The 56,503-nt window shown below is 63.4% G+C and carries 53 protein-coding genes (1 of these 53 cut by a window edge); 22 read left to right on the top strand and 31 right to left on the bottom strand.

All coding sequences use genetic code 11. The features are described from left to right. On the bottom strand, positions 1-518 hold the 5' portion of the coding sequence (locus tag PFLCHA0_RS05595) for a thioredoxin fold domain-containing protein (protein ID WP_011059450.1). Its footprint begins 214 nt before the window's first position; only the first 518 of its 732 coding nucleotides appear in the window; its start codon is at positions 516-518; its stop codon lies beyond the left edge, outside the window. Positions 519-667: 149 nt separating this feature from the next. Continuing rightward, positions 668-1,564, bottom strand: a complete 897-nt coding sequence (gene xerD, locus PFLCHA0_RS05590; protein ID WP_011059449.1) for a site-specific tyrosine recombinase XerD — start codon at positions 1,562-1,564, stop codon at positions 668-670. Between the two features lie 107 nt (positions 1,565-1,671). On the opposite strand from xerD, the gene PFLCHA0_RS05585 reads away from it, so the two are divergent. Beyond that, complete coding sequence (locus tag PFLCHA0_RS05585) at positions 1,672-3,474, top strand: cation:proton antiporter (protein WP_015634282.1); 1,803 nt, start codon at positions 1,672-1,674, stop codon at positions 3,472-3,474. A gap of 69 nt (positions 3,475-3,543) precedes the next feature. On the opposite strand, the gene PFLCHA0_RS05580 is transcribed toward PFLCHA0_RS05585, so the two are convergent. Next, on the bottom strand, positions 3,544-3,957 hold the full coding sequence (locus PFLCHA0_RS05580) for an acyl-CoA thioesterase (RefSeq protein WP_019094772.1): 414 nt from the start codon (positions 3,955-3,957) through the stop codon (positions 3,544-3,546). Positions 3,958-4,282: 325 nt separating this feature from the next. Here PFLCHA0_RS05580 and PFLCHA0_RS05575 point away from each other — a divergent pair, with 325 nt between their 5' ends. Further along, complete coding sequence (locus PFLCHA0_RS05575) at positions 4,283-6,409, top strand: DUF4132 domain-containing protein (RefSeq protein ID WP_015634280.1); 2,127 nt, start codon at positions 4,283-4,285, stop codon at positions 6,407-6,409. Between the two features lie 58 nt (positions 6,410-6,467). On the opposite strand, the gene rplS is transcribed toward PFLCHA0_RS05575, so the two are convergent. The 5 genes from rplS to ffh all read right to left on the bottom strand — a co-directional run bounded on the left by rplS (position 6,468) and on the right by ffh (position 10,040). Further along, positions 6,468-6,818, bottom strand: a complete 351-nt coding sequence (gene rplS, locus PFLCHA0_RS05570; protein ID WP_009047143.1) for a 50S ribosomal protein L19 — start codon at positions 6,816-6,818, stop codon at positions 6,468-6,470. A 45-nt stretch (positions 6,819-6,863) separates the two neighbouring features. Then, complete coding sequence (gene trmD, locus PFLCHA0_RS05565; RefSeq protein ID WP_019094770.1) at positions 6,864-7,637, bottom strand: tRNA (guanosine(37)-N1)-methyltransferase TrmD; 774 nt, start codon at positions 7,635-7,637, stop codon at positions 6,864-6,866. Then, entirely contained in the window at positions 7,619-8,155 is a 537-nt protein-coding gene (rimM, locus tag PFLCHA0_RS05560) for a ribosome maturation factor RimM (protein ID WP_011059444.1), read from the bottom strand. The genes trmD and rimM overlap by 19 nt, the downstream gene beginning before the upstream one ends. Before the next feature lie 5 nt (positions 8,156-8,160). After that, complete coding sequence (gene rpsP / locus PFLCHA0_RS05555; RefSeq protein WP_007927680.1) at positions 8,161-8,412, bottom strand: 30S ribosomal protein S16; 252 nt, start codon at positions 8,410-8,412, stop codon at positions 8,161-8,163. Positions 8,413-8,663: 251 nt separating this feature from the next. Then, positions 8,664-10,040 carry a signal recognition particle protein gene (gene ffh, locus PFLCHA0_RS05550; protein ID WP_011059443.1) on the bottom strand — a complete coding sequence of 459 codons (1,377 nt, stop codon included), beginning with the start codon at positions 10,038-10,040 and terminating at the stop codon, positions 8,664-8,666. 209 nt (positions 10,041-10,249) lie between these two features. Here ffh and PFLCHA0_RS05545 point away from each other — a divergent pair, with 209 nt between their 5' ends. The 3 genes from PFLCHA0_RS05545 (at position 10,250) to PFLCHA0_RS05535 (ending at position 13,908) form a co-directional block, all read left to right on the top strand. Further along, a complete protein-coding gene (locus PFLCHA0_RS05545) occupies positions 10,250-11,062 on the top strand; it encodes a cytochrome C assembly family protein (protein WP_011059442.1) in 813 nt (270 codons plus the stop codon). A 9-nt stretch (positions 11,063-11,071) separates the two neighbouring features. Continuing rightward, positions 11,072-12,301 carry a transporter associated domain-containing protein gene (locus tag PFLCHA0_RS05540; protein WP_015634278.1) on the top strand — a complete coding sequence of 410 codons (1,230 nt, stop codon included), beginning with the start codon at positions 11,072-11,074 and terminating at the stop codon, positions 12,299-12,301. Between the two features lie 290 nt (positions 12,302-12,591). Further along, a complete protein-coding gene (locus tag PFLCHA0_RS05535; protein WP_015634277.1) occupies positions 12,592-13,908 on the top strand; it encodes an MFS transporter in 1,317 nt (438 codons plus the stop codon). Between the two features lie 77 nt (positions 13,909-13,985). On the opposite strand, the gene purT is transcribed toward PFLCHA0_RS05535, so the two are convergent. From purT to PFLCHA0_RS05510, 5 genes are all read right to left on the bottom strand, one after another. Further along, positions 13,986-15,167 (bottom strand): formate-dependent phosphoribosylglycinamide formyltransferase, encoded by a 1,182-nt coding sequence (gene purT, locus PFLCHA0_RS05530; RefSeq protein WP_015634276.1) that lies wholly within the window; start codon positions 15,165-15,167, stop codon positions 13,986-13,988. A gap of 93 nt (positions 15,168-15,260) precedes the next feature. Beyond that, positions 15,261-15,728 carry a hypothetical protein gene (locus PFLCHA0_RS05525; protein WP_015634275.1) on the bottom strand — a complete coding sequence of 156 codons (468 nt, stop codon included), beginning with the start codon at positions 15,726-15,728 and terminating at the stop codon, positions 15,261-15,263. 132 nt (positions 15,729-15,860) lie between these two features. Further along, positions 15,861-16,076: a DUF1289 domain-containing protein gene (locus PFLCHA0_RS05520; protein ID WP_011059437.1), complete on the bottom strand. Its 216-nt coding sequence runs from the start codon at positions 16,074-16,076 to the stop codon at positions 15,861-15,863. Beyond that, positions 16,073-16,597: a gamma carbonic anhydrase family protein gene (locus PFLCHA0_RS05515; RefSeq protein ID WP_015634274.1), complete on the bottom strand. Its 525-nt coding sequence runs from the start codon at positions 16,595-16,597 to the stop codon at positions 16,073-16,075. The genes PFLCHA0_RS05520 and PFLCHA0_RS05515 overlap by 4 nt, the downstream gene beginning before the upstream one ends. A gap of 56 nt (positions 16,598-16,653) precedes the next feature. Then, positions 16,654-17,253: a CoA pyrophosphatase gene (locus tag PFLCHA0_RS05510; RefSeq protein ID WP_011059435.1), complete on the bottom strand. Its 600-nt coding sequence runs from the start codon at positions 17,251-17,253 to the stop codon at positions 16,654-16,656. Between the two features lie 147 nt (positions 17,254-17,400). Here PFLCHA0_RS05510 and PFLCHA0_RS05505 point away from each other — a divergent pair, with 147 nt between their 5' ends. The 7 genes from PFLCHA0_RS05505 (at position 17,401) to nagE (ending at position 25,926) form a co-directional block, all read left to right on the top strand. Next, positions 17,401-17,952: an NUDIX hydrolase gene (locus tag PFLCHA0_RS05505; protein ID WP_011059434.1), complete on the top strand. Its 552-nt coding sequence runs from the start codon at positions 17,401-17,403 to the stop codon at positions 17,950-17,952. A gap of 48 nt (positions 17,953-18,000) precedes the next feature. Beyond that, complete coding sequence (locus PFLCHA0_RS05500; protein ID WP_011059433.1) at positions 18,001-18,504, top strand: L,D-transpeptidase family protein; 504 nt, start codon at positions 18,001-18,003, stop codon at positions 18,502-18,504. 275 nt (positions 18,505-18,779) lie between these two features. Then, positions 18,780-19,511 (top strand): GntR family transcriptional regulator, encoded by a 732-nt coding sequence (locus tag PFLCHA0_RS05495; protein WP_011059432.1) that lies wholly within the window; start codon positions 18,780-18,782, stop codon positions 19,509-19,511. A gap of 27 nt (positions 19,512-19,538) precedes the next feature. Beyond that, on the top strand, positions 19,539-20,645 hold the full coding sequence (nagA, locus tag PFLCHA0_RS05490) for an N-acetylglucosamine-6-phosphate deacetylase (RefSeq protein WP_015634273.1): 1,107 nt from the start codon (positions 19,539-19,541) through the stop codon (positions 20,643-20,645). Then, positions 20,626-21,648 (top strand): SIS domain-containing protein, encoded by a 1,023-nt coding sequence (locus PFLCHA0_RS05485; RefSeq protein WP_121528480.1) that lies wholly within the window; start codon positions 20,626-20,628, stop codon positions 21,646-21,648. Before nagA ends, PFLCHA0_RS05485 begins: the two co-directional genes overlap by 20 nt. Before the next feature lie 26 nt (positions 21,649-21,674). Then, entirely contained in the window at positions 21,675-24,197 is a 2,523-nt protein-coding gene (gene ptsP, locus PFLCHA0_RS05480) for a phosphoenolpyruvate--protein phosphotransferase (RefSeq protein WP_015634271.1), read from the top strand. Between the two features lie 22 nt (positions 24,198-24,219). Continuing rightward, a complete protein-coding gene (gene nagE, locus PFLCHA0_RS05475) occupies positions 24,220-25,926 on the top strand; it encodes an N-acetylglucosamine-specific PTS transporter subunit IIBC (RefSeq protein ID WP_015634270.1) in 1,707 nt (568 codons plus the stop codon). Positions 25,927-26,049: 123 nt separating this feature from the next. Here nagE and PFLCHA0_RS05470 read toward each other — a convergent pair whose 3' ends face one another. Both PFLCHA0_RS05470 and purL read right to left on the bottom strand, forming a co-directional pair. Further along, positions 26,050-26,361 carry a YqfO family protein gene (locus tag PFLCHA0_RS05470; RefSeq protein WP_015634269.1) on the bottom strand — a complete coding sequence of 104 codons (312 nt, stop codon included), beginning with the start codon at positions 26,359-26,361 and terminating at the stop codon, positions 26,050-26,052. Between the two features lie 5 nt (positions 26,362-26,366). Continuing rightward, complete coding sequence (gene purL, locus PFLCHA0_RS05465; RefSeq protein ID WP_015634268.1) at positions 26,367-30,263, bottom strand: phosphoribosylformylglycinamidine synthase; 3,897 nt, start codon at positions 30,261-30,263, stop codon at positions 26,367-26,369. Between the two features lie 287 nt (positions 30,264-30,550). Between purL and mltF the strand changes: the two genes are divergently transcribed. After that, positions 30,551-32,011 (top strand): membrane-bound lytic murein transglycosylase MltF, encoded by a 1,461-nt coding sequence (gene mltF, locus PFLCHA0_RS05460; protein ID WP_011059425.1) that lies wholly within the window; start codon positions 30,551-30,553, stop codon positions 32,009-32,011. A gap of 66 nt (positions 32,012-32,077) precedes the next feature. Here the strand turns inward: mltF and pdxJ are convergent, their stop codons facing one another. From pdxJ to lptF, 8 genes are all read right to left on the bottom strand, one after another. After that, the gene (gene pdxJ, locus PFLCHA0_RS05455; protein ID WP_011059424.1) at positions 32,078-32,824 is read right to left on the bottom strand and encodes a pyridoxine 5'-phosphate synthase; all 747 of its coding nucleotides are present in this window, start codon (positions 32,822-32,824) and stop codon (positions 32,078-32,080) included. A 49-nt stretch (positions 32,825-32,873) separates the two neighbouring features. Beyond that, the gene (recO, locus tag PFLCHA0_RS05450; protein WP_015634266.1) at positions 32,874-33,563 is read right to left on the bottom strand and encodes a DNA repair protein RecO; all 690 of its coding nucleotides are present in this window, start codon (positions 33,561-33,563) and stop codon (positions 32,874-32,876) included. Positions 33,564-33,681: 118 nt separating this feature from the next. Then, positions 33,682-34,584, bottom strand: a complete 903-nt coding sequence (gene era / locus PFLCHA0_RS05445) for a GTPase Era (protein WP_019094760.1) — start codon at positions 34,582-34,584, stop codon at positions 33,682-33,684. Next, positions 34,577-35,266, bottom strand: coding sequence for a ribonuclease III (gene rnc / locus PFLCHA0_RS05440; protein WP_011059421.1), 690 nt, complete (start codon positions 35,264-35,266; stop codon positions 34,577-34,579). The genes era and rnc overlap by 8 nt, the downstream gene beginning before the upstream one ends. Positions 35,267-35,482: 216 nt before the next feature. Next, a complete protein-coding gene (lepB, locus tag PFLCHA0_RS05435) occupies positions 35,483-36,337 on the bottom strand; it encodes a signal peptidase I (RefSeq protein ID WP_011059420.1) in 855 nt (284 codons plus the stop codon). A gap of 5 nt (positions 36,338-36,342) precedes the next feature. Continuing rightward, positions 36,343-38,142: a translation elongation factor 4 gene (gene lepA / locus PFLCHA0_RS05430; protein ID WP_011059419.1), complete on the bottom strand. Its 1,800-nt coding sequence runs from the start codon at positions 38,140-38,142 to the stop codon at positions 36,343-36,345. Positions 38,143-38,310: 168 nt separating this feature from the next. Further along, positions 38,311-39,372, bottom strand: a complete 1,062-nt coding sequence (lptG, locus tag PFLCHA0_RS05425; RefSeq protein ID WP_011059418.1) for an LPS export ABC transporter permease LptG — start codon at positions 39,370-39,372, stop codon at positions 38,311-38,313. After that, positions 39,365-40,483 carry an LPS export ABC transporter permease LptF gene (lptF, locus tag PFLCHA0_RS05420; protein ID WP_015634263.1) on the bottom strand — a complete coding sequence of 373 codons (1,119 nt, stop codon included), beginning with the start codon at positions 40,481-40,483 and terminating at the stop codon, positions 39,365-39,367. Before lptF ends, lptG begins: the two co-directional genes overlap by 8 nt. Before the next feature lie 306 nt (positions 40,484-40,789). On the opposite strand from lptF, the gene PFLCHA0_RS05415 reads away from it, so the two are divergent. The 5 genes from PFLCHA0_RS05415 (at position 40,790) to rlmF (ending at position 47,462) form a co-directional block, all read left to right on the top strand. Then, positions 40,790-42,280 (top strand): leucyl aminopeptidase, encoded by a 1,491-nt coding sequence (locus PFLCHA0_RS05415; RefSeq protein WP_011059416.1) that lies wholly within the window; start codon positions 40,790-40,792, stop codon positions 42,278-42,280. A gap of 60 nt (positions 42,281-42,340) precedes the next feature. Beyond that, positions 42,341-42,769: a DNA polymerase III subunit chi gene (locus PFLCHA0_RS05410; RefSeq protein WP_015634262.1), complete on the top strand. Its 429-nt coding sequence runs from the start codon at positions 42,341-42,343 to the stop codon at positions 42,767-42,769. Positions 42,770-42,776: 7 nt separating this feature from the next. Beyond that, positions 42,777-43,265: a hypothetical protein gene (locus tag PFLCHA0_RS05405; protein WP_015634261.1), complete on the top strand. Its 489-nt coding sequence runs from the start codon at positions 42,777-42,779 to the stop codon at positions 43,263-43,265. Positions 43,266-43,384: 119 nt separating this feature from the next. Then, on the top strand, positions 43,385-46,231 hold the full coding sequence (locus PFLCHA0_RS05400; RefSeq protein WP_015634260.1) for a valine--tRNA ligase: 2,847 nt from the start codon (positions 43,385-43,387) through the stop codon (positions 46,229-46,231). A gap of 205 nt (positions 46,232-46,436) precedes the next feature. After that, positions 46,437-47,462: a 23S rRNA (adenine(1618)-N(6))-methyltransferase RlmF gene (rlmF, locus tag PFLCHA0_RS05395; protein ID WP_015634259.1), complete on the top strand. Its 1,026-nt coding sequence runs from the start codon at positions 46,437-46,439 to the stop codon at positions 47,460-47,462. 94 nt (positions 47,463-47,556) lie between these two features. On the opposite strand, the gene PFLCHA0_RS05390 is transcribed toward rlmF, so the two are convergent. Further along, positions 47,557-47,838 (bottom strand): HU family DNA-binding protein, encoded by a 282-nt coding sequence (locus PFLCHA0_RS05390; protein ID WP_003440137.1) that lies wholly within the window; start codon positions 47,836-47,838, stop codon positions 47,557-47,559. A gap of 394 nt (positions 47,839-48,232) precedes the next feature. On the opposite strand from PFLCHA0_RS05390, the gene yejK reads away from it, so the two are divergent. Both yejK and PFLCHA0_RS05380 read left to right on the top strand, forming a co-directional pair. Then, entirely contained in the window at positions 48,233-49,237 is a 1,005-nt protein-coding gene (yejK, locus tag PFLCHA0_RS05385; RefSeq protein ID WP_015634258.1) for a nucleoid-associated protein YejK, read from the top strand. Then, positions 49,237-49,590 (top strand): glutaredoxin family protein, encoded by a 354-nt coding sequence (locus PFLCHA0_RS05380; protein WP_011059410.1) that lies wholly within the window; start codon positions 49,237-49,239, stop codon positions 49,588-49,590. The genes yejK and PFLCHA0_RS05380 overlap by 1 nt, the downstream gene beginning before the upstream one ends. Positions 49,591-49,669: 79 nt before the next feature. Here the strand turns inward: PFLCHA0_RS05380 and PFLCHA0_RS05375 are convergent, their stop codons facing one another. The 5 genes from PFLCHA0_RS05375 to PFLCHA0_RS05355 form a co-directional block, all read right to left on the bottom strand. Next, positions 49,670-50,605, bottom strand: a complete 936-nt coding sequence (locus PFLCHA0_RS05375; RefSeq protein ID WP_015634257.1) for a glutathione S-transferase family protein — start codon at positions 50,603-50,605, stop codon at positions 49,670-49,672. Between the two features lie 87 nt (positions 50,606-50,692). Then, complete coding sequence (locus PFLCHA0_RS05370) at positions 50,693-51,013, bottom strand: GIY-YIG nuclease family protein (RefSeq protein ID WP_011059408.1); 321 nt, start codon at positions 51,011-51,013, stop codon at positions 50,693-50,695. Positions 51,014-51,067: 54 nt separating this feature from the next. Beyond that, positions 51,068-51,538, bottom strand: a complete 471-nt coding sequence (locus tag PFLCHA0_RS05365) for a nuclear transport factor 2 family protein (protein WP_011059407.1) — start codon at positions 51,536-51,538, stop codon at positions 51,068-51,070. 99 nt (positions 51,539-51,637) lie between these two features. After that, entirely contained in the window at positions 51,638-52,930 is a 1,293-nt protein-coding gene (locus PFLCHA0_RS05360) for a CynX/NimT family MFS transporter (protein WP_015634256.1), read from the bottom strand. Between the two features lie 13 nt (positions 52,931-52,943). Then, complete coding sequence (locus PFLCHA0_RS05355; RefSeq protein ID WP_015634255.1) at positions 52,944-53,603, bottom strand: FadR/GntR family transcriptional regulator; 660 nt, start codon at positions 53,601-53,603, stop codon at positions 52,944-52,946. Between the two features lie 165 nt (positions 53,604-53,768). Between PFLCHA0_RS05355 and PFLCHA0_RS05350 the strand changes: the two genes are divergently transcribed. Then, the gene (locus tag PFLCHA0_RS05350; RefSeq protein ID WP_011059404.1) at positions 53,769-54,080 is read left to right on the top strand and encodes a type II toxin-antitoxin system MqsR family toxin; all 312 of its coding nucleotides are present in this window, start codon (positions 53,769-53,771) and stop codon (positions 54,078-54,080) included. Then, on the top strand, positions 54,077-54,559 hold the full coding sequence (locus PFLCHA0_RS05345) for a type II toxin-antitoxin system MqsA family antitoxin (protein ID WP_015634254.1): 483 nt from the start codon (positions 54,077-54,079) through the stop codon (positions 54,557-54,559). Before PFLCHA0_RS05350 ends, PFLCHA0_RS05345 begins: the two co-directional genes overlap by 4 nt. Positions 54,560-54,624: 65 nt before the next feature. On the opposite strand, the gene PFLCHA0_RS05340 is transcribed toward PFLCHA0_RS05345, so the two are convergent. Together PFLCHA0_RS05340 and PFLCHA0_RS05335 are read right to left on the bottom strand one after the other, a co-directional pair. After that, complete coding sequence (locus tag PFLCHA0_RS05340) at positions 54,625-55,389, bottom strand: amino acid ABC transporter ATP-binding protein (protein ID WP_011059402.1); 765 nt, start codon at positions 55,387-55,389, stop codon at positions 54,625-54,627. 10 nt (positions 55,390-55,399) lie between these two features. Further along, the gene (locus PFLCHA0_RS05335) at positions 55,400-56,497 is read right to left on the bottom strand and encodes an amino acid ABC transporter permease (protein ID WP_011059401.1); all 1,098 of its coding nucleotides are present in this window, start codon (positions 56,495-56,497) and stop codon (positions 55,400-55,402) included. Positions 56,498-56,503 lie beyond the last annotated feature (6 nt).

Raw genomic sequence — 56,503 nt, 5'->3', positions numbered from 1 at the left:
CAGACCGCTTGCAGCTGTTCGTCACCCGGCGAGCCCAGGCCCTGGCGTGGGAACGCCACGTAGCGCACCTCCACGCCCAGCTTGTTCAGCTCGGGCACTTCGGCGTGCAGCTTGTGGCAGTACGGGCAGGTGGTGTCGGTGAACACGGTGATGTGGGTCTTGGTTTCGCCAATGGCTGGATAGACCACAGTTTCCGCGACCGGAATGCCGTTGATCAACTTGGAAATGCCCAGGCGCTCGGTTTTTTCGGTGAGGTTGACCGGCTTGCCATCCTTGAGCTGGAACAGGTAGCCCTGGACCACGAACTGGCCGTCGGCGCTGGCGTACAGCACACGACTGCCCTTGAGCTTGACTTCGTACAGGCCACCCATGGGGCTGGCGGTAATGCTTTCCACAGGCGTTTCGAGCTGCAGGGTCTCGAGGCTCTTGCGGATGGCTTTCTCGGCACTGTCATCGGCCATGGCAAAAGTGCTGAGCAGCGCCAGGGAGGCGGCGGCAAAAATCTGGGTCAAGCGCATGGGAACTCCTGAAGGCGGGCAAATGGGCCACTCGCAGCGATCACCATGGCAACCGCTCGCAAACAGCCGTTTTGCAAACCGGCAAAGCCTATCACATCTGTTTGCCGGCACCGACTACGGGCGACGCAAAGCGCGGCCCGGAAGGCAAATCAACCGCGCGGATGGTGCTTGGCGTGCAGATCCTGCAGCCGGGCGCGGGCCACATGGGTATAGATCTGGGTGGTGGACAGATCGCTATGGCCCAACAGCATCTGCACCACTCGCAGGTCGGCGCCGTGATTGAGCAGATGGGTAGCGAAGGCATGGCGCAAGGTGTGGGGCGACAGCGCCTTGCCGATCCCGGCGACCTTGGCCTGGTGCTTGATCCGATGCCAGAAGGTCTGGCGGGTCATCTGCTCGCCACGCAGGCTGGGGAACAGCACGTCGCTGGGACGCCCGCCCAGCAGCTCGGCACGGGCATCACGCATGTAGCGCTCGACCCAGACAATCGCCTCCTCGCCCATGGGCACCAGGCGCTCCTTGCTGCCCTTGCCCATGACCCGCAGCACGCCCTGGCGCAGGTTGACCTGCTCCAGGGTCAGGCTGATCAACTCGGTAACCCGCAGGCCGCAGGCATAGAGCACTTCGAGCATGGCCCGGTCGCGCTGGCCGATGGCCTCGCTCAGGTCCGGCGCGGCCAGCAGCGCTTCCACATCCGCCTCCGACAGCGACTTGGGCAACGGACGCCCCAGTTGCGGCATGTCGATCTGCAAGGTTGGATCGATTTCAATCAGCTTTTCCCGCAGCAGATAGCGATAGAAACCACGCACGCCCGAGAGGAATCGCGCTGTCGAGCGGGGCTTGTAGGCTTGCTCCACGCGCCAGGCCAGGTGATCGAGGATCAGCTCGCGCCCGGCCCGCGGCAACTCCAGCCCCTGCTCCTGCAACCAGCCGTTGAACAACGCCAGGTCACTGCGATAGGCGTCGCGCGTGTTGTCGGACAGGCCTTTCTCCAACCACAGGGCGTCGAGAAAACGGTCGATCAGGGGGTGGTCGATGGCAGGCATAAAGACTCGAAAGGCGCGGCCCAGAGGCCAGGCGTAAAAAAATAGTGAACTGCGCGCAGGGTCGCTAGTCTTTCATAGCCAGCCATTTTCAGGAACAGGGTGCATTGATGAGTGAACAACAGATTCTGCTGGCCTTCGGCGGCATCGGCGTGGCCGCGCTGGGCTGCCAGTGGCTGGCCTGGAGGCTGAAACTGCCGGCCATTCTCTTTCTGTTGCTCAGCGGCATTCTGGCCGGGCCGATACTGGGCTGGCTCGACCCGCAGGAGATGTTCGGCCCGCTGTTGATGCCCCTGGTTTCGCTGGCGGTGGCGCTGATCCTGTTCGAAGGCAGCCTGACCCTGCACCTCTCCGAGTGGCGCGAGATCGGCAGTGTGGTGCACCGCCTGGTGACCATCGGCGCGCTGTCCACCTGGGCCGTGATCACCCTGGCCACCCACTGGCTGCTGGGCTTCGACTGGATGCTGGCCCTGCTGTTCGGCACCCTGACCCTGGTCACCGGACCGACGGTGATCGTGCCCATGCTGCGGGTAGTGCGGCCCAAGGCCTCGATCGCCAATATCCTGCGCTGGGAAGGCATCGTCATCGACCCTATCGGCGCCCTGCTGGCGGTGGTGGTCTACAGCTTCATCATCGCCAGCGCCGAGGGCGCGGGCCTGAGCCAGAGCCTGCTGACCTTTGGCGGGGTGATTCTGTGCGGCAGCCTGTTCGGCATCGCCGGCGGCTGGGTCCTGGGCAGCATCATGCGCCGCCAGTGGCTGCCGGAATACCTGCACAACCTGGCAACCCTGGCGGCAGTGCTGGGAATCTTCATCGCTTCCAACCAGGTGATGCACGAATCCGGGCTGCTGGCGGTGACCCTGATGGGCATGTGGATGGCCAACATGAAGGGCGTGGATGTGCGGCACATCCTGCACTTCAAGGAAAACCTCAGCGTGCTGCTGATTTCCGGGCTGTTCATCCTCCTGGCGGCACGCCTGGACCTCAAGGCGCTGATTGCCCTGGGCCCGCTGGTGCTGATCCTGCTGCTGGTGATCCAGTTCATCGCCCGGCCACTGAACGTGCTGCTGTCCACGGCCGGTTCCAGCCTCAACTGGCGTGAACGCGCCTTGCTGGCGTGGATTGCCCCACGGGGGATTGTTGCAGCAGCGGTGTCGGCGATCTTCGCCATCCGCCTGGATGAAGCCGGTCATGAGGGAGCATTGCTGCTGGTGCCACTGACCTTTGCCGTGATCATCGGCACCGTGGTCCTGCAAAGCGCCACGGCTCGCTCCCTGGCGCGCCTGTTGAAAGTCGCCGAGCCGGCGCCCAGCGGCTTTCTCATCGTCGGCGCCAACGGCCCGGCACGGACCCTTGGCAAAGCCTTGCAGCAACTGGGCAGCCGGGTGCTGTTGACCGACTCCAGCTGGGAAAACATTCGCGCGGCGCGCATGGAAGGGCTGCCCACCTATTTCGGCAACCCGGCCTCGCAGCACGCCGATGCCCATCTGGACCTGGTGGGCCTGGGCCACTTGCTTGCACTCTCGCCCTCAGGAGAGCTGAACACCCTGGCCGCCATGCGCTTTCGCCACGACTTCGGCCACCAGCGCCTGTTTGCCCTGGCCAACAGCCAGGAAAGCCGGCGCACCGACAAGCACCGGGCCAGCCACGAACACCGCGGCCAGTTGCTGGGCAGCGAGGCCTTGACCTACACCAAGCTGGCCAGCCTGCTGGGCCAGGGCGCGGAGCTGTACAGCACCAACCTGACCGAAGCCTTTGGCTGGAACGATTACCAGGCCCTGCACGGCGAACGCGCCACTCTGCTGTTTGCCCGCGACAGTAGCGGCTGGGTGCATGTCGTCACCCCAGACAGCAGCCTCAAGCCGGCGGCAGGCTGGACGCTGCTGGCCCTGATCCAGCCCGAGTCCCTGTAACGCTCCCCCTTGCAGGAACTGGTTTGCCAGCGAAGAGGCCCGATGGCTTATTCGCCGGCACGCCGGCTCCTACGTCGCAAACCCTGGAAGCACCGGCACCGGGCGCTTGTCATCGTCGATGGCGACAAAGCTGAACAAGCCATGGATGGCCTTTTCCCGACCATCACAGCTCATGCTCTCTACAAACACCTCGACTTCGACCTTGAGGCTGGTGTTACCCACCTTCACCACTCGCCCCACCAATTCGACGATCGAACCTGCGGCAATCGGATGGTTGAAATCAATGCGGTCGGTGGACACCGTCACCAACGGCAGCCGGCAGAAACGGGTCGCGGCGATAAACGAAACCTCGTCCATCCAGGCCAGGGCGGTGCCGCCGAACAGGGTGTTGTGATGATTGGTGGTGGACGGGAATACCGCCTTGGTCACGCGGGTCACCGAGAGTTCGGTACGGCGCTGGATTTCTTGCTCACGAAGGGTCATCGGACTACTGCCTGAATGGATGGATCCGCGCACGGGCACGCTGCGGGCATGGAACGCCCATGAGCGCTGCAGGGCAGCGACCCAAGGCTTGATGGGAATAATCGGGGGCGGCCTGCCTGTGGATAGAACCAGGCCAGGATTGCCGGGAGGATGCGACGCACCCTGGGCGTCCGTGCAGGCTGCACGGATCGGGCGATCACACTTTATTGGGCCGGCGAGTATATCGCCGCCCGGCAGGGGCTGAAAGAACCCGCCAGGGGCCAAAGGCCACAACCGGCGATAAAAAATGCGATTATCCGCGCACTGAAAAAGGAGACCCGCCGCCATGGATGCCCCGCTCGCGCCTTCGCTCGTCGCGCACCTGCAACAACGCCTGAACACCGACCGAGTGGATCATCCGAACTTCATCGGCCCGCCGCCCGACATCAGCCCATTGACGCCCGCTCAATTGGGCAGCCTGTGGCCGGCCATCCGCCGAGCCCTGCGCGATCATGCCAACCCCGCGGCGCAGCAACTGGCGACCGCGATCGTGCAGCAGGCCACGCAACTGGAGCTGAGCCCGGCCCTCGATCAAACCACCCTGCTGGAGGCGCTGCGCAGTTGCGTGAACTGGCAGGAGGCATTGGAACAACTGGCCTGTTTCAGCGGAACACCGAGCTCCGCCCTGGCCGAAGAACTGCGCAGGATCCTTGCGGAACCGGGCCCACAGTGGGCGCTGTACTACCACCAGGCGTACGTGCTGGCGCAATGGGTGGATGAAGAAACCCGCACGGCGCTGCGGCGTTGCGTGGAACAACACCACGCCGATGCGCCCTACGCCCGGCAGGAGTTCGAACTGCTTGGGCAACTGGAGCCTCGCTCACGGCAGGCCCTGGCCGGCAGCGAGTACTGGACCGGCCATCATCACCTGAGCGCAGATCCGGCCAGGGTGCTGATGGATGACGCGGCGTACGTCGAATTCTCACAGCAGATCCTCAGTACCGCAGCCCAGCGCCTGGACGCCATCCACAGCGGCGCCACGCCCTATGTGGCCGATGGCGCCTTTACCACCGATGACACTCCGGTGATCGCCCGCGCCGCGCGGGTCGCCCTGCTGCGCGATGCCTCCTGGCTGCCACCACTAATGGACATTTTGCTGCCCAAGGCCTGCGTCGCCCCGACCCAGGCCAAGACTGCGCCGTCGCAGTCCCTGGCCATCGCCCTGGGGCACTGCATCGAGCAGGTGCCGACTCCGGAAAGCGTGCAGGCACTGCGCAGCGCCCTGGGCCTGGTGCGCCATGCCAGCATCCAGAAAAAACTCGCCCGCAACCTCAAACCTGCCGAACGCGGCCTGGCCCAACGCCCCGAGATCGCCCTGCGCCTGGCCCCCACCAGCACGCCCGGCAAGGCCCAGCACGGGCTTCTGGCCAGTTGCCTGGAATCCGGGCTGTGGCAAGCCTTTGAGTTGTCTTTGCGCGACTGGCGAGCGCAACTGGCGGACTCCGCCGTGGGCTCGCCCTTTGCCCGCTCACTGGTTTGGGTTGCCCATTGCACAGATGGCCAACGCCGCAGCTTCCTGTTGGACGCGGATGCGCAAGCGCTAGACTCCCGGGGCCAACCGCTGAGCCTGGATGCCGGGTGCAGGATTTCGCTATGGCACCCGCTGTCAGCCAACGCCGCAGAGCGCCACGCCTGGCAGGCCCTGATCAGCGAACGCCGGATCAAACAACCGCTGCGCCAAGTGTTTCGCGAGTACTACCTGCCCTCTCAGCAAGAGCTGGAAAGCCACACCTGCCAGGCATTCGCCGGATACAGCCTGTCCATCCGCCCCCTGATCGGCCTGGCCCGCCGCGAAGGCTGGAAGATCGACCGGGACAGCGGCCTGAGCCGGAACCTGGGGGATATCCGGGTGAGCTTTGCGGTGGACGCGGCACTCTATCCGGGGCTGCAGGGGCACTGCCTGTCCGGCAGCGCAAGCTTCGCTCGGCGCACCGATAAACACTGGCAGCCGATGCTGCTGCAGGATGTGCCGCCGCAGGTGTTTTCAGAAGCCTGCCGGGCCATCGACCTGCTGGTGAGCGTCAGCAGTTTCGCCATCGAAGAGCTGGCACAGAGCGCCACCGGCCAGCCCCTGCCGCAAATGCCGGCCGCCAGGCGCGAGCAACGCCTGAACCTGCTGGCCGGGCACAACCTCACCCAGATGGCTCTGATGCGCCAGCACGTGCTGGGCAGGGCTTTCGCCCCACTTATCGAGCAGGGGGTGTTGTCGATGGAGGGGCGCCATGTCCGCATCGGCGACCATGCGGTGCATCTGGCCACCGGGCGCGTGACACGCGATGGCGAACCCGTGGAGATGGCCCTGGCGGCGCAAAGCGGCAAATTGACCGCCCTGCCCTGGCTGCCTTATGACGAGGTACTGCTGGAACGGATCGCCAACACGGTCTGCGCCCTGCTGAACCGCTCCGGGCATTAAATGACAGGCAACAAAAAAGCAGCCCGTAGGCTGCTTTTTTCTGCATCGGAAGCTGGACTTAAGCCAGTTTTTCCTTGATGCGAGCTGCTTTACCCGACAGGTCGCGCAGGTAGTACAGCTTGGCTTTACGCACGTCACCGCGACGCTTGACAGCCATGCTGTCGATCTGCGGGCTGTAGGTCTGGAAAGTACGCTCTACGCCAACGCCGTTGGAGATTTTACGTACGGTGAACGCGCTGTTCACACCGCGGTTGCGCTTGGCGATAACTACGCCTTCGAACGCCTGCAGACGGGAACGATCACCTTCCTTCACTTTCACCTGAACGACAATGGTGTCGCCCGGGGCAAAGGCTGGGATCTCTTTGGTCATCTGCTCTGCTTCGAGTGCAAGGATGATTTTGTTGGTCATGCTGTGCTCCTAAGGTAAATCGTCGGATCTACCATCGATACGTTGTTAACTATCGTCCCGCTCGCGGAGATATTCCTCGAGCAGCTTCTTCTCTTCTCCAGAAAGCGAGCGGCTTTCCAGAAGATCGGCGCGTCGTTCATAGGTCCGACCAAGGGACTGCTGTAAACGCCAACGCCGGATGTGTGCGTGGTTGCCACTTAGCAACACGTCGGGAACACGCTGATCCGCATACACCTCCGGTCGGGTGTAGTGCGGGCAATCCAGCAGACCGTCCGTGAAGGAATCTTCCTCCGCGGAATCCACATGCCCTAAAGCTCCGGGCAGCAGTCGCGTAACCGCATCAATCAGGACCATCGCCGGCAGCTCGCCACCGGAGAGTACATAGTCGCCAATCGACCACTCTTCATCGACATGAGCATCAATAAAACGCTCGTCAATGCCTTCATAACGACCAGCAATCAGGATCAATGCATCCTCATTCGCCAACTCGCGCACCGCCGACTGATTCAGTTGGCGGCCTTGGGGCGACAGGTAGATCACCTTCGCGCCCTCCCCGGCTGCGTTTCTGGCCTGAACCAGTGCATCTTCCAGGGGCTTGATCTTCATCACCATGCCCGGACCACCGCCAAACGGGCGATCGTCCACAGTGTGATGTCGATCCGTGGTGTAGTCTCGCGGATTCCAACAGGTCAGCTGCAACAGCCCCTGTTTCACCGCGCGGCTGGTTATGCCGTACTCGCTGATGGCGGAGAACATCTCGGGAAACAAACTGATCACTTCTACGCGCAAGTTAGCCACGCTTAGAAGTCCGCATCCCATTCCACCTTCATCTCGCCCGCGGCCAGGTCGACGGCCAACACACATTGCTCGGTATAGGGCAACAGGCGTTCGCGATCATCCAGGCTGCCAGCGCAAGGCTTGACCACCATTACATCGTTCGAGCCGGTCTCCAGCAGGTGATCGATCTTCCCGAGCAGTTGCCCGAGGCCGTCGATAACCTTGAGACCTTGCAGCTGGTACCAGTAGTACTCGCCGTCGGTCAGTTCAGGGAACAGGCTGCGCGGCACGCAGATCTCGTAACCGGCCAGAAGACGAGCTTCCTCGCGATCATCAAGACCCTTGAGCTTTGCGACCAGGAACTTGTCGTTCCCGCGTCCGCTGACCAGCTCAACCTGCTTCACGCTACCTTCGCGCTTGAGCGTCCAGGTTTTGTAGTCCAACAGGTTTTTAATCGGATCAGTAAAGGAAAAGACCTTCACTTCGCCGCGAACGCCATGAACAGAGTAGATTTTGCCGATAACGATCAAATCATCAGCAGGAGCTGGCGTCGCGTTCATAGGGTTCAGGCTGCAGCCTTAGCCGATTCCTTCAGCAACTGAGCAACACGCTCAGAAGGCTGTGCACCAACGCTCAGCCAGTAGGCTACGCGCTCTTGGTTCACGGACAGGCGGACTTCTTGACCACGAGCGATCGGGTTGAAGAAGCCAACTTGTTCTTTGTGCGAACCGTCGCGTGGGTTGCGGCTGTCGGTCACGGTCAAGTGGTAAAACGGGCGCTTTTTGGAGCCGCCAAGGGCAAGACGGATTGTTAGCATGTGAACATCGTTCCTGTAGTCGGTGCTGCAAATCTAAATGCACAGCGGGCATGGGTGCCCGAAAGGCCGCATATTCTAAGGAATATCCGGACTTTTGCAAATGACTTTTTCCGGCGCCCGTCGGCTGCCATTCAGATTTGCCATGGAGCTGCCGCAAGCGACAGCGAGTGAGCGCACCCCAATCGAGGGTTTGCCCGGGATTCCACGTCCCCGTGGAAAAAAGCGCCGGCATGACGGCCGGCGCGGATTCTTCAGATCTTCGGCATGCCGCCGCCGGGCAACATACCGCCCATGCCGCGCATCATCTTGGCCATACCGCCCTTGGCGGAGAACTTCTTCATCATCTTCTGCATCTGCTTGTGCTGCTTGATCAAGCGACCGATGTCCTGCACCTGGGTGCCGGAACCCAGGGCGATCCGGCGCTTGCGCGAACCGCTGATCAGCTCGGGGTCGCGGCGCTCTGCCGGGGTCATGGAGTTGATGATGGCTTCCATCTGCTTGAACTGCTTCTCTGCCGCGCCCTGGGCATTGCCCATCTGCGCCAGGTTCACGCCACCGATGTTCGGCAGCTTGTCCATCAGGCCGCCGAGACCGCCCATGTTCTTCATCTGCTGCAACTGATCGCGGAAGTCTTCGAGGTCGAAGCCCTTGCCCTTCTTCAGTTTTTTAGCAAGCTTGTCGGCCTTGTCCTTGTCGAGGGTCGCTTCAGCCTGTTCGATCAGGCTGAGCACGTCGCCCATGCCGAGGATGCGCGAAGCGATGCGCTCAGGGTGGAACGGCTCCAGGGCTTCGCTCTTCTCGCCCATACCGATGAACTTGATCGGCTTGCCGGTAATGGCCCGCACCGACAGCGCGGCACCACCACGGGCATCGCCGTCGACCTTGGTCAGGATCACACCGGTCAGCGGCAGCGCGTCGCCAAAGGCCTTGGCGGTGTTGGCGGCGTCCTGACCGGTCATGGCGTCGACCACGAACAGGGTTTCCACCGGCTTGATGGCCGCGTGCAGCGCCTGGATCTCGTCCATCATCTCGCTGTCGATGTGCAGGCGACCGGCGGTGTCGACAATCACGACATCGATGAACTTGAGCTTCGCTTCCTTAATAGCCGCTTCGGCGATAGCTACCGGCTTCTGGCTCAGGTCCGATGGGAAGAAGGTCACGCCAATATCATTGGCCAGGGTTTCCAGCTGTTTGATAGCCGCCGGACGGTAGACGTCCGCGGAGACCACCATCACGCTCTTTTTCTTGCGCTCTTTAAGGAAGCGCGCAAGCTTGCCGGCGGTGGTGGTCTTACCCGCCCCCTGCAGACCGGCCATCAGCACCACGGCCGGTGGCACTGCGCTGAGGTTCAAATCTTCGTTGGCCGCGCCCATCAGGCTTTCCAGCTCGGCCTGGACGATCTTCACAAAAGCCTGGCCCGGCGTCAGGCTGCGAGACACTTCGGTGCCGACCGCACGCTCCTTCACGGAGTTGACGAAGTCCTTGACCACCGGCAACGCAACGTCGGCTTCGAGCAGCGCCATGCGCACTTCGCGCAGGGTGTCTTTGATGTTGTCCTCGGTCAGCTTGGCCTTGCCGGTGACATGGCGCAGCGTCTGCGAGAGACGGTCGGTTAGGTTTTCAAACATGCTCGATCCTTTCAGGCCCAAGGTAGACCGGGGGTAATGGCGGCCCAGAGCGTAATAAACAGGTGCTCGATGAGCCTGCGGCGTGGGCAGGTCGCGGATTATAGCGAAGACTGTGCGTGGCGGACACCTCGCCGTCTGCTTGCCTGGTCTTTCAGGGCTCTGGGTTCTATGCCAAACTCAGCGACTTTCGGGCCTGCCTAACAGGATTTATGCTCCCCTTGTCACCCAGTTTGCTACCCACCCTCGCCGCCGCCGTCCTTTATGCCGCTGCGACCTTCTACCAAGGCTCCCGCCTGGCCACAGGCGCCAAGGCGAACAAGCGCCTGCTGGTTACGCTCGGCATCCTGGCCTTGCTGGCCCATGCCGCCAGCCTGCTGACCCACTTGCTGACTCCGGTCGGCCTGGGCCTGGACTTCTTCAGCGCCGCCAGCCTGATTGCCGCTGCAGTCATCGCCCTGACCCTGCTGGCCTGCTGGCGCATCCCGGTGGAAAACCTGCTGGTACTGCTATTCCCGCTCGGCGCCCTGACCGCGCTACTGGCGCAATTCGTCCCCACAGGCACAGTGCCGGTGATCGATGAGGAGCCCGGGATCCTCGCCCACATCCTGTTGTCGATCCTGGCCTACGGCATGTTCACCATCGCGGTGTTCCAGGCCTTGTTGCTGCTGGTGCAGGACCATCAGCTGAAGAACAAGCACCCGTCCGGGCTGATCAGGAACTTCCCGCCGCTGCAAACCATGGAAAGCCTGCTGTTCGGTTTTCTCTGGGCCGGCTGGACCCTGCTGTCGCTGTCGCTGATCTCCGGCTGGCTGTTCGTCGAGAACCTGTTCGCCCAGCACCTGGTGCACAAGACACTGCTGGCCTGCCTGGCCTGGGTAGTGTTCAGCGTGCTGCTATGGGGCCGCAATCGCCTCGGCTGGCGCGGGCACAAGGCAATTCGCTGGACCCTGGCAGGTTTCTGCCTGCTGATGCTGGCCTACTTTGGCAGCAAGCTGGTTCGTGAATACATCCTGCACATCTGACGACCGGCCATGACCGACTCCCTGCCCACCGGGCCCATGCTCGCGGTAATCGCCCTGCTCATCGTCTGGTCGGGCCTGTTCACCGCTATCGATGCCGCCCAGCAGCACCTGCTGACCCTGCGCAGCAACTCGCGCAATGGCGACAAGTCCCAGGCACGCCTGGCCTTCCCCAAGGAAAGCCTGATCCTGTGCAATACCCTGTGCCGGGTCCTGGCCGTAATCATCAGCACCCTGCTAGCGCTGTTCTACTGGGCGGAAAATGGCCCCTGGCTGGCCTGCCTGATCAGCACCTGCGCCCTGCTGGTGCTGGCCGAATACCTGCCGCGGGCTCTGGCCATGCGCTACCCGGAAGGTACCTTGGGCTTTGGCAACAGCCTGCTGTTCATCCCGATGAAAATCGTCTATCCCCTGGCCTGGCTGCTCGACACCCTCAGCCAGTTGCTGCTGCGCCCGTTTGCCCGCAAGGCCAGCGCGGTCAAGCACAGTGACGACGACCCGGCGCTGCTGGACGACGAGCCCACGCCACAGGAGCCACATGCCCTGTCCGGCATCCACGCCCTGGACAACATCACCGTCAATGACATCCTGGTGCCCCGCAGCGAAGTGGACGGCATCAACCTGGACGACCCGATCGAGGACATCATCGCCCAACTGCGCCTGAACCGACGCACACGGCTGCCGGTGTTCCACAGCGATATCAACCAGGTCGAAGCGGTGCTCAACACCCGACAGATCCGTCACCTGCTGCCGGACGCCAGCCTGACCAAGGACGCCCTGCTGGCGGCCTGCCACGACCCCTACTTCGTCCCGGAAAGCACCCCGTTGCAGTTGCAACTGCTCAACTTCCACAAGCAGCAACGGCGCCTGGGCATGGTGGTGGACGAATACGGCGAAGTGCTGGGCATCGTCACCCTGGAAGACATCCTCGAAGAAATCGTCGGCGAGTTCGAAAGCGAGCACAGCCTGGACAACCCGCACATCCACCCCCAGGCCGATGGCCGCTATGTGGTGGAAGGTGCGGCATCGATCCGCGAGCTGAACAAGAGCCTGGGCTGGCACCTGCCCAGCGACGGTCCCAAGACCCTCAACGGCCTGGTCACCGAAGCCTTGGAAACCATCCCCGACAGCGCGGTGTGCCTGAAAATCGGCCGCTACCGCCTGGAAATCCTCGAAACCGAGGAAAACCGCGTCAGCCGCGTACTGATCTGGCACACCAGCAGCGTCCCCGCCCGCATCTGATCGCCTGCCGCCGCAGCCAATGGCGCCCCTGAAGGTCGAAAACCGTCTCGCCAGCCCGGCAGCCGCCAAGCCCCTTGTTGAATCGTTAGCCGCCTTTCTATAATCGATCCGCTTACCCAAGCCCTGTGCAGACCCGCGTGCTACCCGCACCCAGCGCAAATCTGCCGATAACCAGCCCTTCTGTTCGACGTCACTCCCATCCCGAGGGACGACCGCGCCAAACCCACATCCCTGGGTGCTCGACCATAATAATTCGCTCCACCGGAGCACAGACTGTCAGGGATAACCGCATGACGACCAGCACCGCCTACAGCGCCACCACGCCTGCCCAACCGAGCAATTCCGCCTCGCGGGTGGCCACTGCCAGCTTTATCGGCACCGCCATCGAGTTCTACGACTTTTACGTCTACGCCACCGCCGCCGCACTGGTGATAGGCCCGGTATTCTTTCCCCAGACCTCCGGCACCGCCCAGATGCTCTCGGCGTTCCTGACCTTCGGCATCGCCTTCCTTGCCCGCCCCTTGGGCTCGGCACTGTTCGGCCACTTCGGCGACCGTATCGGACGCAAGTCGACCCTGGTTGCCTCGCTGCTGCTGATGGGCGTGTGCACCACCCTGATCGGCGTACTGCCAGGCTACGCCAGCATCGGCGCCTGGGCGCCCATCCTGCTTTGCGTGCTGCGCTTCGGCCAGGGCCTGGGGTTGGGTGGCGAATGGGGCGGCGCCGCGCTGCTGGCCACGGAGAACGCACCGGAAGGCAAGCGCGCCTGGTTCGGCATGTTCCCGCAGTTGGGCCCCTCCATCGGTTTTCTCGCTGCCAACGGCCTGTTCCTGGCCCTGGCCATGGGCCTGGATGACGAGCAGTTCCGCTCCTGGGGCTGGCGCATTCCCTTCCTGCTCAGCGCCGCCCTGGTGATGGTGGGCCTGTACGTGCGCCTGAAGCTGCACGAAACCCCGGTCTTTGCCAACGCCGTGGCACGCCAGGAACGGGTGAAGATGCCACTGGTGGAACTCTTCAGCCAGTACTGGCTGCCGGTACTGCTCGGCGCCGCGTCGATGGTGGTGTGCTACGCCCTGTTCTACATCTCCACGGTGTTTTCCCTGAGCTACGGCGTCGCTACCCTGGGCTACAGCCGGGAAACCTTCCTCGGCCTGCTGTGCTTCGCCGTACTGTTCATGGCCGCGGCCACCCCTCTGTCGGCCTGGGCCAGCGACCGCTTCGGGCGCAAGCCGGTGCTGATTGTCGGCGGCGTGCTGGCGATTCTGTCCGGCTTCACCATGGAACCCCTGCTGACCCAGGGTTCCACCGCCGGCGTGGCGCTGTTCCTGTGCATCGAACTGTTCCTGATGGGGGTCACCTTCGCCCCGATGGGCGCCCTGCTGCCGGAACTGTTCCCGACCCACGTGCGTTATACCGGCGCTTCGGCGGCGTACAACCTGGGGGGCATCGTCGGAGCTTCGGCCGCGCCGTTCTTCGCCCAGAAACTGGTGGCGATGGGCGGTTTGAGCTGGGTTGGGGGGTATGTTTCAGGGGCGGCGATCCTCAGTCTCATCGCGGTGCTGTGCCTGAAGGAAACGCGCAATAACGATTTGAATCGGGTCGCTTGAGCGACCGCTTCACGAGCAAGCTCGCTCCTACAGGTTCAGTCCGAACGCTGTAGGAGCGAGCTTGCTCGCAATGCTTTTTACAGCTCGACCACCACCGCTTGCGCAGCGCGGGTCGCCTTGGCCCGGGCGGCTTCGATCGACTCGTCACGCGCCAGGGCTACGCCCATGCGGCGCTGGCCATTGACTTCCGGCTTGCCGAACAGGCGCAGCGCAGTGTCCGGCTCGCTCAGGGCGGCACCGAGGTTGGCGAAGGCGGTCTGGGTGGACGTGCCTTCTACCAGGATCACCGCCGAAGCCGAAGGGCCGAACTGGCGGATCAGCGGAATCGGCAAGCCGAGAATGGCCCGCGCATGCAGGGCGAACTGGGACAGGTCCTGGGAAATCAGGGTCACCAGGCCAGTGTCGTGTGGGCGCGGCGACACTTCGCTGAACCACACCTGGTCGCCCTTGATGAACAGTTCCACGCCAAACAGGCCGCGGCCCCCCAGGGCCTCGGTGACTGCCTTGGCCACCCGCTCGGATTCGGCCAGGGCTTTGGGACTCATGGCCTGAGGCTGCCAGGATTCCTGGTAGTCGCCCTTTTCCTGACGATGGCCGACCGGCGCGCAGAAGGTGGTGCCGCCCACATGACGCACGGTCAACAGGGTGATTTCGTAGTCGAAGTCGATAAAGCCTTCGATGATCACCCGGCCCTTGCCGGCACGGCCGCCTTCCTGGGCGTAGTCCCAGGCTTTCTGCACGTCGTCGACGCTGCGCAGCAGGCTCTGGCCCTTGCCCGAGGAACTCATCACCGGCTTGACCACGCACGGGAAGCCCAGGTCTTGCACGGCCTTGGAATAGTCTTCGAAGGTGTCGGCGAAATGGTACGGCGAGGTCGGCAGGTCCAGCTCTTCAGCGGCCAGGCGCCGGATGCCTTCGCGGTTCATGGTCAAGGAGGTGGCCCGGGCGGTGGGGATCACGGTGAAGCCCTCGGCTTCCAGTTCCACCAGGGTCGCGGTAGCGATGGCTTCGATTTCCGGCACGATGAAGTGCGGCTTCTCGGCTTCGATCACGGCCCGCAGCGCCGCGCCATCAAGCATGTTGATCACGTGGCTGCGATGGGCCACCTGCATCGCCGGAGCGTTGGCGTAGCGGTCCACGGCAATCACCTCGACACCCAGGCGTTGCAGCTCGATCACCACCTCCTTGCCCAACTCACCACAGCCACAAAGCAAGACGCGGGTCGCGGTTGGCGACAGTGGAGTTCCGATACGAGTCATCTGAAGGTCCTCAAAGGAGCGGATCATCGAGGGCCGAGCGCCAGGCGGGCGACCCATGGGGAGCGGCATTTTACATGAAGCGCGGGCTTTGGCTCAGCCGGCGCACGCCGCTTTGCGCAAACGCCAGGCCATGGCCAGCCAGACCACGGTGACACCGGCAAACTTCGAACCCAGGGCGGTCAGGATCACCCCAGGGGTCAAGGCATCGATCATGCCGAAGAAGATGAAGGTATCCAGGGGAATGCTCAGGGCCGAGCTGATCCATAGACGATCATGCAGGGGCCGCTTGGTGATACTGAACACCAGCCAGTCGATGCATTCCGAGACGGCGAATGCCGTGGCGCTGGCCAGGGCGATGGTCGGATCGGAGGTCACATAGGACAGCACCAGGGCCGCCAGCATCGCGACGATGGCGCCGTGGCCGAAACGAGTCTGCACCATGTCCCGCAGGACAAACACCAACCCGCCCCAGGCCGACCAGATGATGTCCAGATGCGGGGCAGACGAAAAGGCGTAGTTGATCAGCACGACACTGCTGATATAGGCGATCAGGAAGAACATGGGGGCGAAGGGTACCTGTCAGGAAGGTGCACAGGTTACTGCAGGCCCGGGGCTGGGCCAAGAAGCCCTTTCGCCAGCACGCTGGCACCTGCACAAGATTGCAGGAGCCGGCTTGCTGGCGAAACCAGCGGATCAACTTGCCGAGCTGGAGCCGATCATCCACAGCAAGCCGCTGGACTTGGCCCGCTCATGGCACAGGGCCAGGACCGCACGCCGCTCGGCGTTGTCCATGCGGCTCCAGCGGGTGATCTCGTCCACCGTGCGCTGGCAACCGGTGCAGATATCCTGCTCGTCCAGGGCACAGATGCTCACGCAGGGCGAAGCGACGGGTCTTTCAGGGGCTGTCATTGTTCTTGCTCAACCAGGTCTCGGGCATAACGCTGGGCATTATGAACGTAGTGCGCGGCGCTGGCTTCGAGCATTTTCTTCTGCGGCTCGGTCAACTCCCGTACCACCTTGCCTGGCGAGCCCATGACCAGTGAACCGTCGGGGATTTCCTTGCCCTCGCCGATCAGCGAGTTGGCGCCGATGATGCAGTTCTTGCCGATCTTCGCGCCATTGAGGATCACCGCGTTGATGCCGATCAGGCTGTAGTCGCCCACGGTGCAGCCGTGCAGCATGGCATTGTGGCCGATGGTCACGCCGGTACCGATGCTCAGGGGAAAGCCCATGTCGGTGTGCATCACCGTGCCATCCTGGACGTTGCTGTGCTTGCCGATCAGGATCAGTTCGTTGTCCCCGCGCAGCACGGCGTTGAACCAGACGCTGGCTCCCTCCTCCAATTTGACCTTGCCCACCAGCGTGGCATTCGGGGCAACCCAGCTCTGTGGATGGGTCTCGACTCGGGCGTCGCCCAGGCGGTATTTCATCTTATTGTCCTCATGGCTCAGGCAGCCGCGGGTTTATGCCATGCGAAGTGATGGCTTCAGGTATCGATATAGTTTTTCGGCGGGCGATGCAGGCTGATTCCGGCGTCGTACAACAGGTTGACCAGCTCGACGATCATGATCGCGGTCAGGCCCCAGATCTTGTACTCGCCAAAGCGGTAGCTGGGGACGTACCAGCTGCGCCCCTGGTAATCGATGCGATGGGTATGTTCACGGGGGTCCTGGCGAAAGAACTCCAGGGGCACGCTGAAAACGGCGGCGATCTCGGCGTCATTGGCCTGGTATTCGACATAGTCGGGAATCACCCCGACGTAAGGCGTGACCTTGATTCCGTGCAGGGAAATCAGCGGGCTCAAAGGCCCGATGACCTCCACCAGCCCCGGCGGCAGGCCGATTTCCTCCTTGGCCTCGCGCAGCGCGGTAAAGATCAGGTCCGGGTCTTCCGGATCGCGCCGGCCACCAGGGAAAGCCACCTCGCCGCCATGGGTCGACAGCCCGCTGGCACGCAAGGTCAATACCAGTTCCGGTTCTTCGCTGCGGGTGATGGGCACCAGCACCGCAGCCTCGGGAAAACGTCGGTCGGTCTCCAGCGTACGCGGCGTGTAGTGGCTTACCCGATGAAGTAGCTCGTCCAGCATGAGGCATCTCGATCTGTTGGCTACCGTGCATCATGCACCAATCCAATCTTCGGCCCAACCCCCGCCCCCGGGCATGTCGCTTAACGACAACTTGCCGACAACGGGGCTGGCGCGCCAAGATAGCCCCAGCCTTTTCGGATACCCCACATGAAATTTTGCAGCCAGTGCGGCAACCCGGTGACCCAGCGCATTCCCGAAGGCGATTCGCGCCTGCGCTATGTCTGCGACCACTGCCAGACCATCCATTACCAGAACCCCAATATCGTCGCCGGCTGCCTTGCCACCTGGGAGGGCAAGGTGCTGCTGTGCCGTCGCGCCATCGAGCCGCGCCTGGGCTACTGGACCCTGCCCGCAGGCTTCATGGAAAACGGCGAGACCATCGAACAGGCGGCCATTCGCGAAACCTACGAGGAGGCCTGCGCCCGGGTGCGCGGCCTGAGCATCTACACCCTGATCGACGTGCCGCACATCAGCCAGGTGCATGTGTTCTTTCGCGCGGAGCTCGCCGACCTGGACTTTGCCGCCGGCCCCGAGAGCCTGGAAGTGCAGTTGTTCGACGAAGCCGATATCCCTTGGTCCGAGCTGGCTTTCCGCACCGTCGGCCGTACCTTAGAATGCTTCTTCGCTGACCGGCGGGCCGCAGCCTTTGAAGTGCGCTCCGAATCCATTCCGCCGCTCTCTCAGCCTGCCATCAGTTAAACAATAAAACGTGCACGGGATCTGTGTGCGCCTGGGGATATCGTGTCAATGCGCTGGTTGCTTGCCCTGCTGTGCTGTTCCGTCGTTGCTGTGTGCCAGGCCTCCACCGTGGAAACCCTGGACGGCAAGGTCATCGAAAAGGTCCTGGTGCTCAAGTCCGCCCATCAACTGCAACTGATCAACGGTGGCAAGCCACTGAAGACCTACCGCATATCCCTGGGCAAGAAACCCAAGGGTCCCAAGCTCATGGAGGGCGACAAGCGCACCCCTGAAGGCCTCTACTGGCTCGACTGGCGCAAGACCAGCGACCGCTACAACCTGGCCATGCACATCTCCTATCCGAACATCACCGATGCCGCCCGCTCGCGGCGCGAAGGGGTGGACCCGGGCGGCATGATCATGATCCACGGCACCCCGGACACCGAAGAATTCCCGGAGCAGTATTTCCACACCCTGGACTGGACAGACGGGTGCATCGCCATGCGCAACGTCGACATGCGCGAGGTCTGGGGCCTGGTCAAGGACGGCACCATGATCGAGATCCGCCCTTAATTTCCCTTCCGCAAAAAATATTTTTACCCCCGCCAGCTCTTCCACTGCGCCCATACCACTTGGCGACCCGCAAGGGGTCGCCACTCGACGCCATGGCGATGGCAGTCAGACCTGCCTAATACCACTTTAATCATTTACCCTTCAAAGCACCCCGTAAACGCTGGATTTACGCCACCTTCAGCAGACCAGTGGCGTTGACATGGTATCTAAGTGGTATTAGTTTTTCGGCACTACCGGGCGACAACAACCTAATAACCGCATCGGAAAACCTACAGATGAATCACCTCCTGGCCCTGCGCCCCGACGACTCCCAACCCACTCCGCTGTACCTGCAACTGGCTCGCAACCTGGAAGCGGCAATCCATGCCGGCCAGTGGAAAGCCGAGCAGGCACTGCCGTCGGAACGCAACCTCAGCGAATTGCTGGGGATCTCCCGGGTCACCGCGCGCAAGGCCCTGGAAGTGCTCTTCGAACAGGGCTTGATCCGCCGCAGCCAGGGCTCGGGGACCTTCATCACCCCGCGCCTGGAGCAACCGCTGTCGCGGCTCTCCGGCTTCAGCGAAATGCTCCGCCTGAAGGGTTTCGTGCCCGGCTCCCAATGGCTGGAACGCACCCTCACCCCGCCCACCCATGAAGAACTGATCCGCCTCGGCCTGTCGCCCAACGACAAGGTGGCGCGGCTCAAGCGCCTGCGCAAAGCCGATGACACAGTGATGGCCATCGAGATGAGCACCCTGCCGGCCAGCATCATCGCCCAGCCGGAAGCGGTCGGGGATTCGCTCTATGAATACCTCGATGGCATCGGCAAGCCCGTGGTGCGGGCGCTGCAGCACATCCAGGCGATCAATGCCTCGGACGAATTCGCCGCCCTGGTGGGCATCGCCCCCGGCACCGCCATGTTGCTGATGACCCGGGTCGGCTACCTGGAAGACAACACGCCGATCGAGGTCACCGACACCTACTGCCGCAACGACTACTACGACTTCGTCGCTGAACTGCGACGCTGAACCCGCTTCCGGAGCCAGAGAAACGCCATGTCCGAAGACAATATCCTCACGCCCCAAGGCTGGGTCCGCGGCCGTCTGCTGCATCAGGACGGCAAGGTGATCGCCATCGAAGGCAGCCCCTGCAATCCGGCGGACAACGACCTGCCCTACCTGCTGCCCGGCTTTATCGACCTGCATGTGCACGGCGGCGGCGGCAAGGACATCATGCAAGGCCGCGATGCCTTCCAGACCATCACCCGCACCCATGTGCGCTTCGGCACCACCTCGTTGCTGGCCACCACCATGACGGCCCCCAGCGAGGAAATCCGCCAGGTCCTGGAGCAACTGGGCAGCTATGCCGAACAGCGCCCCAAAGGCTGCGCCCGAGTGCTCGGCGTGCATCTGGAAGGCCCCTACATCAACCCCGGCAAACTTGGCGCCCAGCCCAACTTCGCCCACACCGCACTGCTGGCGGAAGTGGAGCAGTACCTGGCGCTGGCGCCGATCCGCGTGATCACCATCGCCCCGGAAGTCGCCGGCCACGACGGCCTGATCCGCGAACTCAGCGCCCGCGGCGTGCGCATGCAGATCGGCCACACCCTGGGCAGCTACGAGGAAGGCGTGGCGGCCCTCGCCGCTGGTGCCACCAGTTTCACCCACCTGTACAACGCCATGAGCCCGCTGCATCACCGCGAGCCGGGGATCGTCGGCGCGGCCCTGGCCCACGCCCAGTACGCCGAGCTGATCCCGGACCTGCTGCACGTGCATCCCGGCGCCATGCGCGTGGCCCTGCGCTCGATCCCATGCCTGTACTGCGTTACCGACTCCACCGCAGCTGCCGGCATGCCCGACGGTGAATACAAGCTGGGCAGCCACACCGTGACCAAGTGCCTGGGTGGTGTGCGCCTGGCCGACGGCACGCTGGCCGGCAGCACCCTGACCATGGACCAGGCCCTGCGCAATCTGGTGAAGATCGGCCTGCCCCTGGCCGAAGCCTCGCAGCGCCTGTCGCAATTTCCCGCCGACTACCTCGGCATCCCTGAACGCGGCCGCCTGCAACCTGGCAGCTGGGCCGACAGTGTGCGCCTGGACCGGGCACTCACACTGACCGCCGTCATGGTCGAAGGAGAAGACATTGACTTCAAAAATGCTTGAAGAGGCGCTGTCCTCGCACCTGGCCGCGAGCAACCAGTTGCAGCACCTGGACCCGGCGCTGCTCGAGGTCGCCGGCCGCCTGCGCCGCCAGCCGCCACAAGTGGCGATGACCGTGGCCCGGGGCAGCTCCGACCACGCCGCCAGCTACTTCGCCTACCTGACCATGCAGCAAGTGGGTATTCCCGTGGCCTCGCTGCCGATGTCGGTGGTGACCATGCAGCAGGCGCCCCTGCGGGTCAGCGGCCAGGCGGTGTTCGCCTTTTCGCAATCGGGGCAAAGCCCGGACCTGGTAAACAGCGTGCGCCTGCTGCGCAAGCGCGGGGCGCTCAGCGTGGCCATGGTCAACGCGCAAAACAGCCCGCTGGAAGCGGCCAGCGAATTCTTCCTGCCGTTGCACGCCGGCGCCGAGCAGAGCGTGGCCGCCACCAAGAGCTTTATTGCCACCCTCAGTGCCAGCGCGCGACTGATCGGCCACTGGAATGATGACGGACGCTTGCTCGAAGCCGGCCTGGCCCTGCCTGAAGGCTTGCGCCAGGCCGCGACCCAGGATTGGAGCCTGGCCGTCAATGCGCTGCGCGATTGCCAGCGCCTGATGGTGATCGGCCGCGGGGCGGGATTCGCCATTGCCCAGGAAGCCGCGCTCAAGCTCAAGGAAACCTCGGCTATCCAGGCCGAAGCCTTCAGCAGTGCCGAAGTCCGCCACGGCCCCATGGCGCTGATCGACCACGACTATCCGCTGCTGGTGTTCGCCCCCCGCGGCGCCGAGCAGGGCGGCCTGCTGAGCCTGGCCGCCGACATGCGCCAGCGCGGCGCCAAGGTGCTGCTGGCCGCTCCGGACGACATCGGTGAACGGGACCTGACCCTGAGTCGTGCCGAACACCCGGCACTCGACCCGATCCTGGCGATCCAGAGTTTCTACGTCATGGCCGCCGGCCTCGCCCAAGCCCGCAGCATGGACCCCGACCAACCGCGCCACCTGAGCAAAGTGACCCGCACTCACTAAGCCCCATCGCCAACGAGTACTGCGCCATGCACAACAACAATAACGAACTGACGCTCGGTGCCCCGTTAAGCGGGCCAGTGCTAGCACTACGCAGCGTGCCCGACCCGGTGTTCGCCAGCGGTGCCATGGGCGACGGCATCGCCATCGATCCCCTCAACGACACCCTGCATGCGCCCTGCGCCGGCCAGGTGATCCAGGTCGCACGTACCGGGCACGCAATCACCCTGCGCGCCGCCAATGGGGCCGAACTGCTGCTGCACCTGGGCCTGGACACTGTCGAACTGCAGGGCGAGGGGTTTGCCCTGCTGGTGAAGGAAGGCCAGCAGGTGCGTGCCGGCCAGCCCTTGCTGCGGGTTGATCTGGACCACGTGGCACAGCATTGCCGAAGCCTGATCAGCCTGCTGATCCTGACCAATGGCGAGGGTTTCGACCTGCGCCCGCTGACCCTGTCGACAGTCCAGGTGGGCGAGCCATTACTGCACATCAGCCGGCGCGCCAACGCGGGCCCGCAGCCGCTGGCTCAAGAGCAATCCGGGCAGCAGGCCAGCGCCCGGATCAAGGTCGCCCATCGCGGCGGCCTGCATGCCCGCCCCGCCGCCCTGGTGCGCCAGACCGCCCTGAGCTTCAACAGCCATTCGCAGTTGACCTTCAAGGACAAGAGCGCCCCCTGCACCAGCCTGATTGCCCTGATGAGCCTGGGCATCGGTGAACAGGAAGAAGTGCTGGTCAGTTGCCAGGGCGACGATTGCCAGGATGCCCTGCAGGCGATGCTGCAGACCCTCGGCACCGCGATGGCCGCAGATGCCCATGGCGAAACCCCGGTACCGGCCCCGGCCGCCCAAGGCCCCGTGGAAGACGGCGTGCTGCCGGGCGTCTGCGCCGCGCCGGGCCTGGTGTGCGGACCCCTGGTGCGGCTCAACGCCATGGTCCTGGCGGAGGATCATGGCCAGCATGCACCCGAGCCCCAACGGCAAGCATTGAGCACCGCACTGGACCAGGTGCGCGGGGAAATCCGCCACACCCTGGAGCAGGCCCGGCAACGCCGCGACCAGCAGGAACAGGACATCTTCAGCGCCCACCTGGCGCTGCTCGAAGACCCGACCCTGCTGGACGCCGCCGAAGCCTCCATTGCCCAGGGCCGCGCCGCCACCCATGCCTGGAGCGCGGCGATTACCGAGCAATGCCAGATCCTGCAGCAACTGGGCAGTACGCTGCTGGCTGAACGCGCCAACGACCTGCGGGACCTGCAGCAGCGCGTTCTGCGCGCCCTGCTGGGGGAGGCCTGGCACTATGATCTGCCAGCCGGGGCGATCGTTGCCGCCGAGGAGTTGACCCCTTCCGACCTTCTGCAACTCAGCGCCCAGGGCGTGGCCGGGCTGTGCATGGCCGCCGGCGGTGCCACTTCCCACGTGGCGATCCTCGCCCGGGGCAAAGGCCTGCCTTGCCTGGTGGCCCTGGGCCCGCAAGTGCTGCGCATCGACAGTGGCCGCCAGGTGGTGCTGGATGCCAACGGCGGGCGCCTGGAACTGGAGCCCGACCCGCAGCGCATCGCACAGGTGCAACGGGCCGGTGAAACCCAGCGCCAGCGCCATGCGCTGCAACAGCAAAAAGCCCATGAGCCCGCCCTGACCCAGGACGGCCAGCAGATCGAGGTGGCGGCCAATGTGGCGTCCAGCGATGAAGCCCGGGACGCCCACCAGGGTGGCGCCGACGGCGTCGGCCTGCTGCGCACCGAGTTTCTCTTCGTTGACCGCCAGACCGCCCCCGATCAAGAAGAACAGCGCCAGGCCTATCAGGCAGTGCTCAACGCCATGGGCGACAAGCCGGTGATCATTCGCACCATCGACGTCGGCGGCGACAAACAGCTGGATTACCTGCCCCTGCCGGTGGAAGCCAACCCGGTACTTGGGCTGCGCGGCATCCGCCTGGCCCAGGCGCGCCCTGAACTGCTGGACCAACAACTGCGGGCGCTGCTCCAGGTCAGCCCCGTGCAACGCTGCCGGGTGATGCTGCCGATGGTCACCGAAGTCGCCGAGCTGCTGCACATCCGCCAGCGCCTGGACCTGTTCGCTGCCGAACTGGGCCTGAACCAGCGCCCGGAACTGGGGGTCATGATCGAAGTCCCCGCCGCCGCCCTGATGGCCGAGCAACTGGCCGAACACGCCGACTTCCTGTCCATCGGCACCAACGACCTGTCCCAGTACACCCTGGCCATGGACCGTGATCACGCCGGGCTGGCGGCACGGGTCGACGCCCTGCACCCCGCCCTGCTGCGGCTGATCGCCCAGACCTGCGCCGGCGCCCAGCGCCATGGTCGCTGGGTCGGGGTCTGTGGCGCCCTGGCCTCCGATCCCCTGGCCACACCCGTACTCATCGGCCTGGGCGTCAGCGAGCTGTCGGTCAGCCCGCCACAGGTGGGCGAGATCAAGGACCGGGTGCGCCAGCTGGACGCCAGCCAGTGCCGCCAGCTCAGCCAGCCGCTGCTCAACCTGCCCGGTGCCGCCGCAGTCCGTCAGGCCTGCGAACGGCTTTGGCCTCTGCACTCATAACAAGAATTCCAGGAGAGACGCCATGTACCAGTATTTCATCGAGGGCCTGCAACGCCTCGGCCGGGCGCTGATGCTGCCCATCGCCATCTTGCCCATCGCCGGTCTGCTGCTGCGCCTGGGCGACACCGACCTGCTGAACATCGCGATCATCCACGATGCCGGGCAGTCGATCTTCGGCAACCTGGCGCTGATCTTCGCCATCGGTATCGCCGTCGGCTTTGCCAAGGACAACAATGGCACCGCCGGGCTGGCCGGGGCCATTGGCTACCTGGTGATGATCTCGACCCTCAAGGTGCTGGACGCCAGCATCAACATGGGCATGCTCGCCGGGATCATCAGCGGGCTGATGGCCGGCGCGCTGTACAACCGCTTCAAGGACATCAAGTTGCCGGAGTACCTGGCGTTTTTCGGCGGCCGGCGCTTCGTGCCCATCGCCACCGGTTTCACCGCCGTGGGCCTGGGGGTGGTGTTCGGCCTGATCTGGCCGCCGATCCAGCACGGCATCAACAGCTTCGGCCAGTTGCTGCTGGAGAGCGGCAGCTTCGGCGCCTTTGTCTTCGGCGTGTTCAACCGGCTGCTGATCGTCACCGGCCTGCACCACATCCTCAACAACATGGCCTGGTTCATCTTCGGCAGCTTCACCGACCCGAGCACCGGCGCCGTGGTCACCGGCGACCTGACCCGCTACTTTGCCGGCGACCCCAAGGGCGGCCAGTTCATGACCGGGATGTTCCCGATGATGCTGTTCGGCCTGCCCGCCGCCTGCCTGGCGATGTACCGCAACACACCGCCGGAACGGCGCAAGGTAATGGGCGGGATCTTCCTGTCCATGGCCCTGACATCCTTCCTCACCGGGGTCACCGAGCCGATCGAATTCGCCTTCATGTTCCTTGCCCCCCTGCTGTACCTGGTGCATGCCCTGCTCACCGGGCTGGCCATGGCCCTGACCAACCTGCTGAACATCCACCTGGGCTTTACCTTTTCCGGCGGCGCCATCGACATGGCCCTGGGCTGGGGCCGCTCCACCAACGGCTGGAAGGTGTTTCCGGTGGGCCTGCTGTACGCGGTGGTGTACTACCTGGTGTTCGATTTCTGCATCCGTCGCTTCAACCTCAAGACCCCGGGCCGTGAAGACAGCCCCTCCAGCGAAAAGACTGAACTGAGCGTCGACCAGCGCGCCGCAGCCTACATCAAGGCCCTGGGTGGCGCCGGCAACCTGCTTACCGTCGGTGCCTGCACCACGCGCCTACGCCTGGAGCTGGCAGACCGCAACCTGGCTTCGGACAGCGAGCTCAAGGCCCTGGGCGCCATGGCCGTGGTGCGCCCCGGCAAGGGCGGCAGCTTGCAGGTGGTGGTGGGGCCGCTGGCAGACAGCATCGCCGACGAGATCCGCCTGGCGTCACCCGTTTCGGCCAGGGCTGCGGTGGCACAGGCGCCTGTTGAAGAACCCCCGCAGGTCGACATTTCCATCCACGAAGCCCAGCAGTGGCTCAACGCCCTGGGCGGTCGGGACAACCTGGTGCAGATGGACTGTGTGGCGCTGACCCGGTTGCGAGTGCGAGTGAACAATAGCCGCAGCCTGTCGGAGCCGGCGCTCAAGGGGCTGGGCTGCCAGGGCATGCGGCGCATGGAGGGGGACGTCTGGCACGTGCTGATTGGCGAAAAGGCCGGGGGCTTGCAGGTGGCACTGGCAGGCTTGCTGCACCGAGAAGTCGGCGCAGGTGCCTGAAGGCATTTTCGCTGGCCAGCCGGCTCCTACAAGGCTCCTGTAGGAGCCGGCTGGCCGGCGAAGGCCCACAAAAAAGCCCGCTGACCGTTGCCGGTTCAGCGGGCTTTGTGTCTGTGGATAACCTCAGAACGCTTCGAGGCGCCAGACTTCATAAGCCGGCGTTTCGTAGGGATGGCTCTGCTTGAGGGCCAGTACCACGTCGCGAATCAGTTCGTCGGCCACCACCAGCTCGACCTTCCACTCCTCCACCCGCTCCACCTGGCCGGTCTGCCCGAGAAACGGCTGGCTGCCGTCCAACGGGCGAAACTGGCCCTGGCCGAGCACCTGCCAGGCGCACTGGTCATAGGCGCCGATGCGTCCGCCGCCCGCGGCGAACACAGCGCTCTTGACCGACTCCACATGGCTGGGAGGCACGAAGAAGCTGAGCTTGTACATCAGCCTCAGTTCACCCAGACCCGAGCGTTACGGAACATGCGCATCCACGCCCCATCTTCGTTCCACTCATCCGGGCGCCAGGAGTTCTGCACGGCACGGAACACCCGCTCAGGGTGCGGCATCATGATGGTGACGCGACCGTCGCGGCTGGTGAGGCCGGTGATCCCGCGCGGCGAACCGTTGGGGTTGGCCGGGTAACGCTCGGTGACCTTGCCGTGGTTGTCGACGAAACGCAGGGCCACGCAACCGGACAGGTCGGCTTCCAGCAATGCCTCTTCGCTTTCGAATTCCGCATGGCCTTCACCGTGGGCGATGGCGATCGGCATCCGCGAACCGGCCATGCCCTGCAGGAAGATCGAGTTCGACTCCTGCACCTGGACCATGGCCACCCGGGCTTCGAACTGCTCGGAGCGGTTGCGCACGAAGTGCGGCCAGAACTCGCTGCCCGGGATCAGCTCGTGCAGGTTGGACATCATCTGGCAACCGTTGCACACACCCAGGGTGAAGCTGTCGGTACGTTCGAAGAAGCCCTGGAAGGCGTCGCGGGCGCGGCTGTTGAACAGCGCCGACTTGGCCCAGCCTTCACCGGCGCCCAGTACGTCGCCGTAGGAGAAGCCGCCGCAGGCAACCATGCCCTTGAAGTCGTTGAGGTCGACACGACCGGCGAGGATATCGCTCATGTGCACGTCGATGGCGTTGAAGCCGGCGCGGTCAAAGGCCGCTGCCATTTCCACCTGGCCGTTGACGCCCTGCTCACGCAGTACCGCCACCTGTGGACGCACGCCTTTCTTGATGTAAGGCGCGGCGATGTCCTGGTTGACGTCGAAGCCCAGCTTGACGCTCAGGCCCGGGTTGTCTTCTTCCAGTACCACGTCGAATTCCTGCTCGGCGCAGTCGGCGTTGTCCCGCAGGCGCTGGATCTGGTAGCTGGTTTCTGCCCACTGACGCTGCAGCAGGCGACGCTGGCCGGTGAACACGCTTTCGCCGTTGTAGGAGATGCTCACTTCACCGTTGTTGATCGGCTGGCCGATCACGGCCACGCAATCGCCCAGGCCGGCGGCGCTGAACTGGGCCAGCACGTCCGGAGTAGCGTCCTGGCGCACCTGGATCACCGCACCCAGCTCTTCGTTGAACAGGATGGCGGCGATTTCGGCGGTGTTTTCCGCCACGGCGTCGAGGCTCAGGTTCAGGCCGCAATGGCCGGCGAAGGCCATTTCCACGGCGCTGACCAGCAGGCCGCCATCGGAACGGTCGTGGTAGGCCAGCAGGTGACCGTCGGCGTTGAGGCCCTGGATCACCGCGAAGAAGGCCTTGAGGTCTTCCGCATCATCCACGTCCGGCGCCTGGCTGCCGAGCTTGCCGTGGGTCTGGGCGAGGATCGAGGCGCCCATGCGGTTCTGCCCGCGACCGAGGTCGATCAGGATCAGGTCGGTGGTGCCCTTGTCCATGCGCAGTTGCGGGGTCAGGGTCTGGCGAATGTCCGCTACGGGTGCGAAGCCAGTGACGATCAGCGACAGCGGCGAGGTGACGCTCTTGTCCACGCCCTCTTCGTTCCAGCGGGTGGCCATGGACATGGAGTCCTTGCCCACCGGGATGGTGATGCCCAGCTCTGGGCACAGCTCCATGCCCACTGCCTTGACGGTGTCGTACAGGCGCGCGTCTTCGCCCGGGTGGCCGGCTGCGGACATCCAGTTGGCGGAGAGCTTGATGTCGCTGATCTTGTTGATGCGCGAGGCCGCGATGTTGGTCAGGGTCTCGCCGATCGCCATGCGGCCGGACGCCGGGGCATCCAGCAGGGCCAGCGGCGTGCGCTCGCCCATGGCCATGGCCTCACCGGTGTAGACGTCGAAGCTGGTGGCGGTCACGGCCACGTCGGCCACCGGCACCTGCCATGGGCCGACCATCTGGTCGCGGGCCACGAGGCCGGTGATGGTGCGGTCGCCGATGGTGATCAGGAAGCTCTTGCTGGCCACGGCCGGGTGGTGCAGGACGCGCTCGATGCTCTCGGCGATATCCAGGGTGCTTGGATCGAAATCGTCACCCAGTTCGTTTTCCCGTACGGCCGAACGGTGCATGCGCGGGGCCTTGCCCAGCAGCACTTCCAGCGGCATGTCCACCGGGCTGTTGCCGAAGTGGCTGTCGGTCACGGTCAACTGTGGTTCGGCAGTGGCTTCGCCGACCACCGCGAACGGGCAGCGCTCACGCTCGCAGATGGCCTTGAAACGTTCGAAATCCGCAGCGCCCACCGCCAGGACATAACGCTCCTGGGATTCGTTGGACCAGATTTCGTGCGGGGCCATGCCCGGCTCGTCGTTGGGGATGTTGCGCAGCTCGAAGCGACCGCCACGGCCGCCATCGTTGACCAGTTCCGGGAAGGCGTTGGACAGGCCACCGGCGCCGACGTCGTGGATGAAGCTGATGGGGTTGTTATCCCCCAGTTGCCAGCAACGGTCGATGACTTCCTGGCAACGGCGCTCCATCTCAGGGTTTTCACGCTGTACCGAAGCGAAATCCAGGTCCGCCGAGCTGGTGCCGGTGGCCATGGAGGAAGCGGCGCCGCCGCCCAGGCCGATGAGCATCGCCGGGCCGCCGAGCACGATCAGCTTGGAGCCGACGGTGATCTCGCCTTTCTGCACGTGCTCGTCACGGATGTTGCCCATGCCGCCTGCCAGCATGATCGGCTTGTGGTAACCGCGAACTTCATCGCCACGAGGCGTGGTAATGGATTGCTCGAAGGTGCGGAAATAACCGGTCAGGGCCGGACGGCCGAATTCGTTGTTGAACGCCGCGCCGCCCAGTGGGCCTTCGATCATGATGTCGAGGGCGGTGACGATGCGCTCAGGCTTGCCGTACGGCACTTCCCACGGCTGTTCGAAGCCCGGGATCTGCAGGTTGGACACGGTGAAACCGGTGAGGCCGGCCTTGGGCTTGGCGCCGCGCCCGGTGGCGCCTTCGTCGCGGATTTCGCCGCCGGAACCGGTGGAGGCCCCCGGGAACGGCGCGATGGCGGTCGGGTGGTTGTGGGTCTCGACCTTCATCAGGATGTGCACCGGCTCCTGCACCGCACCGTACTGGCGGGTCTCAGGGTTCGGATAGAAACGCCCGGCAACCGAACCGACGATGACCGCAGCGTTGTCCTTATAGGCGGAGAGCACACCTTCGCTGTGCATCTGATAGGTGTTCTTGATCATGCCGAACAGGCTTTTTTCCTGGCTCTGGCCGTCGATATCCCAACTGGCGTTGAAGATCTTGTGGCGGCAGTGCTCGGAGTTGGCCTGGGCGAACATCATCAGTTCGATGTCGTGGGGATTACGCTTGAGGCCCTGGAAGGCGTTCATCAGGTAATCGATTTCGTCTTCGGCCAGGGCCAGGCCCAGCTCGCTATTGGCCTGCTCCAGCGCAGCACGGCCACCGCCGAGGATGTCGATGGCGGTCAGCGGCTTGGGTTCGGCGTGGCTGAACAGGCCGGCGGCCTGTTCCAGGTTGGCCACCACGATCTGGGTCATGCGGTCGTGCAGGGCGTCGGCAATCAGTTGGGCCTCGGCCTCGCTGAACTCACCAGCCACATAGAAGGCGATGCCGCGCTCCAGGCGCTGGATCTTCGCCAAGCCACAGTTGCGGGCGATGTCGCTGGCCTTGCTCGACCACGGCGAAATGGTGCCGAAACGTGGCAGGACCAGGAACAGACGGCCGGTCGGCTCTTGTACCGGAACGCTGGGGCCGTACTTCAGAAGGCGCGCAAGCACCTGCTGTTCGTCGCCGGTCAGGACGCCGGTGACTTCGGCGAAGTGAGCGAATTCAGCATACAAGCCACTGACAGCCGGTACTTTCTGGCTCAGTTGCTCAAGGAGTTTGCTGTGGCGAAAGGCAGAAAGGGCAGGAGCGCCGCGCAGGATCAACATCTTCGGGACAGCCTCGGGAAGGGGGTGTGCTTTGAGGCCGTGCATTCTAACGTAAACCGCTGGCATCGGCACTCGAAACGCAACCCCCGGGCGCCTCCGGACGTCGGCCCGGGGCCAGCCCCCTATAACAAAGCCTCATCAGGGTCATTGCCGGTGGTTATTTTAAACGTCACATTCAGCGCCCAGGCCCCATTCCTGAGGCCTTCAGCCCGGCTCGACCATCGCTAGCAGACAAGCCCTTCGCTGTCGAGATATGGCGGCCGTTATCCTTTGCGTATACTGCGCCAATGTTTTCCCCTATGGCTTTACGTCCGCGCTGCGCCAAGTGGCTCATCGTTACCGGACTCTTCCTGATGCTCGGCGCCTGTGTTGAGAAACCCAGCACGCTCGAGCGCGTAAAGGAGGATGGTGTGCTGCGGGTGGTCACCCGTAACAGCCCTGCCACCTACTTTCAGGATCGCAACGGTGAAACCGGCTTCGAATACGAGCTGGTGAAACGCTTTGCCGACGATCTGGGGGTGGAGCTCAAGATCGAGACCGCCGACAACCTCGACGACCTATTCGACCAGTTGGGCCAGCCCAAGGGCCCGGTACTGGCCGCCGCCGGCCTGGTGAGCAGCGAGCAGCGCAAGCAGCAGGTGCGGTTCTCCCACCCCTATCTGGAAGTCACGCCCCAGGTCATCTATCGCAATGGCCGTTCCCGCCCCACCACCGCGCAAGACCTGGTGGGCAAGCACATCATGGTGCTCAAGGGCAGCACCCACGCCGAACAACTGGCGGAACTCAAGCTCAAGTACCCCGGCATCGAATACGAAGAGTCGGACGCCGTGGAAGTGGTGGACCTGCTGCGCATGGTGGACGAAGGGCAGATCGACCTGACCCTGGTGGACTCCAACGAACTGGCGATGAACCAGGTCTACTTCCCCAATGTGCGAGTGGCCTTTGACCTGGGCGACGCCCGCAGCCAGAGCTGGGCCGTGGCCGCAGGCGACGACAACAGCCTGCTCAACGAGATCAACAGTTTCCTCGACAAGGTCGAGAAGAACGGCACCCTGCAACGCCTGAAGGACCGCTACTACGGCCATGTGGACGTGCTCGGCTATGTCGGCGCCTACACCTTTGCCCAGCACCTGCAGCAACGCCTGCCCAAGTACGAGAAGCACTTCAAGGCGTCGGCCAAGCAGGAAAAGCTCGACTGGCGCCTGCTGGCGGCGGTGGGCTATCAGGAATCGATGTGGCAGGCCGAGGTCACCTCCAAGACCGGGGTGCGCGGGCTGATGATGCTGACCCAGAACACCGCCCAGGCCATGGGCGTTTCCAACCGCCTGGACCCCAAGCAGAGCATCAGCGGCGGGGCCAAGTACCTGGCCTATATCAAGGAACAGCTGGACGACAAGATCGAGGAACCGGACCGCACCTGGTTCGCCCTGGCCGCCTATAACGTCGGCACCGGCCACCTGGACGATGCGCGCAAGCTGGCCGAGAAAGAGGGCCTGAACCCGAACAAGTGGCTGGATGTGAAGAAGATGCTGCCGCGCCTGTCGCAAAAGCAGTGGTACAGCAAGACCCGCTACGGCTATGCCCGGGGCGGCGAGCCTGTGCATTTCGTCGCCAACATCCGTCGCTACTACGACATTCTCACCTGGGTGACCCAGCCGCAGCTGGAAGGCGACCAGGTCGCCGAAGGCAACCTGCACGTACCCGGGGTCAACAAGACCAAGCCGCCGGAAGAGAATCCGCCGCTTTAAAAGCATTCGCCGGCCAGCCGGCTCCTACGCAGGTTGTACAGGAGCCGGCTGGCCGGCGAAGGCGATTCAGGCCTTGGCCGCAGCCGCCAGGATCAAGGCCTTCATCTCAGCCACCGCACCTTTGAAACCGACAAACAGAGCGTGTGCCACCAGGGCATGGCCGATGTTCAGCTCGTTGATGCCCTTGATCGCCGCCACCGCCTCGACGTTGTGGTAATGCAGGCCATGGCCGGCGTTGACGATCAGCCCCTGGGCCAGGCCAACAGCAACGCCGTCGACGATACGTTGCAGCTCCTCGGCCACTTCACTGGGCGTCTGGGCATCGGCATAACGCCCGGTGTGCAACTCGATGGCCGGCGCGCCGACCCGCTTGGAGGCCTCGATTTGGCGCTCGTCGGCGTCGATGAAAAGGGACACTTCGGAACCGATTTTCGACAGCCGCTCTACCGCCGCCTTGATCCGCGCCTCCTGCCCCGCCACATCCAGGCCGCCTTCGGTGGTGAGCTCCTGGCGGGTTTCCGGCACCAGGCAGATATGTGCCGGACGGATACGCTCGGCAAAAGCCATCATCTCTTCGGTGACGCCCATTTCGAAGTTCATGCGGGTCTGCAGCACGTCCTTGAGCAGCAGCACGTCGCGCTCCTGGATATGCCGGCGATCTTCGCGCAGGTGCACGGTGATGCCGTCGGCGCCCGCCTCTTCCGCGTCCAGCGCTGCCTTGACCGGGTCCGGGTAACGGGTGCCCCGTGCCTGGCGCAGGGTGGCAACGTGGTCGATGTTCACGCCAAGAAGAATGCGATTGCTGGTGGTCACGGAAGTGCTCCTGAATAAATGAAGATTCGGCGCACAGCATACGGGGAGACTAAGGCTTGCGAAACAACTCGCGACTGACCAGGGGCCGGCCGCCCAGGTGCACCGCCAGGGCCTGGCGCATCAGGCGCTTGGCCGCCGACAGCGCGCCGGGAGCGCTCCAGTCGGCATCGGCCATGGCCAGCAACTCGGTGCCGTTGAACAGCCCCGGCTGCAGCAGGAACACCTGCTCCAGCCCGGCATCCACCTGTAAGCGATACAGGCCGTCGGCAGCAATGGGCGCGCCATGGATGTCGCTGTCCAGGGCAAAGCCGTAGCCCAGGTCATCCAGCAGGCGCCACTCAAAGGCCCGCAGCAGAGGCTCCAGGGGACGGCCTTCGGCCAGGGCCAGCAGCGTGGCAGCGTAGTGGTCAAATACCGCAGGATGGGGATCTTCCGCCGGCAGCAGGCGAATCAGCAGCTCGTTCAGATAGAGGCCGCTGAACAACGCCTCGCCATTGAGCCAGGCGGCAATGCCGGCACTTTCCATGCGCCCGACGTTCTTCAGTTCGCCACGGCCGCGAAACTCGACCTCCAGGGGCACGAAGGGCCGCGCCAGGGTCCCGGCCTTGCCCCGGGCATTGCGCAGCACCGCTCGCAGGCAACCTTGGGGGGTAAGAAAATCCACCAGGGCACTGCTTTCGCGGTAGGCGCGGCTGTGCAGGACGTAGGCGAGTTGGCCGACTGGGGCGTTGCTGGACATGGTTGCGAGGGATCTCAGGGGAAGAGAGGGAACCGGGTCCGGAGAAGGGGTTGCAGCTGTTCGCCGGCAAGCCGGCTCCTACAGGAAGGTGCAGGAGCCGGCTTGCCGGCGAAGTGCATCAGAGGTCGCCGTAGCCCAGCGAGCGCAGGGCGCGTTCGTCGTCGGACCAGCCGCCCTTGACCTTGACCCAGAGGTTGAGCATGACCTTGGAATCGAACAGCAGCTCCATGTCCTTGCGCGCCTCCATGCCGATGCGCTTGATCCGCTCACCCTTGTCGCCAATGATGATTTTCTTCTGGCCGTCGCGCTCGACGAGGATCAAGGCATGGATATGCAGGGTCTTGCCCTGCTGCTTGAACTCTTCGATTTCCACGGTGATCTGGTAGGGCAGCTCGGCACCGAGCTGGCGCATGATCTTTTCCCGCACCAGTTCGGCCGCGAGGAAGCGGCTGCTGCGGTCGGTGATCTGGTCTTCCGGGAAGAAGTGGTCGTTCTCCGGCAGGTGCTTGGCGATCAGGCCTTCCAGGGCTTCGAGGTTGTGGCCCTGCTGGGCGGAGACCGGCACGATCTCGGCGTTCGGCAGTTGCTCCTGCAGCCAGGTCAGGTGCGGCATCAGCTCGGCCTTGTCCTCGATGCGATCGGTCTTGTTGATCGCCAGGATTACCGGGCCCTGCACGTACTGCACACGCTCCAGCACCAGTTGGTCTTCGTCGGTCCACTTGGTGCGATCGACCACGAAGATCACCACGTCGACGTCTTTCAACGCCGCCGAAGCGGTCTTGTTCATGTAGCGGTTCAGCGCCTTCTCGTTGCTCTTGTGCATACCGGGGGTATCGACGTAGATCGCCTGGATGGCGCCTTCGGTCTTGATCCCGAGCATGTTGTGACGAGTGGTCTGGGGCTTGCGCGAGGTGATCGCCAGCTTCTGGCCGAGGATGTGGTTGAGCAGCGTCGACTTGCCCACGTTGGGGCGGCCGACGATGGCGACATAGCCACAGCGTGTTGCAGTTGAATCAGTCATGGCCATTCTCCACGCCCAGGGCAATCAGTGCTGCGGCGGCCGCTACCTGTTCGGCAATACGGCGGCTCACACCCTGACCTCGGCTTTTTTCATTCAATAAGGTGACTTCACATTCAACGAAGAATGTCCGGCAATGCGGTTCGCCCTGGATATCCACCACTTCGTAGCGTGGCAGTTCGCAGGCGCGGGACTGGAGGAACTCCTGCAGCCGGGTCTTGGGGTCCTTGTTGGTGTCCACCAGGGTCAGGCTCTCGAACTCCGAGGCCAGCCAGGACAGCACGCGGTCACGGGCAGTCTCCATGCCGGCGTCCAGGTAGATCGCACCAATCAGGGCCTCCAGGGCATCGGCAAGGATCGACTCACGACGAAAACCGCCGCTCTTCAATTCGCCGGAGCCCAGGCGCAGGTACTCGCCCAGGTCGAAACCACGGGCCAGCACCGCCAGTGTTTCACCTTTCACCAGACGCGCGCGCAAACGCGAGAGCTGGCCTTCGCGGGCCTGGGGAAAGCGCTCGAACAGCGCCTCGCCGGCAACGAAGTTGAGAATGGCGTCACCGAGAAACTCCAGGCGCTCGTTGTTGCGCCCGGCAAAGCTGCGGTGAGTGAGGGCCAGCAGCATCAGCTCCTGGTCCTTGAAGGAATAACCGAGCTGACGCTCGAGACGGCTCAAAGAAACGCTCACGGTTTACCCACGCTGGTTTCGTTGCCGAAACTCGCCATCCCAGGGGCCGCGCACGAGGTGCGGGTGGCAATTAACGCTGTGTTCAAATTTACATCCTGAATATCGTTGACTGCATGCATCTGGCGATAAGGCTGTTACGGGTCGCCCAAGGGCAAGGCCGTTTTATACAAGAGCCAGAAAAGCATTCGGCGCTGTGTTCAACAGCGCCGCGTGTGATTACTTGATCAGGCCAACCCGCGAGAAATTCGGCAGGTGGCTGAGTTTCGGTTCGGGCCAGCTCATCCAGACTGCGAAGGCCTTGCCGACTATATTCTTGTCGGGAACCATGCCCAGCAGGTCCTTGGGAATACTTGGATCGTCCCAGTAGCGACTGTCGTTAGAGTTGTCGCGGTTGTCGCCCATCATGAAGTAGTGCCCGGCCGGCACCACCCAGCGACCGTCCGGGGTTGCCCGGTAACGGCTCATTTCCTTGCGGATCAAGTGCTCGGCGGCGCCCAGTTTTTCCTTGTACAGCTCGGCGCTGCCCAAGGTGCCGGGTTCAGCCCCCACCAGTTGCTCCGCCACCGGCTGACCGTTGACGAACAGGTGCTTGTCACTGGTGTAGCGCACTTCATCACCCGGCAGGCCGACCACACGCTTGATGTAGTTGACGTTCGGATCGCTTGGGTAGCGGAACACCATCACATCACCGCGCTGCGGATCACCGACTTCGATGACCTTCTTGTCGATCACCGGCAAGCGGATCCCGTAGGAAAACTTGTTCACCAGGATGAAGTCGCCCACATCCAGGGTCGGCTTCATCGAGCCCGATGGAATCTGGAACGGCTCCACCAGGAACGAACGCAGCACCAGGACGATGAACAGCACCGGAAAGAACGACTTGCCGTATTCAACCAGCAGCGGCTCTTTGCTCAGCTTCTCGACCACCACCCCGTCCGGCTGGCTGACGCTGCCCTGATAGTTGGCAATGGCGGCACGCCGGCGCGGTGCCAGGAACACCAGGTCGAGCAACGCCAAGAGACCGCAAACGAAGACAGCGATGACCAGCAACAGCGGGAAATTTAGTGACATAGGACCTAACTATCCAACCTGAGCACGGCAAGGAAGGCTTCTTGTGGAATTTCCACGTTGCCCACTTGCTTCATGCGTTTCTTACCGGCCTTCTGCTTTTCCAACAGCTTGCGCTTACGGCTAACGTCGCCGCCGTAGCATTTGGCCAGTACGTTCTTTCTGAGTGCCTTGACCGTTGTCCGCGCCACAATCTGCCCGCCAATGGCGGCCTGGATTGCCACGTCAAACATCTGCCGAGGAATCAGTTCTTTCATCTTTTCGGTCAGCGCACGCCCTTTGTAGTGGGCGTTGTCACGGTGCACGATCAACGCCAGGGCGTCGACCTTCTCACCGTTGATCAGCACATCCAGTTTCACCAGATTAGCCGACTGGTAACGATCGAAATGATAATCCAGCGAAGCATAGCCGCGGCTGGTGGATTTCAGGCGGTCGAAGAAGTCCAGGACCACTTCGTTCATCGGCAGGTCGTAGGTCACCTGAACCTGGCTGCCGAGGAACAGCATGTCGTGCTGCACGCCGCGCTTCTCGATGCACAGGGTTATGACGTTGCCCAGGTGCTCTTGCGGCACAAGAATATTGGCCCGCACGATCGGCTCGCGCATGTCTTCGATCGCCGACAGATCCGGAAGCTTGGACGGGTTGTCGACGTAGATCGTTTCACCGTTCTTCAGTTGCAGCTCGAAGATTACCGTCGGTGCGGTGGTGATCAGGTCCAGGTCGTACTCGCGCTCCAGGCGCTCCTGGATGATCTCCATGTGCAGCATGCCGAGGAACCCGCAGCGGAAGCCGAAGCCCAGGGCGTCGGAGCTTTCCGGGGTGTACTGCAGGGAAGAGTCGTTCAGGGTGAGCTTCTGCAACGCTTCGCGGAAATCCTCGAAGTCGTCGGAGCTGACCGGGAACAGGCCGGCGTAGACCTGGGGCTGGATGCGCTTGAAACCCGGCAGCACTTCAACGTCCGGGGTCGAGCTCAGGGTCAGGGTGTCACCCACGGGCGCGCCGTGAATGTCCTTGATGCCCGCGATGATGAAGCCCACTTCACCGGCCTTGAGGTCGGTGGTGGCGGTGTGTTTCGGGTTGAATACACCAACGCTGTCCACCAGGTGGATCTTGCCGGTGGATTTCACCAGGATCTTGTCGCCCTTCTTCACCCGGCCATGACGTACACGTACCAGGGACACGACGCCCAGGTAGTTGTCGAACCAGGAGTCGATGATCAGGGCTTGCAGCGGGTCTTCGATGTTGCCGGTCGGTGCCGGAATGGTGGTCACCAGGCGCTCGAGCACCTCGTCCACGCCCAGGCCGGTCTTGGCGCTGCAGGTCACGGCGTCGGTGGCATCGATACCGATGATCTTCTCGATCTCTTCCTTGACCCGCTCAGGATCGGCCTGTGGCAGGTCGATCTTGTTCAGCACCGGCATCACTTCCAGGCCTTGCTCGATGGCGGTGTAGCAGTTGGCAACCGACTGGGCTTCGACGCCCTGGCCGGCGTCCACCACCAGCAATGCACCTTCACAGGCCGCCAGGGAACGGCTGACTTCGTAGGTGAAGTCCACGTGGCCCGGGGTGTCAATGAAGTTCAGCTGGTAGGTAATGCCGTCGCGGGCCTTGTAATAGAGGGTGACGCTGTGGGCCTTGATGGTGATCCCGCGCTCACGCTCAAGGTCCATGGAATCCAGAACCTGGGCTTCCATTTCGCGCTCGGCCAGGCCGCCGCACATCTGGATGAAGCGATCGGCCAGAGTCGACTTGCCATGGTCAATGTGGGCGATGATGGAGAAATTGCGGATATGACTCAAATCACTCACGGATGAACACTCAAAAAGGCTGCAGGCATGGCCCGCCGAAAAATAGCCGGGAATTGTACCTGATACTCGGCACAAGCGTCACGCTCGCCTGTCAGCGTTTGTCAAATGCAAAAACGCCCCGATCCAAGGACCGGGGCGTTACGTCAAGACCCTGGCAAAGCCGCGGAATCAGCCGGCCCGGCGCAACAGCCAGACGCCCGCCACCGCGCAGATACCCGCAGGCACCAGCACCGCGAACAGCGGCGAAAAGCCAAATACCAGGCTCGAAGGGCCCAGCAGATCCTGGGCGATGCGGAAGGTGAAACCCACCAATACGCCGGTGAATACCCGCTGACCCAGGGTCACCGAACGCAGCGGACCGAAAATGAAGGAAATGGCCATCAATACCAGCGCCGCCGTCACCAGCGGCTGCAGGACCTTGACCCAGAACGCCAGCCAGTAGCGACCGTTATTCAGGCCCTGGTCGGCCAAGTAGTGGATGTAGCCCCACAGGCCGCTGATGGACAGGGATTCCGGCGCCATCACCACAGTGCTCAGCAGTTGCGGGCTCAAGGCCACATCCCAACGTTCGCCGGGCACGCTGATGACTTCGGTATGACCGTCGCGGAAGTAGGTGGTGGTGACATCCGTCAGCTGCCAGTAGTCCTCGTGGAAACGGGCCTGGCGGGCAAAACTCGACGACAGCATGTGGCGCTGGTCATCGAAGTGGTAGCGGGTCACGCCATAGAGCAGGCCATTGGGCTGCACTGCGTTGATATGGATGAATTCATCGCCCTGGCGGTGCCACAGGCCGTGCTTGGAACTCTGGGCATCGCCGGAACCCTGGGCCAGGGCCCGACTGGCCTGGGCCTGGGTCTCGGTGGCCGGCGCTACGTATTCGCCCACCAGCACGCCCACCAGCATCAGCACCAGCATGGGTTTCATGACCGCCCAGACAATACGGCCCACCGATACACCGGCCGCGCGCATGATGGTCAACTCGCTGTTACTGGCCAGGCTGCCAAGGCCGATCAGGCAGCCGATCAGGCCTGCCATCGGCAGCATTTCATAGACCCGACGCGGCGCAGTGAGGGCCACGTAGCTCATTACATCCACCACGGTATACGTTTCGTTGACAGCCCCCATCTCATCGATGAAGGCAAACAGCGAGGCCAGCCCGAGGATGATCCCCAGGACCGCCAGGATAGCCATGAACACACTGCTACCGATGTAGCGATCGAGCTTAACCACGAGCCATCTCCTTCACGCTGCGACGACTCGCCATTTTCAAGCGCATCGGCTCCCAATACATCAGGCCGAGGCCGATCAACAGAAACAGTAGGTGCACCCACCACAGCCCCAAGGCCGGGGAAATCTTGCCCTTCTCCAGTGCACCGCGCACGGCGATCAGGATGGTCAGGTAGGCCATGTACAGCAGGATCGCCGGGATCAGCTTGAGGAAGCGGCCCTGGCGCGGGTTGACCCGGGACAACGGCACCGCCATCAAGGTCACGATAAACACCAGCAATGGCAGGGACAGGCGCCATTGCAACTCGGCACGGGCTCGCAGGTCATCCTTGCCGATCAGGTCAGCGGTGGGCATGGCATCGCGATCGGTGACTTCGTCGCTGACGTCCGGACGCTCCAGCAAAACACCGTAGGTGTCGTACTTGATCACCCGGTAGTTGGCCTCGCCCGGGTTGCCGTCATAGCGATAGCCGTTTTCCAGGATCAGGTAGCGATTGCCGTCGGGGCGAATGTCCTGATGGCCCTTCTCGGCCACCAGCACCGAAATGCCCTCGTCCTTTTTCTGCTGGCCCAGGCGCTTCTCGGAAATGAACACGCCGCCCAGGTTGGTTCGGTCTTCGGACAACTGCTCGGTGTAGGTGACCCGGGTACCGTCGTTGAGCGCCTGGAAGCGCCCCGCCACCAGCGTGTCGAACTCGGTCAGGGCATCCTGCTTGTTCAGCAACAGCTGGAACTGGTTGGCACCCTGGGGCGCCAGGCTCAGGCTCAGCCAGGCCACCAGCAGGGCCACCAGGGCCGCCGGGATCATGGTTATGCCCAACAGGCGCTGCTGGCTCATGCCGGTGGCCGACAGCACGGTCATCTCGCTTTCGAGATAGAGCCGGCCGTAAGCCAGGAGAATGCCGAGGAACAGCCCCAGGGGCAGGATCAGTTGCAAGAAGCCCGGCAGGCGAAACCCCATGATCAGGAACAGCGAGCCCGGATCCAGGGCCCCCGAGGCGGCTTGCGCGAGGAACTTGACGAAGCGCCCGCTCATGATGATGACCAGCAATACCGCGCTCACGGCACTCAGGGTCAGCAGGATTTCGCGGGACAGATAACGAAAGACGATCAAACCAGACACTCCAGGGTTGTCAGGCTAAGGCGGCCGAACAAGCAAACGTATCGAGCCGGCCCCAGACGCAGGGCCGCCGAAAAAAGATGGCGCATTATCCTGTGATTGCGCGCGCCTGTCACGGAGGATGCTCACCCAGCGCTCTAATGCGCCGAAACTGGCCCATGCGAGGGTTGTCAGCCGCGACCGGCGAGGTTCAAACTGGCGGCTTTGTCGTCGGCAGCATGCGGCGTCTTCTTCTATATAGATAAGCTCGGCGCAGGACAGCCTCCTGCGCTCTTTGACCATTTATTCAGGGACCCAGACATGGAACTGGTTGTAAAAAGCGTTAGCCCGGAAACGTTGAAGACCGCCACCCTGGTGGTCGCCGTCGGCGAAGGCCGCAAACTCGGCAACGTTGCCAAGCAACTCGACGAACTCAGCGGCGGCGCCATCAGCGCCGTACTCAAGCGCGGCGACCTGGCCGGCAAGGTCGGCCAGAGCCTGCTGCTGCACGGTGTGGCCAAGCTCAAGGCCGAGCGGGTGCTGCTGGTAGGCACCGGCAAGGACGGCGAACTGGGCGACCGCCCGTTCCGCAAGATCATCAGCGGCGTGCTCACCACCCTCAAGGGCCTGGGCGGCAGCGACGCCGTGCTGGCGCTGGATGAAGTCGTGGTCAAGGGCCGCGACAGCTACGGCAAGACCCGCCTGCTGGCAGAAACCCTGGTGGACGGTGGTTATGTCTTCGATCGCTACAAGAGCCAGAAGGCCGAGCCCCGCGCCCTGAAGAAAATCACCCTGCTGACCATCAAGGCCGCCGAAGCCGAAGTCCAGCGCGGCGTGACCCATGCCCAGGCCATCGCCAACGGCATGGCCTTTACCCGCGACCTGGGCAACCTGCCGCCGAACGTCTGCCACCCGACCTTCCTCGGCGAACAGGCCAAGGCCCTGGGCAAGGAGTTCAAGGGCCTGAAGGTCGAGGTCCTCGACGAGAAGAAGATCAAGGAACTGGGCATGGGCTCGTTCTATGCCGTGGGCCAGGGCAGCGACCAGCCGCCACGCCTGATCGTCATGCAGTACAACGGCGGCAAGAAGTCCGAGAAGCCGTTCGCCCTGGTGGGCAAGGGCATCACTTTCGACACCGGCGGCATCAGCCTCAAGCCGGGCGCCGGCATGGATGAAATGAAGTACGACATGGGCGGCGCCGCCAGCGTGTTCGGCACCCTGCGCGCCGTGCTGGAGCTGAAGCTGCCGATCAACCTGGTGTGCATCCTGGCCTGCGCCGAGAACATGCCCAGCGGTGGCGCCGCGCGTCCTGGCGACATCGTCACCACCATGAGCGGGCAGACCGTGGAGATCCTCAACACCGACGCCGAAGGCCGCCTGGTGCTGTGCGATGCCCTGACCTACTCCGAGCGCTTCAAGCCACAGGCCGTGATCGATATTGCCACCCTCACCGGTGCCTGCGTGGTCGCCCTGGGCGCCCATACTTCGGGCCTGCTGGGCAACAACGACGAACTGATCGGCCAACTGCTCAGCGCCGGCCAGCAAGCCGACGACCGCGCCTGGCAACTGCCGTTGTTCGACGAGTACCAGGAGCAACTGGACAGCCCGTTCGCCGACATCGCCAACATCGGCGGGCCAAAGGCCGGCACCATCACCGCCGCCTGCTTCCTCTCGCGCTTCACCAAGAACCTCAACTGGGCGCACCTGGACATCGCCGGCACTGCCTGGACCAGCGGTGGCAAGGACAAGGGCGCCACTGGCCGTCCGGTCCCCCTGCTGACCCAATACCTGCTGGACCGCGCCAAAGCCTGAAAACCATGACCGCAGGGGGCGCCGCATGAAGGCGGCGCCCTCCTCGGCTCAGGAAGCCCAATGACCAAAGTCGACTTCTATATTCTTCCCAGCGCGGACCCTGCGGCGCGCCTGGATTTTGCCTGCAAGCTCACCGACAAGGCCTGGCGCATGGGCCACCGCATCTACCTGCATTGCAGCGATGCAGAGCAACGGGACGAGCTCGATGCCCGCCTGTGGCGCTTCAAGGGCGAAACCTTCGTCCCCCACGGCCCGGCGGAAAGCGAACCCGAAAGCCTGATCGTCCTCGGCCTCGGCCAGGACCCCGGCCCCCACAATGACCTGCTGGTGAACCTGGACCTGAAAGTGCCGGCCTTCGCCCCGCGTTTTGCCCGGATTGCCGAGGTGGTGGTGGAAGACCCCGCTATTCGTCAGGCGGCCCGCGAGAGTTTCCGTTTCTATCGCGAACAGGGCTATCCTCTGCAAGATCACCGTTTACAGCGACTCTGAGCACCCGATGGACACTCCCAATCCGCTGCAAAAGCCCGCGCACCTGCTGGATGACCTCGAGTCGATCCGTAAACTGCTCGGCGATGAAAACCTGCAACCGCCACTGCTGACCGAGACCGTCAGCAGCGAAGTACAGATTCCCCTGCTGTTCGACATGGTGGGCAACCAGCAGCCGGCCGCTGCCCAAGCCGCTCCTGCCGCACCCGCCAAGGCGCAACCCGCGCCAGCCCCGGCGCAAGTGGCCACCCCCGCGCCGGCTCAAGCGGCAACACCCGCTCCAGCACCTGCAGCGGCGGCCCCCGTCGCCAAGCCTGCCACCGCCAGCAACAACGCCGATGCCTTGCTGCACCTGGACAGCGAACTGCGCGCCGCCGCACAACTGATCATGCAGGACGTGATCGACGACTTCGCGCCGCATATCGAAACCGAGATCAAGCGTCGCCTCGACGCCCGCCTGGAACGCCTGCTCGCAGCGGCCACCAGCGGCAAACCATAAGCCACACGCAAAAGCCGGGCCGGGCCATCTTGTCGCTTGCCGCTGGTGGCTTGCTGCCGCCCCCCTCCGCTATACTTCCCGGCTTTTCCTGAATAAATGCCAATAGGGTCCCGCCGCGCATGGATAAGACCTACCAGCCGCACGCCATTGAAACTTCCTGGTACCAGACCTGGGAGTCCGAGAACTACTTCGCCCCGCAAGGCGCGGGCGACTCCTACACCATCATGATCCCGCCGCCGAACGTCACCGGCAGCCTGCACATGGGCCACGGCTTCAACAACGCGATCATGGACGCCCTGATCCGTTTCCGCCGCATGCAGGGTCGCAACACCCTGTGGCAGCCGGGCACCGACCACGCCGGTATCGCCACGCAAATGCTGGTGGAGCGCCAGATCGAAGCCCAGGGCCAGAATCGCCATGACCTGGGCCGGGAAAAATTCCTCGAGAAAGTCTGGGAATGGAAGGATCAGTCCGGGGGCAACATCAGCCGCCAGATCCGCCGCCTGGGCTCCTCCGTGGACTGGAGCCGCGAGCGCTTCACCATGGACGACGGCCTCTCGGAAGCGGTGAAGGAAGCCTTCGTGCGCCTGCACGAAGACGGCCTGATCTACCGCGGCAAGCGCCTGGTCAACTGGGACACCAAGCTGCACACGGCGATTTCCGACCTTGAAGTGGAAAACCACGACGAGAAGGGCTTCCTGTGGAACCTCAAGTACCCGCTGGCCGACGGCGCCAAGACAGCCGAAGGCAACGACTACCTGATCGTCGCCACCACCCGTCCGGAAACCATGCTCGGTGACTCCGCCGTCGCGGTGAACCCTGAAGACGAGCGCTACAAGGCCCTGATCGGCAAATTCGTCGAGCTACCCCTGGTGGGCCGCCGCATCCCGATCATCGCCGACGATTACTGCGACCCCGAGTTCGGCACCGGCTGCGTGAAGATCACCCCGGCCCACGACTTCAACGACTATGAAGTCGGCAAGCGCCACAACCTGCCGCTGCTCAACATCTTCGACAAGAACGCCGCCGTACTGCCGGCCTGCCAGGTGTTCAACCTGGACGGCAGCCTGAACGACAGCGTCGACGGCAAGATCCCGACCGAGTACGTGGGCCTGGACCGCTTCGAAGCACGCAAGCAGATCGTTGCCGCGTTCGACGCCGCAGGCCTGCTGGTAAGCGTCGACGACCACGCGCTGAAAGTGCCGAAGGGCGACCGTTCCGGCACCGTCATCGAGCCGTGGCTGACCGACCAGTGGTATGTCTCCACCAAGCCGCTGGCAGAACCTGCCATCGCCGCCGTGGAAGACGGCCGCATCGCCTTCGTGCCCAAGCAGTACGAGAACATGTATTTCTCCTGGATGCGTGACATCCAGGACTGGTGCATCAGCCGCCAGCTGTGGTGGGGACACCGCATTCCGGCCTGGTACGACGAGTCGGGCAAAGTCTATGTCGGCCGCGACGAAGCGGAAGTACGGGCCAAGCACAACCTCGGCCCGGACGTTGCCCTGCAGCAGGACAACGACGTGCTCGACACCTGGTTCAGTTCGGGCCTGTGGACCTTCTCCACCCTGGGCTGGCCGGAGCAGACCGACTTCCTCAAGACCTTCCACCCCACCGACGTGCTGGTCACCGGCTTCGACATCATTTTCTTCTGGGTCGCCCGGATGATCATGCTCACCATGCACCTGGTGAAGAACGAAGACGGCACGCCGCAGGTTCCGTTCAAGACCGTGTACGTGCACGGCCTGGTCCGCGACGGCCAGGGCCAGAAGATGTCCAAGTCCAAGGGCAACGTCCTCGACCCGCTGGACATCATCGACGGTATCGACCTGGAAACCCTGGTGCAGAAGCGCACCACCGGCCTGATGCAGCCCAAACTGCAGAAAGCCATCGAGAAGCAGACCCGCGCCGAATTCGCCGACGGCATCGCCAGCTACGGCACCGACGCCCTGCGCTTCACCTTCTGCTCCCTGGCCACCACTGGTCGCGACATCAAGTTCGACATGGGCCGCGTCGAGGGTTACCGCAACTTCTGCAACAAGATCTGGAACGCCGCGCGCTACGTGCTGGACAAGGGCGAGGACTGCGGCCAGAACGGCGAAGCTTACGAGCTGTCCCTGGCGGACCGCTGGATCATCTCGCAGCTGCAGCGCACTGAAGCCGAAGTCACCCGCCAACTCGACCAGTTCCGTTTCGACCTGGCCGCCCAGGCCCTGTACGAGTTCATCTGGAACCAGTACTGCGACTGGTACCTGGAGCTGTCCAAGCCCGTGCTGTGGGACGAGAACTCGCCGGTTGAGCGCCAGCGCGGCACCCGTCGCACCCTGGTACGGGTACTGGAAGTGGCGCTGCGCCTGGCGCATCCGTTCATGCCGTTCATCACCGAGGAAATCTGGCAGCGCCTGGCGCCGTTGGCAGGCAGCACCGGCAAGACCATCATGCTGCAACCTTGGCCGGTGGCTAACGAAACCCGCATCGACCAAGGCGCCGAGGACGACATCGAATGGCTCAAGGGCCTGATGCTCGGCACGCGCAACATTCGCGCGGAAATGAACATCGGCCCGGGCAAGCCCCTGGCCCTGTTCCTGAAGAACGTCAGCGCCGAAGACCAGCGTCGCCTGGCCGAGAACGAAGCCTTGCTGAAGAAGCTGGCCCGACTCGAATCCATCACCGTACTGGCTGCCGGCGACGAAGCGCCGCTGTCCGCCACGGCGCTGGTGGGCGAGATGGAAGTGCTGGTGCCGATGGCCGGCCTGATCGACAAGGGCGCCGAACTGGCGCGCCTGGACAAGGAAATCCAGCGCCTGCAAGGCGAAGTGCAACGCGTGGGCGGCAAGCTGTCCAACCCGTCCTTCGTCGACAAGGCCCCGGCCGAAGTGATCGAGAAGGAACGCGCCAAACTGGCCGAGGCCGAACAGGCCCTGGGCAAGCTGGCGGAGCAGCACGCACGGATCTCCAGCCTGTAACGGCGATTCGCGCAGTGTGAAAAAGGGAGGCCCGCAAAGGCCTCCCTTTTTTATTGGCGGCAGATCGCTTTCGCTGGCAAGCCAGCTCCTAGCGTTACGCGGTGGTTTGCCAGGAGCCGGCTTGCCGGCGGCGAAGCCTCCCGCCCCAACGCCGCAAGATATGGGACAATGCCCGCCACTTTGAACCACCCCGAATCGATCCCCCATGACCGCCCCCAGCACACCCAAGCCTTCGCGCAAAAAGCCCAAGCCTGCCTCCCCAGCCAAAGCCGCCACGCCCCGGGAAAAGGCCAGCCTGCATCCGCGCAATCGTCACCAGGGGCGTTACGACTTCCCGCAACTGATCAAGAGCACCCCGGAGTTGGGGCAGTTCGTGATCCTCAATCCCTATGGCAAGGAAAGCATCGACTTTGCCGACCCGGCCGCCGTGCGGGTATTCAACCGGGCCCTGCTCAAGGCCTTCTACGGCATTGCCCACTGGGACATTCCGGCGGACTTCCTCTGCCCACCAGTGCCCGGTCGCGCTGACTATGTGCACTTCCTCGCCGATCTGCTGGCCAGCCACAACCAGGGTGAAGTCCCTCGTGGCGCGGCCGTGCGGGTCCTGGATGTCGGGGTCGGCGCCAACTGCATCTACCCCCTGATCGGCTACAGCGACTACCGCTGGCAGTTCCTCGGCTCGGACATCGACAGCACCGCCCTGGCCGCGGCCAAGGCAATTGTCCAGGCCAACGGCTTGAACAAGGCCATCAGCCTGCGCCAGCAGGGCAATCCCAAGCAGATCCTCACCGGCCTGCTGGACAGCACCGAGCGTTTCGACCTGACGATGTGCAACCCGCCCTTCCATGCCTCCCTGGACGAAGCCACCCGCGGCAGCCAGCGTAAATGGCGGGCCCTGGGCAAGGCCGACCCCAAGCGCAAATTGCCGGTGCTGAATTTCGGCGGGCAGGCCCGGGAGCTCTGGTGCGAAGGCGGCGAGATCCGCTTTGTCAGCCAGTTGATCAGTGAAAGCGCCAGCGTCGGCCAACAGGTACTGTGGTTCAGCACCCTGGTGTCGAAGGCCTCTAACCTGCCGGCGATTGAAAGCGCGCTGAAAAAGGCCGGAGCCCTGGAAAGCCAGGTGGTGGAAATGTCCCAGGGGCAGAAACAGAGCCGCTTCGTCGCCTGGACCTTCAAGGACAAGGCACAGCAACAGGCCTGGAGCCAGGAACGCTGGATGAGGAAGAACTAAAGAGGCGGGGGATTCAAGGACGATTCACCTTGCGTGAATCGGTGTTACACAAACCGTGCCCGGAAGACTTCTGAGCACGGTTTCACTGCAAGTATTACTTGTTAACAGCGTCGGTCAGGCCTTTAGCCACAACCAGCTTGATAACTTTCTTGGCAGCGATTTCGATGGCAGCGCCAGTCGATGGGTTACGGCCAGTACGGGCAGGACGCTCGGTCACTTTCAGTTTGCCGATACCTGGCAGAGTGATTTCGCCGCCATTTTCCAATTGATCAGCAACGATCTGAGCCAGTTGGTCCAGGGCGTTACGCGCGGTGGTTTTCGGCGCGTCGATAGCTTCAGCGATATCAGCGATCAGTTGGTCTTTAGTAATAGCCATTGTGGTGTTCCTTCCCTATCAAATTCATTTGGATTGCAGAGTGCAGTGTCAGCCATCGAGCCAGATCTTGTGAATCTGGCACCCCGGTTACAACCACGACAGATCGGGGTTATAGATACCGAAATCAGGGTTTGGTTCGACCCGACAAATGCTGAATGCACGCTTAACGCTGAGACATCGCGTAAGACGGGGCAAAACTAGCACACAGACGGGGAAATATCCGCCTCTACCTAGCCATTTGGTCAGCTTTATTGCTCTAAATCGGTAAAAAAATGCATAAGCCTTACCGAGGAGCCGTTCATCACCCGGCAAACCGCGCCAAAACCAGCGGGTGCGGTACACTGGGTACTTTTTCGGGGAGCCCGCCCTCCCCCTTCAATCAGCCGAGAAGCCCATGCCGATCCGTCATTGCATCGTCCACCTGATCGACAAAAAACCCGACGGCAGCCCAGCAGTCCTGCACGCCCGCGATTCCGAACTGGCAGAGTCCGCGGCCATCGAGAACATGCTCGCCGACCTCAATGAAAGCTATAACGCCAAACAGGGCAAAGCCTGGGGCCTGTTCCACCCCGAGTCCGGTGCGTTCCCCTTCAGCGGCTGGCTGAAGGAGTACCTGGAAGGCGGCCAGGACTTCACCGCGTTCAGCCGGGTGGCGGTGGAGCATCTGCAGAAGCTGATGGAAGAGTCCAACCTGTCGGTGGGCGGCCACGTACTGTTCGCCCACTACCAGCAAGGCATGACCGACTACCTGGCGATCGCCCTGCTGCACCACAGTGAGGGCGTGGCGGTGACCGACCAGCTGGACGTGACGCCGTCCCGTCACCTGGACCTGGGCCAACTGCATCTGGCGGCGCGGATCAACATCTCCGAATGGCAGAACAACAAGCAGTCCAAGCAGTACATCTCCTTTATCAAGGGCAAGAACGGCAAGAAGGTCTCGGAGTATTTCCGCGACTTCATCGGCTGCCAGGAAGGCGTCGACGGCCCGGGCGAGACCCGCACCCTGCTCAAGGCCTTCAGCGACTTCGTGGAAAGCGAGGACCTGCCGGAAGACTCGGCCCGGGAGAAGACCAAGACCCTGGTGGACTACGCCAGCAGCCAGGCCAAGCTCGGCGAACCCATGGGCCTGGAAGAACTCTCGGAACTGATCGACGAGGATCGCCCCAAGGCCTTCTACGATCACATCCGCAACAAGGACTACGGGCTGTCGCCGGAGATCCCCGCGGACAAGCGCACCCTGAACCAGTTCCGCCGCTTCACCGGTCGCGCCGAGGGCCTGTCCATCAGTTTCGAGGCCCATCTGCTGGGTTCGAAGATCGAGTACGACGAAGAAGCCGGGACCCTGATCATCAAGGGCCTGCCAACCCAGCTGACCGACCAGCTCAAGCGCCGTAACTGATGCTCCAGGGGGTATTGAAGAAGTTCCTGCTGATCCTGCTGGTGGTGGTGACCTACCAGCACTGGGGCAAGATCGAACGGCTGTTCAACCCTTCGGCAATGGTCAGCGAAGAGACCCGCGAGCATGCCCGGGTGGTGCTGTACGCCACCGACTGGTGCGGCTACTGCAAGGCCACCCGGCGCTTTCTCGATCAGAAGGGCATTCCCTTCCGGGAATTCGACATCGAGAAAGACGCCGCGGCACGCCAGGCCTACACCGCCCTGGGCGGTGCCGGGATTCCGATCCTGGACGTGAATGGCACCCTGATCCGCACCTACGACCCCGACGCAATCATGGCCGCGCTGAAGCCCTAGGAGCCGTTTCGCTTGCCGGCGAAGGGGGCGGCCGCTCTGGGAACGCCTTCGCAGGCAAGCCAGCTCCTGCAGATATGCATCACTGGGCCTGGATGCGAAAGCCCAGCCGTGGGAAGTGCACGTGGACCACACCGGCACGTGGATCTTCACGGCGCAGGATCAGCTCTTCAGTACCGGCGAACAGCAACTCGCCCGCCACCGGGTCGACACCGTAGTCAGTCGCGGCAATCACCACCTGCTGGCCCGCCTTGAAGCCGTTGGGGTCGACGAACTGTTCATCCGGCAGCGCCGCCGGGGTGGCACTGCGCGAGACCTCGAGGGCCTCTTCGGCGCTCATTTCGGTGAAGGAGCCATGCCCGAAACCCAGGACCCGCGCCAGCCAGCCAGCAACCGCCGGATAGTCGTCCACCAGCGGCGCGGTCACCGGCGTGCCCTTGAGGAACCACAGCGGGTGAGCCAGGGCAATATCGGCAATCGACGGTTGGCCAAACAGGAAGTCCCCGGGCTCGCGCTGCAACTGCTGCTCCAGGCGCGCCATGAGGGTCGGCCACTGATGCTTGGCCACCTCCAGAGGGAGCCGGCTGGCGCTGCCGCCACTGAACAGCCCGGCACGGTCGGCCATGAAGGCCTTGACCGCTTCCGGCGGCAGCTTGCCGAAACGCACCGCCGCGGATTCAGGCTGGAATACCAGGGTCACCGCGTGCTGGAACACTACCGAATCGACCCAGGCGGCGAAGGCCGCACTGATCATTTCCTGGCCTTCGGGAAACAGCGCAGGCGAGGATTTTTCCTGCTCCAGGCGGCGCGCGATCAAGGCCGTGTCGCAATAGATATCCGCGCCGACCTGCAACACCGGGGTCTTGCGATAGCCACCGGTCAGGGCGGTCAGGTCGGGCTTGGGCATCACCGGGGAAATCTTCACCGAGCGCCAGGACAGCCCCTTGAAACCCAGCAGCAAGCGGGCTTTTTCCGCAAAGGGAGAGGTCGGGTAATGGTGGAGAATCAACTCTGACATGCTGGGGTCCGCCGGAAGAGGGAGAGCGCTGAGCTTAGCGCGCAATCCGTGGACGGCCTACAGATCCGGCTGATGAGAACCTATCAGTCAGATTGATGCCGCGGCGGTGGCCGAAGCCACCAGGCATTCCTTGGCACTCTTCCTGAGCTTCTTGATCAGCCGCTCCTGGCGCAAGGCTTCGCCCTTGTCCCGGCAAGCCTCGGTATAGACCAGCGCCACCGCCGGGCTGGAGAGAAAGAAACGCGCGCCCTTGCCGCTCTGGTGCTTGGCGAAGCGCTTCACGGGGTCGTCGCTGATACCGCAGTACAGGGCACCGTTGGCCGCCCGCACCAGATACACGAACCAGGGCTTGGCGTCAGTGGCAGGCTGCGCCGTTTCGGCACTGGAGGATGAAAGAGGGCTGGTCACAAAAGGTATCGAGGCCTGTGGATAACAAGCCGCGATCTTAGCAGAGGATGGCTTTCAGCGACCGCTCTGGAAGGCCTTGAGCCCCTTGCGCGCCTGGGCTCGAACAGCATTCTTGAGCAGCGGCGTCCAGCCCAGCAGCAGGCCCTTGGTGCCCAGGGCCTGGCGCGCCCAACGCCACATGTCGAACTGATCGTGATGCTCGCAGATCTTGCCGTCGCGAAACACGAACCGGGCCTGGATATCGTTGATCACCGTATTGCCGGTCTGGCTGAACAGGTAGGTGGCAACCCAGTGCGCGCCGCCGGAATTCGAGTCGGCACGCACCTGATCGAAAGTCAGGGAAAAGTCCTTGGCACGGGAGGTGAGCATGCGCCACATATCGCCGGCATCACGCCCGCGCAACTCGCCGAACGCCGGGTCACTGAACAGCACATCCTCGGTGTAGCAGGCGCTCATGGCCTCGGCATCCAGGCGCTGGAAAGCCTGATAGAACTCGGTGATCAGGGCGCGATGGGCATCACTCATGAACGGACTCCGAAAGGGCAAGGGGGATGCAGCACAATAATCCGCAACCCCGGCGAACACTATCGGCATTTACCGGGCAAATAGTGCAAGCAAGGCCCGTCAGATTCTCTCGCTCTGCACCTGCACATGCAGCGAACGACCGGCGCCCAGCCCGGCAATGATCGCACCGCAGCCCAACACCGCGAAAATCCAGCCCACAGCGTTCCAGCCCCCGGTCCAGTCGTGCACCAGGCCCACCGCAAACGGCCCCATGGAAGCCAGGGTGTAGCCGATGCCCTGGGCCATGCTCGACAGGTTGGCCGCCACATGGGGGTCCCGGGAGCGCAGCACGATCAGGGTCAGGGCCAGGCTGAAGGTGCCACCCTGCCCCAGGCCCAGCAGGACCGCCCAGCCCCACAGGCCCTCGATGGGCGCGTACAGGCAACCGAACAGGCCGCCCAGGGTCATCAGCATGACAATCACGATGGCCAGGCGCTGGTCCTTGCCCCGGGTCGCCAGCCAGGGCGCCGCCAGAGAACTGGCCAACTGCACGATCACCGAACCGGAGAGCACCAGCCCGGCCTGGGTCGGGGTCAGCCCACGGCCGATCAGGATCGACGGCAACCAGCCAAACACGATGTATGCCAGGGAGGATTGCAGGCCCATGTACAGGGTTACCTGCCAGGCCAGGCGGTCCCGCAACAGGCCGCGCACGCGAAAGGCCACATGGTGAGCACCGTGCTTGTGCCCCACCTGAGGCAACCAGAACAGGGCCGCCACCAGCGCCGGCACCACCCAGAAGCCCAGCCCCATGGCCCAACTGCCCCCGAAATGCTGGCTCAGAGGCACCGTGGCCCCCGCCGCCATCGCCGCGCCCAGGCACAGGGCCATGGTGTAGACCCCGGTCATGGTGCCCGCGTGCCGGGCGAAGTCACGCTTGACGATACCCGGCAGCAGCACCCCGATCACGCCGATGCTGGCGCCGGCCAGGATGCTCCCGGCAAACACTCCGACCTCACCGAAGGAACTGCGCAGCACAATGCCCAGGGCCAGGGTCATGAGGATGCCCAGCACCACCCGCTCGGCGCCGAAGCGCCGGGCCAGCAGCGGCGCCAAAGGCGCGAACAGCCCCAGGCACAGCACCGGCAAGGTAGTCAGCAGCCCGGCCTTGGCGGCCGATAGCCCCAGGTGCTGCGACACATCACTGAGCAGTGGCGCCATGCTCGACAGCGCCGGACGCAGGTTCAGCGCCACCAGGATCAGCCCCAGCAGCAACAGCCAGGGGCGCTGCAGAGGCGGTGGAGCCTGCTGCACCTCCTCATCATCAGCCTCGGCGTCGATCAGCAGCTCTTCGAGCTCGGCGGAACACCGAGGCGAGGACGGGGTTTTCGCAGGTACCGTTTGATTGGACATGGAGGTCTCGGACTCAGGATTCGTTGATCAGCTGGCGGGAAATGTTCTTGGCTCGTTCGGGGTCGCGTTGCTCGATGGCATCCAGCAGGTGCTGGTGCCGATCGAAGACTTCCTGACGCCTGGGGGTCACGGTCAGGGTCTGGCGCAACTGGACGCCGACCACGCTGGAGAAATAGCGATACAGCTGGCTGAGGGTCGGGTTGTGGGCGGCGTCCACCAGGCGCTGGTGAAACACCAGGTCGCAGGCGATGTAGCTTTCCAGGTCGCCATGAAAGTGCCCGCCGCTGACGGCCAGCGCATCGCTCAGGGCGTGCAGGTCCTCGTCGGTGCGGCGCAGGGCGGCCAGGCCGACGGCCTCAACTTCCAGAATGTGGCGGGTTTCCCGGGCCTGCTCCAGGGAGCACTGGGACAGTGCCTGGAGCATGTCCAAGGGATCGGCCACCGCCCGCAGGTAACTGCCGTCACCCTGGCGGATCTCTATCAGCCCGGAAAACGCCAGTACCCGCAGGGCCTCGCGCACCGTGTTGCGGCTGATGCCCAGCTCACTGGCCAGTTCCGGTTCGGTGGGCAGGCGCTGGCCCACGACCCAGGCGCCATTGGTGATGCGCAGGCGCAGTTGCTCCAGGGCCTGGTCGACCAGGGAACGTTTGATCAGGGGGGATATTTCGCTCATTGAACTCACTCTTTCATCCAATCATCGGACGAATTGCCTGGCATGGTATTCAGACCTTTCCCAGAGTTCAACGTTTTAGGCTGGAGCAGGCACTTTCGCCATTTCAGCCAGGCCTTGACAAAAAACCCTATAAGGGTAATTTCGAGTCAGCCTCAAGGGTGTCTCATGGAAAAGAAAACACCTCATTACGACCTGTCGCTGATCAAGGCACAGGTCGTTCGGCAAGGGGCACAAGCCTTCACTCGAAGCGCGTTGCTCTGCGGCAAGGAACTCGGATTATCCTTGGCGGCCATGCAACGAGTGATAGCCGGACTCCAGGGCAGCATGTTCTACAAATCGATGACCACCTATCACGATCACCGGGTGTGGCAGGACGTGTATTACACCGGCATCGATAACCGGACGCTCTACATCAAGATCACCCAGCGCCCCGGCATAGGGCCTCCAGTGATCTCCTTCAAGGAGGCACAAGCATGAAACGACAACAGTGCTACAGCTGCGGCGCTCCCACCGGCATGCTGGCGTTCGAGCAGCGCAGCGAGCTCATCGACTACCGGCACCTGCAGCGTCACCTCCATGGCCTGGCGGGTTGGGAATGCCAGGAATGCGGTGAAATCGAATTCGACGCACCGAGCGCAGAACGTTACGCCGCCGCGGGCGACCAATTGCTGGAGGAGTACCGGCAGAGCGTCGCCGCCGACATGAAGCGCATCCGCCGCAAGCTGCACCTTTCCCAGAAAGAAGCGGTCAGGCTGCTGTCGGGTGGCGGGCACAATGCCTTTTCCCGTTACGAGCGCGGCGAAGTCGGCGCGCCCCAGCCGCTGTACATGCTGATGCGCCTGCTGGATCGCCACCCGCAGTTGATGAAGGACGTACTGGAGCTCAGCGAACCGCAACTGGCGCCCTCAGCCTTGAGCGACCAACCCGAACCACAGCTCGGCGCTGCCGGCCGTTGAACGCCGGGCAAAAATAAACCCGGAGCTAGTCCGGGTTTATCGTCAGCGCAGGCCCCGCTGCAGCATCAATGCAGGATCTGGCTCAGGAACAGCTTGGTACGGTCGTTCTGCGGGTTGTCGAAGAAATCGTTGGGCGCCGCCTGCTCGACGATCTCGCCCTTGTCCATGAAGATCACCCGGTTGGCCACGGTGCGGGCAAAGCCCATTTCGTGGGTCACGCAGAGCATGGTCATGCCGTCTTCGGCCAGGCCGATCATGGTGTCCAGCACCTCCTTGACCATCTCCGGGTCGAGGGCCGAGGTGGGCTCGTCAAAGAGCATGATCTTGGGCTTCATGCACAACGCCCGGGCAATCGCCACCCGTTGCTGCTGGCCACCGGAGAGCTGGCCAGGGTACTTGTTGGCCTGCTCCGGAATGCGCACTCGCTCCAGGTAATGCATGGCGATTTCCTCGGCCTTGCGCTTGGGCATCTTGCGTACCCACATCGGCGCCAACGTGCAGTTCTGCAAAATGGTCAGGTGCGGGAACAGGTTGAAGTGCTGGAACACCATGCCCACTTCCCGGCGAATGGCCTCGATCTGCTTGAGGTCGTTGGTCAGCTCCACGCCGTCCACCACGATGCGCCCCTGCTGGTGTTCTTCCAGGCGGTTGAGGCAGCGGATGGTGGTGGATTTGCCCGACCCCGAAGGCCCGCACAGGACAATGCGCTCGCCTTGGCGGACGTTGAGGTTGATGTCCTTCAACACGTGGAACTGGCCGTACCACTTGTTCACACCCTGCATCTGAATAATGCCTTCAGGGCCCACAGGCTTTTTGCTCGCTTGACTCATGGAGATACTCCTAACGCTTGTGGCCTGTGTCCAACTTACGCTCCAGGTGCATGGAGTAGCGGGACATACCAAAACAGAAAATCCAGAACACCAGGGCCGCGAAGACATAGCCTTCGGTGGCCATGCCCAGCCATTTGGGGTCGGCGGCGGCTTGCTTGACGCTGTTGAGCAGGTCGAACAGGCCGATGATGATCACCAGGCTGGTGTCCTTGAACAGGGCGATGAAGGTGTTGACGATGCCGGGAATCACCAGCTTCAGGGCCTGGGGCAGAATCACCAGGCCCATGGCCCGCCAATAACCCAGGCCCATGGCCGCAGCGGCTTCGTACTGGCCCTTGGGAATGGCCTGCAAGCCGCCCCGCACCACCTCGGCCACATAGGCCGACTGGAACAGGATCACCCCGATCAGCGCACGCAACAGCTTGTCGAAGTTCATGCCTTCGGGCAGGAACAGCGGCAGCATCACCGAGGACATGAACAGCACGGTGATCAGCGGCACGCCGCGCCAGAACTCGATGAAGGTCACGCAGACCACGCGGATCGCCGGCAGGTTGGAGCGCCTTCCCAATGCCAGCAGGATCCCTAGCGGCAGTGCCCCGGCGATGCCCACGGTGGCAATCACCAGGGTCAGCATCAGGCCACCCCACTGGCTGGTGGCCACCGTGCTCAGGCCTAGGTAACCGCCGTGCAACAGGCTGTAGGCAATGATCGGGTAACCCACCAGGAAGCACAGCCCGTAGATCGCCTTGCGCGGGAAGCGCGAGATGAACAACGGTGCAGCACCGATCACCGCCAGCCACACGCTCAGGTCCACTCGCCAGCGCAGTTCCACCGGGTAGTAGCCGTACATGAACTGGCCGAAGCGCTGCTGGATGAACACCCAGCAGGCGCCGCCCCTGGTGCAGTCGGCGCGAGAGGTACCGACCCAGTTGGCGTCGAGAATCGCCCAATGCAGCAGCGGCGGCACCACCAGGTAGATCAGGTAGAAGGCAAACAGGGTCAACAGGGTATTGAGCCAGTTGGAGAACATGTTGGCGCGCATCCACGCCAGCACGCCGATACTGCGGCTGGGCGGCGGCATATCGGGCTTGAAGGTATGAGTCGTCATGGGCGC

The sequence above is a fragment of the Pseudomonas protegens CHA0 genome (assembly GCF_000397205.1).
Classification (GTDB): Bacteria; Pseudomonadota; Gammaproteobacteria; order Pseudomonadales; family Pseudomonadaceae; genus Aquipseudomonas; species Aquipseudomonas protegens.
This window is presented reverse-complemented; position numbering and strand designations above follow the sequence as displayed.

Bases quoted from the DNA above. Each gene is read 5' to 3' on its own strand.
- era (WP_019094760.1), bottom strand. From the start codon at position 34,584: ATGACTGATTCAACTGCAACACGCTGTGGCTATGTCGCCATCGTCGGC.
- rimM (WP_011059444.1), bottom strand. From the start codon at position 8,155: ATGAACGCGACGCCAGCTCCTGCTGATGATTTGATCGTTATCGGCAAA.
- PFLCHA0_RS05335 (WP_011059401.1), bottom strand. From the start codon at position 56,497: ATGACGACTCATACCTTCAAGCCCGATATGCCGCCGCCCAGCCGCAGT.
- PFLCHA0_RS05580 (WP_019094772.1), bottom strand. From the start codon at position 3,957: ATGACCCTTCGTGAGCAAGAAATCCAGCGCCGTACCGAACTCTCGGTG.
- rplS (WP_009047143.1), bottom strand. From the start codon at position 6,818: ATGACCAACAAAATCATCCTTGCACTCGAAGCAGAGCAGATGACCAAA.
- purT (WP_015634276.1), bottom strand. From the start codon at position 15,167: ATGACTCGTATCGGAACTCCACTGTCGCCAACCGCGACCCGCGTCTTG.
- PFLCHA0_RS05390 (WP_003440137.1), bottom strand. From the start codon at position 47,838: ATGGCTATTACTAAAGACCAACTGATCGCTGATATCGCTGAAGCTATC.
- PFLCHA0_RS05375 (WP_015634257.1), bottom strand. From the start codon at position 50,605: ATGTCAGAGTTGATTCTCCACCATTACCCGACCTCTCCCTTTGCGGAA.
- PFLCHA0_RS05470 (WP_015634269.1), bottom strand. From the start codon at position 26,361: ATGTACAAGCTCAGCTTCTTCGTGCCTCCCAGCCATGTGGAGTCGGTC.
- nagE (WP_015634270.1), top strand. From the start codon at position 24,220: ATGTACCAGTATTTCATCGAGGGCCTGCAACGCCTCGGCCGGGCGCTG.
- PFLCHA0_RS05505 (WP_011059434.1), top strand. From the start codon at position 17,401: ATGAAATTTTGCAGCCAGTGCGGCAACCCGGTGACCCAGCGCATTCCC.
- xerD (WP_011059449.1), bottom strand. From the start codon at position 1,564: ATGCCTGCCATCGACCACCCCCTGATCGACCGTTTTCTCGACGCCCTG.
- PFLCHA0_RS05355 (WP_015634255.1), bottom strand. From the start codon at position 53,603: ATGAGCGAAATATCCCCCCTGATCAAACGTTCCCTGGTCGACCAGGCC.
- PFLCHA0_RS05535 (WP_015634277.1), top strand. From the start codon at position 12,592: ATGACGACCAGCACCGCCTACAGCGCCACCACGCCTGCCCAACCGAGC.
- nagA (WP_015634273.1), top strand. From the start codon at position 19,539: ATGTCCGAAGACAATATCCTCACGCCCCAAGGCTGGGTCCGCGGCCGT.
- PFLCHA0_RS05585 (WP_015634282.1), top strand. From the start codon at position 1,672: ATGAGTGAACAACAGATTCTGCTGGCCTTCGGCGGCATCGGCGTGGCC.
- PFLCHA0_RS05405 (WP_015634261.1), top strand. From the start codon at position 42,777: ATGGACACTCCCAATCCGCTGCAAAAGCCCGCGCACCTGCTGGATGAC.
- PFLCHA0_RS05350 (WP_011059404.1), top strand. From the start codon at position 53,769: ATGGAAAAGAAAACACCTCATTACGACCTGTCGCTGATCAAGGCACAG.
- recO (WP_015634266.1), bottom strand. From the start codon at position 33,563: ATGTCCAGCAACGCCCCAGTCGGCCAACTCGCCTACGTCCTGCACAGC.
- PFLCHA0_RS05345 (WP_015634254.1), top strand. From the start codon at position 54,077: ATGAAACGACAACAGTGCTACAGCTGCGGCGCTCCCACCGGCATGCTG.
- PFLCHA0_RS05365 (WP_011059407.1), bottom strand. From the start codon at position 51,538: ATGAGTGATGCCCATCGCGCCCTGATCACCGAGTTCTATCAGGCTTTC.
- PFLCHA0_RS05525 (WP_015634275.1), bottom strand. From the start codon at position 15,728: ATGTTCTTCCTGATCGCCTATATCAGCAGTGTCGTGCTGATCAACTAC.
- rpsP (WP_007927680.1), bottom strand. From the start codon at position 8,412: ATGCTAACAATCCGTCTTGCCCTTGGCGGCTCCAAAAAGCGCCCGTTT.
- ptsP (WP_015634271.1), top strand. From the start codon at position 21,675: ATGCACAACAACAATAACGAACTGACGCTCGGTGCCCCGTTAAGCGGG.
- PFLCHA0_RS05575 (WP_015634280.1), top strand. From the start codon at position 4,283: ATGGATGCCCCGCTCGCGCCTTCGCTCGTCGCGCACCTGCAACAACGC.
- PFLCHA0_RS05340 (WP_011059402.1), bottom strand. From the start codon at position 55,389: ATGAGTCAAGCGAGCAAAAAGCCTGTGGGCCCTGAAGGCATTATTCAG.
- PFLCHA0_RS05510 (WP_011059435.1), bottom strand. From the start codon at position 17,253: ATGCTGGACGAGCTACTTCATCGGGTAAGCCACTACACGCCGCGTACG.
- PFLCHA0_RS05540 (WP_015634278.1), top strand. From the start codon at position 11,072: ATGACCGACTCCCTGCCCACCGGGCCCATGCTCGCGGTAATCGCCCTG.
- trmD (WP_019094770.1), bottom strand. From the start codon at position 7,637: ATGGGATGCGGACTTCTAAGCGTGGCTAACTTGCGCGTAGAAGTGATC.
- lepB (WP_011059420.1), bottom strand. From the start codon at position 36,337: ATGTCACTAAATTTCCCGCTGTTGCTGGTCATCGCTGTCTTCGTTTGC.
- PFLCHA0_RS05360 (WP_015634256.1), bottom strand. From the start codon at position 52,930: ATGTCCAATCAAACGGTACCTGCGAAAACCCCGTCCTCGCCTCGGTGT.
- mltF (WP_011059425.1), top strand. From the start codon at position 30,551: ATGTTTTCCCCTATGGCTTTACGTCCGCGCTGCGCCAAGTGGCTCATC.
- PFLCHA0_RS05380 (WP_011059410.1), top strand. From the start codon at position 49,237: ATGCTCCAGGGGGTATTGAAGAAGTTCCTGCTGATCCTGCTGGTGGTG.
- PFLCHA0_RS05520 (WP_011059437.1), bottom strand. From the start codon at position 16,076: ATGACAGCCCCTGAAAGACCCGTCGCTTCGCCCTGCGTGAGCATCTGT.
- PFLCHA0_RS05545 (WP_011059442.1), top strand. From the start codon at position 10,250: ATGCTCCCCTTGTCACCCAGTTTGCTACCCACCCTCGCCGCCGCCGTC.
- PFLCHA0_RS05500 (WP_011059433.1), top strand. From the start codon at position 18,001: ATGCGCTGGTTGCTTGCCCTGCTGTGCTGTTCCGTCGTTGCTGTGTGC.
- purL (WP_015634268.1), bottom strand. From the start codon at position 30,263: ATGTTGATCCTGCGCGGCGCTCCTGCCCTTTCTGCCTTTCGCCACAGC.
- PFLCHA0_RS05415 (WP_011059416.1), top strand. From the start codon at position 40,790: ATGGAACTGGTTGTAAAAAGCGTTAGCCCGGAAACGTTGAAGACCGCC.
- PFLCHA0_RS05515 (WP_015634274.1), bottom strand. From the start codon at position 16,597: ATGAAATACCGCCTGGGCGACGCCCGAGTCGAGACCCATCCACAGAGC.
- PFLCHA0_RS05495 (WP_011059432.1), top strand. From the start codon at position 18,780: ATGAATCACCTCCTGGCCCTGCGCCCCGACGACTCCCAACCCACTCCG.
- ffh (WP_011059443.1), bottom strand. From the start codon at position 10,040: ATGTTTGAAAACCTAACCGACCGTCTCTCGCAGACGCTGCGCCATGTC.
- PFLCHA0_RS05410 (WP_015634262.1), top strand. From the start codon at position 42,341: ATGACCAAAGTCGACTTCTATATTCTTCCCAGCGCGGACCCTGCGGCG.
- rlmF (WP_015634259.1), top strand. From the start codon at position 46,437: ATGACCGCCCCCAGCACACCCAAGCCTTCGCGCAAAAAGCCCAAGCCT.
- PFLCHA0_RS05400 (WP_015634260.1), top strand. From the start codon at position 43,385: ATGGATAAGACCTACCAGCCGCACGCCATTGAAACTTCCTGGTACCAG.
- yejK (WP_015634258.1), top strand. From the start codon at position 48,233: ATGCCGATCCGTCATTGCATCGTCCACCTGATCGACAAAAAACCCGAC.